The 57671-nt window shown below is 62.7% G+C and carries 46 protein-coding genes and 1 riboswitch (2 of these 47 cut by a window edge); of the genes, 20 read left to right on the top strand and 26 right to left on the bottom strand.

Translation table 11 applies throughout. The features are described 5' to 3' along the window. A protein-coding gene (locus tag FE240_RS00875; protein WP_193003012.1) for a CobW family GTP-binding protein crosses the window boundary here: on the top strand, window positions 1-669 show its 3' portion. The gene continues 339 nt to the left of window position 1, outside the view; 669 of the gene's 1008 nt are visible here — the last part of the coding sequence; the start codon falls outside the window, past its left edge; it ends in the stop codon at window positions 667-669. A gap of 67 nt (window positions 670-736) precedes the next feature. Here the strand turns inward: FE240_RS00875 and dbpA are convergent, their stop codons facing one another. From dbpA to FE240_RS00840, 7 genes are all read right to left on the bottom strand, one after another. Further along, window positions 737-2116 carry an ATP-dependent RNA helicase DbpA gene (gene dbpA, locus FE240_RS00870; RefSeq protein ID WP_193003011.1) on the bottom strand — a complete coding sequence of 460 codons (1380 nt, stop codon included), beginning with the start codon at window positions 2114-2116 and terminating at the stop codon, window positions 737-739. A gap of 352 nt (window positions 2117-2468) precedes the next feature. Continuing rightward, complete coding sequence (gene recD / locus FE240_RS00865; protein WP_193003010.1) at window positions 2469-4517, bottom strand: exodeoxyribonuclease V subunit alpha; 2049 nt, start codon at window positions 4515-4517, stop codon at window positions 2469-2471. Then, window positions 4514-8032 carry an exodeoxyribonuclease V subunit beta gene (recB, locus tag FE240_RS00860; RefSeq protein ID WP_193003009.1) on the bottom strand — a complete coding sequence of 1173 codons (3519 nt, stop codon included), beginning with the start codon at window positions 8030-8032 and terminating at the stop codon, window positions 4514-4516. Before recB ends, recD begins: the two co-directional genes overlap by 4 nt. Beyond that, the gene (gene recC, locus FE240_RS00855) at window positions 8032-11325 is read right to left on the bottom strand and encodes an exodeoxyribonuclease V subunit gamma (protein ID WP_193003008.1); all 3294 of its coding nucleotides are present in this window, start codon (window positions 11323-11325) and stop codon (window positions 8032-8034) included. The genes recB and recC overlap by 1 nt, the downstream gene beginning before the upstream one ends. 115 nt (window positions 11326-11440) lie before the next feature. Continuing rightward, entirely contained in the window at window positions 11441-11833 is a 393-nt protein-coding gene (locus tag FE240_RS00850; protein WP_193003007.1) for a DoxX family protein, read from the bottom strand. Window positions 11834-11850: 17 nt separating this feature from the next. Then, the gene (locus FE240_RS00845) at window positions 11851-12537 is read right to left on the bottom strand and encodes a pirin family protein (RefSeq protein ID WP_193003006.1); all 687 of its coding nucleotides are present in this window, start codon (window positions 12535-12537) and stop codon (window positions 11851-11853) included. A gap of 46 nt (window positions 12538-12583) precedes the next feature. Further along, window positions 12584-12907, bottom strand: coding sequence for a hypothetical protein (locus FE240_RS00840; RefSeq protein ID WP_193003005.1), 324 nt, complete (start codon window positions 12905-12907; stop codon window positions 12584-12586). 266 nt (window positions 12908-13173) lie between these two features. On the opposite strand from FE240_RS00840, the gene FE240_RS00835 reads away from it, so the two are divergent. The 3 genes from FE240_RS00835 to FE240_RS00825 all read left to right on the top strand — a co-directional run bounded on the left by FE240_RS00835 (window position 13174) and on the right by FE240_RS00825 (window position 17228). Continuing rightward, complete coding sequence (locus FE240_RS00835) at window positions 13174-14070, top strand: LysR family transcriptional regulator (RefSeq protein WP_193003004.1); 897 nt, start codon at window positions 13174-13176, stop codon at window positions 14068-14070. Window positions 14071-14447: 377 nt separating this feature from the next. Beyond that, entirely contained in the window at window positions 14448-15212 is a 765-nt protein-coding gene (locus tag FE240_RS00830) for a helix-turn-helix domain-containing protein (protein ID WP_193003003.1), read from the top strand. Window positions 15213-15305: 93 nt separating this feature from the next. Then, the gene (locus FE240_RS00825; protein WP_193003002.1) at window positions 15306-17228 is read left to right on the top strand and encodes an alkaline phosphatase family protein; all 1923 of its coding nucleotides are present in this window, start codon (window positions 15306-15308) and stop codon (window positions 17226-17228) included. 202 nt (window positions 17229-17430) lie between these two features. Here FE240_RS00825 and FE240_RS00820 read toward each other — a convergent pair whose 3' ends face one another. Continuing rightward, window positions 17431-18879, bottom strand: coding sequence for a chitinase (locus FE240_RS00820; RefSeq protein ID WP_193003001.1), 1449 nt, complete (start codon window positions 18877-18879; stop codon window positions 17431-17433). A gap of 442 nt (window positions 18880-19321) precedes the next feature. On the opposite strand from FE240_RS00820, the gene FE240_RS00815 reads away from it, so the two are divergent. Beyond that, a complete protein-coding gene (locus tag FE240_RS00815) occupies window positions 19322-20170 on the top strand; it encodes a PhzF family phenazine biosynthesis protein (RefSeq protein ID WP_193003000.1) in 849 nt (282 codons plus the stop codon). A gap of 93 nt (window positions 20171-20263) precedes the next feature. Here the strand turns inward: FE240_RS00815 and FE240_RS00810 are convergent, their stop codons facing one another. The 11 genes from FE240_RS00810 to FE240_RS00760 all read right to left on the bottom strand — a co-directional run bounded on the left by FE240_RS00810 (window position 20264) and on the right by FE240_RS00760 (window position 32634). Further along, window positions 20264-20842, bottom strand: coding sequence for a penicillin-binding protein activator LpoB (locus FE240_RS00810; protein WP_193004387.1), 579 nt, complete (start codon window positions 20840-20842; stop codon window positions 20264-20266). A gap of 548 nt (window positions 20843-21390) precedes the next feature. Next, on the bottom strand, window positions 21391-22338 hold the full coding sequence (locus FE240_RS00805; RefSeq protein WP_193002999.1) for a transposase: 948 nt from the start codon (window positions 22336-22338) through the stop codon (window positions 21391-21393). A gap of 324 nt (window positions 22339-22662) precedes the next feature. After that, window positions 22663-24486 (bottom strand): AIPR family protein, encoded by a 1824-nt coding sequence (locus FE240_RS00800; protein ID WP_193002998.1) that lies wholly within the window; start codon window positions 24484-24486, stop codon window positions 22663-22665. A 222-nt stretch (window positions 24487-24708) separates the two neighbouring features. Then, window positions 24709-25854, bottom strand: a complete 1146-nt coding sequence (gene thiH, locus FE240_RS00795) for a 2-iminoacetate synthase ThiH (RefSeq protein WP_193002997.1) — start codon at window positions 25852-25854, stop codon at window positions 24709-24711. After that, entirely contained in the window at window positions 25851-26618 is a 768-nt protein-coding gene (locus FE240_RS00790) for a thiazole synthase (protein ID WP_193002996.1), read from the bottom strand. The genes thiH and FE240_RS00790 overlap by 4 nt, the downstream gene beginning before the upstream one ends. Window position 26619: 1 nt before the next feature. Then, window positions 26620-26826: a sulfur carrier protein ThiS gene (gene thiS / locus FE240_RS00785; protein ID WP_193002995.1), complete on the bottom strand. Its 207-nt coding sequence runs from the start codon at window positions 26824-26826 to the stop codon at window positions 26620-26622. Continuing rightward, window positions 26823-27605: a HesA/MoeB/ThiF family protein gene (locus tag FE240_RS00780; RefSeq protein ID WP_193002994.1), complete on the bottom strand. Its 783-nt coding sequence runs from the start codon at window positions 27603-27605 to the stop codon at window positions 26823-26825. Before FE240_RS00780 ends, thiS begins: the two co-directional genes overlap by 4 nt. Next, window positions 27595-29202 carry a thiamine phosphate synthase gene (gene thiE, locus FE240_RS00775; protein WP_193002993.1) on the bottom strand — a complete coding sequence of 536 codons (1608 nt, stop codon included), beginning with the start codon at window positions 29200-29202 and terminating at the stop codon, window positions 27595-27597. The genes FE240_RS00780 and thiE overlap by 11 nt, the downstream gene beginning before the upstream one ends. Next, a complete protein-coding gene (gene thiC / locus FE240_RS00770; protein ID WP_319016744.1) occupies window positions 29199-31190 on the bottom strand; it encodes a phosphomethylpyrimidine synthase ThiC in 1992 nt (663 codons plus the stop codon). Before thiC ends, thiE begins: the two co-directional genes overlap by 4 nt. Before the next feature lie 262 nt (window positions 31191-31452). After that, window positions 31453-31565, bottom strand: a riboswitch (TPP riboswitch). A 74-nt stretch (window positions 31566-31639) separates the two neighbouring features. Further along, window positions 31640-32140 carry a hypothetical protein gene (locus FE240_RS00765; RefSeq protein ID WP_226798920.1) on the bottom strand — a complete coding sequence of 167 codons (501 nt, stop codon included), beginning with the start codon at window positions 32138-32140 and terminating at the stop codon, window positions 31640-31642. A gap of 71 nt (window positions 32141-32211) precedes the next feature. Continuing rightward, window positions 32212-32634: a DUF5666 domain-containing protein gene (locus tag FE240_RS00760; RefSeq protein WP_193002992.1), complete on the bottom strand. Its 423-nt coding sequence runs from the start codon at window positions 32632-32634 to the stop codon at window positions 32212-32214. A 79-nt stretch (window positions 32635-32713) separates the two neighbouring features. Between FE240_RS00760 and FE240_RS00755 the strand changes: the two genes are divergently transcribed. From FE240_RS00755 to FE240_RS00720, 8 genes are all read left to right on the top strand, one after another. Continuing rightward, on the top strand, window positions 32714-33382 hold the full coding sequence (locus tag FE240_RS00755) for a response regulator transcription factor (RefSeq protein ID WP_193002991.1): 669 nt from the start codon (window positions 32714-32716) through the stop codon (window positions 33380-33382). Then, window positions 33379-34587, top strand: a complete 1209-nt coding sequence (locus FE240_RS00750) for a sensor histidine kinase (RefSeq protein ID WP_193002990.1) — start codon at window positions 33379-33381, stop codon at window positions 34585-34587. Before FE240_RS00755 ends, FE240_RS00750 begins: the two co-directional genes overlap by 4 nt. 61 nt (window positions 34588-34648) lie before the next feature. After that, window positions 34649-35902 (top strand): MgtC/SapB family protein, encoded by a 1254-nt coding sequence (locus tag FE240_RS00745; protein WP_193002989.1) that lies wholly within the window; start codon window positions 34649-34651, stop codon window positions 35900-35902. Between the two features lie 55 nt (window positions 35903-35957). After that, window positions 35958-36548, top strand: coding sequence for a sugar O-acetyltransferase (locus FE240_RS00740; RefSeq protein ID WP_193004384.1), 591 nt, complete (start codon window positions 35958-35960; stop codon window positions 36546-36548). Window positions 36549-36976: 428 nt separating this feature from the next. Further along, on the top strand, window positions 36977-37975 hold the full coding sequence (locus FE240_RS00735) for a BMP family lipoprotein (protein ID WP_193002988.1): 999 nt from the start codon (window positions 36977-36979) through the stop codon (window positions 37973-37975). Window positions 37976-38046: 71 nt separating this feature from the next. Next, window positions 38047-39603, top strand: a complete 1557-nt coding sequence (locus tag FE240_RS00730) for an ABC transporter ATP-binding protein (RefSeq protein WP_193002987.1) — start codon at window positions 38047-38049, stop codon at window positions 39601-39603. Further along, entirely contained in the window at window positions 39600-40703 is a 1104-nt protein-coding gene (locus FE240_RS00725; protein WP_042047105.1) for an ABC transporter permease, read from the top strand. The genes FE240_RS00730 and FE240_RS00725 overlap by 4 nt, the downstream gene beginning before the upstream one ends. Before the next feature lie 3 nt (window positions 40704-40706). Further along, window positions 40707-41672 carry an ABC transporter permease gene (locus tag FE240_RS00720; RefSeq protein ID WP_193002986.1) on the top strand — a complete coding sequence of 322 codons (966 nt, stop codon included), beginning with the start codon at window positions 40707-40709 and terminating at the stop codon, window positions 41670-41672. A gap of 47 nt (window positions 41673-41719) precedes the next feature. On the opposite strand, the gene yihA is transcribed toward FE240_RS00720, so the two are convergent. Next, window positions 41720-42364 (bottom strand): ribosome biogenesis GTP-binding protein YihA/YsxC, encoded by a 645-nt coding sequence (gene yihA / locus FE240_RS00715; RefSeq protein WP_042047102.1) that lies wholly within the window; start codon window positions 42362-42364, stop codon window positions 41720-41722. Window positions 42365-42504: 140 nt separating this feature from the next. Here yihA and FE240_RS00710 point away from each other — a divergent pair, with 140 nt between their 5' ends. After that, the gene (locus FE240_RS00710) at window positions 42505-43122 is read left to right on the top strand and encodes a c-type cytochrome (protein WP_193002985.1); all 618 of its coding nucleotides are present in this window, start codon (window positions 42505-42507) and stop codon (window positions 43120-43122) included. Window positions 43123-43171: 49 nt separating this feature from the next. Here FE240_RS00710 and FE240_RS00705 read toward each other — a convergent pair whose 3' ends face one another. Continuing rightward, window positions 43172-44311 carry a molybdopterin-binding protein gene (locus FE240_RS00705; RefSeq protein WP_193002984.1) on the bottom strand — a complete coding sequence of 380 codons (1140 nt, stop codon included), beginning with the start codon at window positions 44309-44311 and terminating at the stop codon, window positions 43172-43174. Between the two features lie 360 nt (window positions 44312-44671). Between FE240_RS00705 and metA the strand changes: the two genes are divergently transcribed. Next, complete coding sequence (gene metA / locus FE240_RS00700) at window positions 44672-45616, top strand: homoserine O-acetyltransferase MetA (RefSeq protein ID WP_193002983.1); 945 nt, start codon at window positions 44672-44674, stop codon at window positions 45614-45616. 60 nt (window positions 45617-45676) lie between these two features. Further along, window positions 45677-46114, top strand: coding sequence for a D-aminoacyl-tRNA deacylase (gene dtd, locus FE240_RS00695; RefSeq protein ID WP_193002982.1), 438 nt, complete (start codon window positions 45677-45679; stop codon window positions 46112-46114). On the opposite strand, the gene FE240_RS00690 is transcribed toward dtd, so the two are convergent. Then, complete coding sequence (locus FE240_RS00690; RefSeq protein WP_193004382.1) at window positions 46105-46749, bottom strand: spermidine synthase; 645 nt, start codon at window positions 46747-46749, stop codon at window positions 46105-46107. The genes dtd and FE240_RS00690 overlap by 10 nt on opposite strands. 52 nt (window positions 46750-46801) lie before the next feature. Here FE240_RS00690 and FE240_RS00685 point away from each other — a divergent pair, with 52 nt between their 5' ends. Further along, window positions 46802-47704 (top strand): bifunctional GNAT family N-acetyltransferase/hotdog fold thioesterase, encoded by a 903-nt coding sequence (locus FE240_RS00685; RefSeq protein ID WP_042047094.1) that lies wholly within the window; start codon window positions 46802-46804, stop codon window positions 47702-47704. Between the two features lie 48 nt (window positions 47705-47752). On the opposite strand, the gene FE240_RS00680 is transcribed toward FE240_RS00685, so the two are convergent. The 4 genes from FE240_RS00680 to gntU all read right to left on the bottom strand — a co-directional run bounded on the left by FE240_RS00680 (window position 47753) and on the right by gntU (window position 54832). After that, entirely contained in the window at window positions 47753-49786 is a 2034-nt protein-coding gene (locus tag FE240_RS00680; RefSeq protein WP_193002981.1) for an AsmA-like C-terminal region-containing protein, read from the bottom strand. Between the two features lie 19 nt (window positions 49787-49805). Continuing rightward, window positions 49806-51875, bottom strand: coding sequence for an ATP-dependent DNA helicase RecG (gene recG / locus FE240_RS00675; RefSeq protein ID WP_193002980.1), 2070 nt, complete (start codon window positions 51873-51875; stop codon window positions 49806-49808). Between the two features lie 98 nt (window positions 51876-51973). Beyond that, window positions 51974-53326, bottom strand: coding sequence for a CDP-diacylglycerol--serine O-phosphatidyltransferase (gene pssA, locus FE240_RS00670; RefSeq protein WP_193002979.1), 1353 nt, complete (start codon window positions 53324-53326; stop codon window positions 51974-51976). 165 nt (window positions 53327-53491) lie between these two features. Beyond that, window positions 53492-54832: a gluconate transporter gene (gene gntU / locus FE240_RS00665; protein ID WP_193002978.1), complete on the bottom strand. Its 1341-nt coding sequence runs from the start codon at window positions 54830-54832 to the stop codon at window positions 53492-53494. A 232-nt stretch (window positions 54833-55064) separates the two neighbouring features. Here gntU and FE240_RS00660 point away from each other — a divergent pair, with 232 nt between their 5' ends. The 3 genes in view from FE240_RS00660 to FE240_RS00650 are tightly spaced (at most 31 nt apart) and all read left to right on the top strand, a layout consistent with a single transcriptional unit that may run on beyond the window. Further along, entirely contained in the window at window positions 55065-55574 is a 510-nt protein-coding gene (locus tag FE240_RS00660; RefSeq protein WP_193002977.1) for a gluconokinase, read from the top strand. Beyond that, the gene (gene edd, locus FE240_RS00655) at window positions 55571-57367 is read left to right on the top strand and encodes a phosphogluconate dehydratase (protein ID WP_193002976.1); all 1797 of its coding nucleotides are present in this window, start codon (window positions 55571-55573) and stop codon (window positions 57365-57367) included. Before FE240_RS00660 ends, edd begins: the two co-directional genes overlap by 4 nt. A 31-nt stretch (window positions 57368-57398) precedes the next feature. Next, window positions 57399-57671: the 5' portion of a bifunctional 4-hydroxy-2-oxoglutarate aldolase/2-dehydro-3-deoxy-phosphogluconate aldolase gene (locus FE240_RS00650; RefSeq protein ID WP_193002975.1), read on the top strand. 369 nt of this gene lie beyond the right edge of the window; the window shows 273 of its 642 coding nt (coding positions 1-273); it begins with the start codon at window positions 57399-57401; its stop codon lies off the right edge, out of view.

Here is a 57671-nt window from a genome sequence, read left to right as displayed (position 1 = left end):
TTCGTGGAAGAGGCCCTGCGCGAGGCGCTGCGCCTCGATGCCGTCATCACCTTGGCCGACTGCCAGCACATCGCCCGCCAGCTCGACGAGCACCCGGTGGCCGCCGCCCAGCTCGGCTTTGCCGATCGCATCTTACTCAGCAAGTGCGACAGCGTGGATGAGGCGACCCGCGCCGCAGCTCTCGCCCGCATCCATCGCATCAACCACAAGGCCGAGATCATCGACGTGCAGCAGGGGGCCTGCCCCCCTTCGCTCTGGCTCGATATCGACGCCTTCACCCTGAGCGACGAGCTGCCCCTGAGCCAAGGGGTGCGCATAGTGCGAGCCAGCGGCGAGGCCTTCGCCCCCCTCTCGGGGCAGCCCCGCTCCTGGCACGACACCATACAGGCCCAACTGTTCGAGGGGGGCGAGCTGGATCTCAAGCGCATCGGCGCCTTCATGGAGCAGTGCATCGCGCAGCACGGCAACGACATGCTGCGCTACAAGGGGGTGCTGGCCATCGCCGGTGAATCGCGCCGGCTGATCGTGCAGGGGGTGCACAAGGTGGTGGGGTTCGACTACGGCTCCCCTTGGGGCGAGACACCACCCCGCTCGCGGCTGGTGATCATCGGCCGCTACCTGCCCGTTGAGCCGCTGCGCGAAGGCTTTGCCGCTTGCGCGGCGATCTGATCCCGCCCGAGCGCCCATACAAAAGGGGCCTGACGCACGCGTCAGGCCCCTTCTTTTTGCCGCCCGTTTAGCCGAGCAGGCGCACCCGGTAGCTCTTGCCCTTGATCTTCCCCTCGCTCAGACGCTTGAGGGCCGCCTTGGCCTGGGCGCGGCGCACCGCCACGTAGGAGAACTGATCCTGCACCTGAATTTTGCCCACCTGATCGCCGGGCAGGCCGGTCTCGCCGGTCAGGGCGCCGAGGATGTCCCCCGGGCGCAGCTTGTGCTTGCGACCGCCGCCGATGGAGAGGGTGGCAAACTCCGGCGCCACCGGGTGCAGCTCGCTGCTCAGCGCCGCCAACTCCCCCTGCGGCAGGGGGCTGCCGAGGTACTCCTCAATCAGGGTCACGCGCTGGGCCTCATTCGGCTGATAGAGGGAGAGCGCCAACCCCTGCTGACCGGCGCGGCCGGTACGGCCGATGCGGTGCACGTGCACCTCGGGGTCATAGGTCAGCTCATAGTTGATGACGGCGCCCAGCTCCTTGATGTCGAGGCCACGGGCAGCCACGTCGGTCGCCACCAGGATGGAGGCGCTGCCGTTGGCAAAGCGCACCAGCACCTGATCGCGCTCGCGCTGCTCGAGATCGCCGTTGAGGGTCAGGGCCGAGAAGCCACGACTCACCAGATAGTTGCTCACCTCACCGCAGGCCCGCTTGGTGTTGCAGAACACCACGCAGGAGGCGGGGCGGTAGTGGCTGAGCAGCCGCGCCAGCGCCTCGGGACGGGTGCCCGGCGCCACCTCGAACAACTGCTGGGCGATGGCGGCGTCCTGATGGATGGCCTCGACGCTCACCTCGACCGGGTTGCGCTGCACGCCGCGGCTCATGCTGGCGATCTCGTCCGGGTAGGTGGCCGAGAAGAGCAGGGTCTGCCGCTCGCGCGGGGCGAAGCGGATCACCTTGTGGATATCCTCACCAAAGCCCATGTCGAGCATGCGATCCGCCTCGTCCAGCACCAGGGTGGTGAGGGCTTCGAGGCGCAGGGTGCCCTGCTCCAGGTGCTTGAGCACCCGGCCCGGGGTGCCGACGGCGATGTGGGCGCCAAAGCCCAGGGTGGCGGACTGGGGTGCGGTCGGCACGCCGCCGCACAGGGTCACCAGCTTGACGTTCGGCATGGCGCGCGCCAGACGGCGCAGCTCGCTGGCCACCTGATCGGCCAGCTCGCGGGTCGGGCAGAGCACCAGGGATTGCACCGACAACTGGCCCACGTCGAGCGCCGCCAGCAACCCCAGCCCGAAGGCGGCGGTCTTGCCGCTGCCGGTCTTGGCCTTGGCGAGCACGTCCTTGCCGGCCAGCACCAGCGGCAGACTCTGGGCCTGGATCGGAGTCATCTCCTTATAACCGAGGGCATCGAGGTTATCTTGCAGGGCGGCGGGCAACCCCAGTTGGGCAAAGTCGGTGTGGTTCACGGCAGGTATCTCGCTGGGCCAGAAGGACGGCCGCGGAGCATAGCAGACTTGGCGGGAAAACGCGCAGGTTTCATGGGCCATGGCTCACCGTCGCCGGTTGGAGCGGTGAAGGAGTCGCGTTTTTTCCTGATAAGGTCGACGCATCAGGGAGTGAAGTTACTGGCTAGGAAATATGTTTCCCTTCCTTAGAGTAGGGAGCGATTATGGTGTTATGAGTCGAAACCAGACGTGACCAAAACACCGGTTTGGGGCCGGTGTCAGGTGATAATTAGATCTGTACACCACGCCGTAGTAAGGAGATACCGGTCGCTTCATCCCCAGACAGATTCATGCTGGTTCACGCTCCCCTCTGTCACCGCTCAGATTCCAGCCCCAACCTCTGCGCCAATCCCGAATAGCGCTCGGTCTTTTTGCGCACCGCCTGTGCCAGCAGGGCGCGATCGCCGTAGAGATCGAGGCGGGCCTTGGCGCGGGTGATGCCGGTGTAGACCAGCTCGCGGGTCAGCAGGGGGCTGGGGGCATCGGGCAGCACCAGCACGGTATGCGCGAACTCCGAGCCTTGAGACTTGTGGATGGTCATGGCAAACACCGTCTCGTGGGGTGGCAGACGGCTCGGCAGCAGGCTGCGCACGCCGCCGTCGGCCTGCTCGAACCACACCTTGAGGCGCCCCTCCTCATCCGGCAGGCACAGGCCCATGTCGCCGTTGTAAAGGCCGATACCGTGATCGTTTTGCACCACCATGACGGCGCGCCCGGCGTACCACTCCCCCTCTTTGGCGATCAGCCGCGCCCGGTTGAGCGCCGCCTCGATGCGCTCGTTGAGCCCCTCGACCCCAAACGGCCCCTCGCGCAGGGCGCAGAGGATCTGAAAGCCGTTGAAGGCCTGGAACACCGCCTTGGGCGCCAGCCCCTCGCGCAGGGCCGCCAGATAGGGGCGATAGCCATCAACCGCCTGCTGGATCAGCGCCTCGTAGCGCTCGGCGCTCCAGGGGTGCAGGGCGATGTCGGTAAACCCCTCCCCCCATACCCGCTCGACGGCGGCCGGATCGCCGCCGTTGCAGGCGCGCGCTAGCCGGCCGATGCCAGAGCGCTCGTCAAAACGCCAGCTCTTGCTAAGCAGGCAGAGGCTGTCGCGCACCGGGGCGCCGGCGGCCGAGCCGGCCACCAGGTAGCCGCTCTGGGCGGCGAGCCAGTCGGCCTGCGCCTCGCTCACCCCCTGCGTCACGAAGCTACAGATATCGGCCAGCACGGCGCCGGCCTCGACTGAGGCGAGCTGATCCTTGTCGCCGAGCAAGATCAGGCGAGCCTGCGGCGGCAGCGCCTCGAGCAGGCGCGCCATCATGGGCAAGTCCACCATAGAGGCCTCGTCCACCACCAGCACGTCCAGATGCAGGGGGTTGCCGGCGTGGTGGCGGAACTGGCTGCGCCCCGGGATCACCCCGAGCAGCCGGTGCAGGGTGCCCGCCTCGGTCGGGATGGCGCTCACCACGTCGGGGCTCAGCGGCAGATCGCCGAGGGCCGCCCCTATGCTCTCGGTCAGTCGCGCCGCCGCCTTGCCGGTGGGGGCCACCAGCCGGATGGCCGGCGCCGCCCCGGCCCGCAGCCCGGTCTCAACTAGGATCGCAAGCAGCCTGGCCACCGTGGTGGTCTTGCCGGTGCCGGGGCCGCCCGAGATGACCGCAAAGGGGCGACCGGCGGCGGTGGCCGCCGCGAGCTTCTGGCCGTTGGAGCAGGCCGAAGGCGGGATCAGGGTATCGAGGGGGGTAAGCTCGGCGCCGCTCTGGGCCGAGGCGAGCAGTGCAGCGATCTCGTCCCAGGCAAGCGCGGCCCCCTCGACCACGTCCAAGTACTTCTCGAGGAAGTGGCGCACCGAGAAGGTCGGCTCGGTGCGAAGGGGCAATAAGGCCGCGAACAGCCGCCCGTAGTCGCGGGCAAACAGGCGATCCAGCGCGGCGCGGATGTCGGGGAACTCGGCCCGCGCCGAGAGGGCACGCAGGCGCGCGGCCACCGCGCGCTCGAAGTCGTGGTAGCGGGTCAGGTAGAGCCGCCCGCACCAGAGTACCAGCGGCGTGTGGGGGGCGCTGTGGCTGCCGTCCCCCACCAGGGGCGAGGCGGCCAGACGCGCCGGCCACGTCGCCAAAGGGGCCACCCCCTCGAGCAGGGCGGCGCGCTCGTCGCCGTCGAGCCCGAACGGGCGTTCGATGGCATCTAGCGGCAGACAGATGTGGCCACGGCCCAGCTCGAAGCAGGCGAGCGCGGCGGCCAGCACCAGCTCCGGCTCGCCCCCCAGGCTCTCGATCAGGCGGGCAAATTGCAGATCGAGCTGGCGCACGCGGCCTGCCTCGGCCAGGGCGCGCAGCCGGGTGAGCAAGGGGCTATCGGAATGGATGGGTGCGCTCATGCTGCCTCCTCGCCGTTAAAGAGTGAATCGAGGGCGCGCACCAGCTCAAGGGTGGGAGCGGCGTGGAAGACGCCGGCCTCGGGCATGCCGCGCAGGAACAGGTAGAAGACGCCGCCCAGGTGGCGGGCCGGGTCATAATCGGGCAGGCGGTGGGCCAGCAGCCGGTGCAGCGCCAGGGTGTAGAGCTGGTATTGCAGATCGTAATGGTGATCGAGCATGGCCTGCTCGAGGGCTGCGCCGCCGTAATCGAGGGGGCTCTGCCCCAGCCAGTTGGACTTGTAGTCGAGCACGTACCAGCGCCCCTGCCACTCGAACACCAGATCGATAAAGCCCTTGAGCATCCCCTGCACGCTCTGAAACGCGAGGGGCTTGCCACGCGCCGAGAGGGGATCGTGGGCCCTTCGCACCGCATCGAGCCCCTCGGCCGTGACCCGCCCCATGGGCAGGAAGAACTCCAGCTCGGCCTGATGGTGGGCCACCTCACCCAGCCGCAGCCCCGGCAACAGCTCGGCCCCGAGCACGGCCGCCAGATGCGTGGTCAGCACCTCGCTCCACTCGGGCTCGAAGCCGTCGCGCTCGAGCAGGGCCGCCACCTGGGGGGCCACCTCGTCGTGGCGGGCAGGATCGCGCGCCAGCTCGAAGGGGATCTCCTCAAACAGGGTGTGCAGCAAGGTGCCGGGCCGGGCGCCGCGCGGGAAGGTGAAGATGGAGCGCTCCAGCGCCATCTCTTCACCGCGCTCGCAGGCCACCTCGGCGTCGAAACCTGGGGTCGCCAGCACACCGCGATCGTGGTGGCTGCCGGAGCTGGAGAGCGCCGAGTAGGAGCTGACCCACCAGTCGCGCTCGATGCGCCCACCGAAACGGCGCACCTTCGGTGTAGTCTCCGTCTCGTGCTCGGCGGGCAGTGGGGCCGGGCGAGCGAGTGATGGCTCACCCACCACCACTCCCGGCACCTCGCGCGCCAGGGTGGTCAGCGCCTCGGCCATCAGCGTTGCCTCCCCTTCCTCGCCCCGTTGCAGCAGGTAGCCGATGGCGGTCTTGTGCAGATCGGTCTTGGTCGACTTGCCCGGCCCCGAGCGCACCGGCGCCAGCCCAAGCCAGGTGGCGTAGACGCCCCGGGTCAGTGCCACGTAGAGCAGGCGCAGATCTTCGGCCAGACGCTCGCGCTCGGCCTGCTCCAGCGCCTTGGGCGAACGGCTGAGATCGAGCAGGGTGCGGTTCCCCTCGTGATAGAGGGGGGTGTCGCTCTCGCGGTGGGCGCAGATAAACGGCAGGAACACCAAGGGGTATTCGAGCCCCTTGGACTTGTGGATGGTGACGATCTGCACCAATTTGCGTTCGGATTCGAGACGCAGCACCTGCTCCTCGGCCTGCCCTCCCTCCCGGGTCGCCTCGGCCAGCCAGCGCAGCAGAGCATACTCCCCGTCCAGCTCGCTGGCCGCCTGCTCCAGCAGCTCGGCCAGGTGTAGGTAGTTGGTCAGACGTCGCTCCCCGAACGGGCCGGCCAGCAGGCTGGCAGCCAGCTTGCGCCGGTGCAGCAGGGCGCGCAGCATGGCCAGCACCCCGATCCGGCGCCACTGGCGGCGGTAGTCGGTGAACTCCTGCACCGTGGCCTCCCACAGCTTCTCGTCGCGGCTAAAGGCGTCCAGCGCCTTGGCATCGAGGTCGAACAAGCCCGTGGCAAGCGCCGCGCGCAGGGCCCGCTCGTCGCTCGGGTGCAAGCAGGCATGCAAGATCAGCAATATCTCGCGCGCCTCTGCGCTATCGAGCACGCTCTCGCGGTTAGAGAGATAGACAGAGGCGATGCCGAGCGCCGAGAGGGCCTGCTGCACCACCCGCCCCTCGATGCCGGTGCGCACCAGCACGGCGATGTCGCCGGCGCGCAGGGGCGCCTCGCCGATGTGGGCCTCCCCCTGGCGGGCCAGGGTCAGCAATCGGTGGATCTCCGCCGCCGTGGCGCTCGCCATGCGCGACTGGTAGCTCCCCTTGTTGATGGTGGGGCTCTCTGCCAGCCACCAGCAGCACAGGGCCGGCGCCTCGGCCCCCGCCAACGTCAGCCCCTGCGCTTTGCCCTGGGCCGCCACCGGCAGGAAGGGGATGTCCTGGTCATAGATGAAGGGGGCGCGGGCTCGCTCGAACAGGGCGTTGACCGCCCCCACCAGCGCCTGGCTTGAGCGCCAGTTGCGCCCCAGGGTGTAGTGACTGCTCACTGCCCGGCGCGCCTGGATGTAAGTGAAGATGTCGGCGCCGCGAAAGCCGTAGATGGCCTGCTTGGGGTCGCCGATCATCAGCAGCGCCGTCTCCTCCTGCCCGCCGTAGAGGGCGTGAAAGATGCGGTACTGTTGGGGGTCGGTATCCTGGAATTCGTCGATCATGGCCACCCGGTAGGTGGCGCGGATGCGCTCGCGCAGCCGCTCCCCCAAGGGCGAGGCGAGCGCCCGGTCGAGATTCCCGAGCAAGTCTGAGAACGAGAGCTGATAAGCCTCGCGCTTGGCGCGCCCCATGCGTTTGTGCACCTCGCGGGCGGCCCGCTGCAACACCAGATCGTCGATGGCGGGGGGGCGGGCCACGAGGTCTTCAATGGCATCGAACAGCGGCAGATCCGGGGCCTTCTCCCCTTTTTTAAGGTGCTCAAGCAGGGCCGAGCGGGCAAAGCGGGCCAGAGGATCGGGCAGGCCATAGCCGTGCTCGTCGCTGTGGGCCCACAGGCCAATCTTCTCAAGCCAGCCTTCGTAGGTCTTGCCGGTGTAGCGGCTCACCACCCCCTCGGTCTGGGCGCGCAGGGCGTCGAGGTTGTCACGCCACTGGGCCTTCACCGCCGCCACCCTAGCCATCTCCCGCTCGTGGCGCGCAAGCAAGGTCTCGTCGCCGGCCGGCGGCAGGATCTCCAGCTCCGGGTTGTCGAGCCAGCCCTGAATATCGGCCAGCAGATCGGCCGGGCTCTTCCAGTGTTTGCGCAAGGCGCGGGCCAAGGACTCCCCAGCCGGATAGAAGTCAGCGCGCCAGTAATCACTCACTGCCTGCAACTTGAGCTGGCTGTCATCGGTGAGAAATTCGGTCTCAAACAAGGCGCCCGACTCGAAGGCGTTGCTCTTGAGCATCCGCTGGCAAAAACCGTGGATGGTAAAGACTGCCGCCTCGTCCATCTGCCGCTCGGCGGCAAGCAGCAGGCGCGCCGCCGAGTCGTGTTCCGGCACCTCGTCGAGCAGTTGGGCCAACAGGGGGTCGCCGCTTTGCCCACGCAGGAAGGCAAGGCGCGCCTCGTGGATGCGGGCGCGAATGCGGCCACGTAGCTCGGCGGTGGCCGCCTCGGTAAAGGTCACCACCAAAATCTCGGTCACGCTCAAAGGCCGGGCGTGGGCGGTGAGCTGCCCTTCCTCATCGGCCGGGCCGTGGCCGAGCAGCAGGCGCAGGTAGAGACCGGCGATGGTGTAGGTCTTGCCGGTGCCGGCGGAGGCCTCGATCAGGCGCTCGCCAAACAGGGGAAAGCGCAGGGTATCTAGAGTGCGGGACATCAGTCGATCTCCTCCAGCGCCTGATAAAGGGGCAACAGATGGGTGCGAGCGAGGGCGATGAGCTGGCTCATCACCGCCTCGTCCAGTGCAGGGAAGCAGCGCTGGATGTAAGGGTCTTCCCCCTCGCCCATCAGCTGCCAGCCCCCCTCGAAGCTGGTGCGGGCGGCGCGCAGCGCCTTCTCCTCGTCACCGCTTTTTTCCTGTTCGCCAAGCCAGCTCCAGGCGCTCTTGGGAAACAGCGGCAGCGGGTGGCGCAGCCCCGCCACCCAGTCATCGACCAGGGCGAGCAGGTGGCGGCGGGCCACCTTGGGCGCAAGCACCGGCAAGCGCCAGCTCTTGAGCCCATCGAGCAGCAGGGTCTCGCCGGGGGAGCGCGACAGGCACAGGCACAAGTGCCTGAGCCAGCCTTGCAGCCAGTCGCGGCCGTGGAAGCTGCCGGGTTTGACGATGAGCTGCTTGCCCTGCTCGCAGTCGAGCCAGCCGAGCAGCCGCCCTTGGGGCAGGGGGATGTCGATCTCCACCGGCGTTTTTTCCGATCGCAGCGGGCGTACCCGCTCGGCCAGTCCGGCCATCTTATCGTCCAGCTCATCGAGCAGCAGGGGGCCGAACCAGCTTTGGGGCAACTGACCGGCCAGCCGCAGCCGCTCGCGCAGCCGCGCTGTGCCCCCTTCATCCAGATGGGCGCTCAGCAATTGATCCTTGAGCTGGTAGTTCTCCAGCCCGTCGAGGGCGAAGGGCTCGCTCTCCTCGAGGCGGGTGTCATCTAGCTCAAACCACACCTTGAGGCGGCGGTTGAGAAAGTAGCGCGCCGGATTGCGGTAAAAGCGCAGCAACTCGGCCAGCTCCAGCTCGCCCCCCTCCATCTCGGGGGGCAGGGGCAGATCGCCGCTCTGGAAGTTGCCCGCCCCCGCCTTGGGGGTGAGCGCCGGCAGCCAGTCGGCCGCATAGGTGAAGAGGCGCTCATCTTTGGGAAAGAAGTAGTCGCGGCTGTAAGGGGTGAGCGGGTGCGCCGTCACCAGCGCCTGCAACAGGCGCCGGCCCGATTCGTCATCGGCTAGATCTTCATCGCCAGCCAGCACGAAGCCCTGACGCAAGTAATCGAGCAGCTCGGCCAGCAGCACCGAGGGTTCGCGCTCGCTGTTGTCTTGCACGCTGAAACCCTGATAACTGATGTAGAGGCCGTCCTGAGCGCTCAGCAGCGCCTCGAGAAAGAGGTAGCGGTCGTCGTCACGGCGCGATCGATCCCCACGCCGGCTGGCGAGCGCCATTAGATCGAACCCCATGGGCGGCAGAGTGCGCGGGTAGACGCCGTCGTTCATGCCGAGCAGGCAGACCTGGCGAAACGGGATGGATCGCATCGGCATCAGGGTGCAGAAGTTGACCTGCCCGGCGAGAAAGCGCTGGCTCGAGCGTTGGGCCGCCAGCGCCTGGCCGAGCACATCTTGCAGCAGCGCCGGGGTAATCGGCTCGTCGAAGCGCACCTCGCCGAGGGTCTCCTGCCAGCTCGCCATGGCATCGCGCACCAGCTGGATGTGGCGCTCTTCGTCTTCATCCGGGTCATAGCAGGCCGCGAGCAGGGCGTGCAGCAGCCGGTGCCACTCGGGCAGAGAGCGGGCTTGCTCCAACAGCGGCAGGAAGTGGGCCAGGGTGTCGACGAAGGCGGCGAGCTTGCCGAGCGTCACCCCCTGCTGCCCCTCGATCTCGGCATAGGGCAGGATGCCGGCCACCGGCTCCCCCTCCCCCATGGCGTAGCCAAGCAGCATGCGGCGCAGGCCGAACAGCCAGGAGTTGCCCGACAGGGCCGGCAGATCGAAGCGCTCCGGGTAGGCATCGTCGAGCCCCCAGCGGATGCCGCTCTCTTGCACCCAGCGGCGCAGGGTGTCGAACTCCTCCACCGTCAGGGCAAAGCGGCGCAGCACCGCCGGCACCTCGAGCAGGGCGAGCAGCTCGCCCGCCCCGAAGCGTTGGCGTGGCAGGCGCAGCAGCGCCAAAAAACTTTGCAGCAGCGGGCTCTCTTGGCTCGCCGCCCGATCCGAAATGGAGAAGGGGATCTGGCCGCGCGCCCCGAATACTGCCTGGATGAAGGGGGCGTAGCCGGCTACGTCCGGCATCATCACCACCACCTCTTTCGGGGTCAGGGTCGGGTCACGCTCGAACAGATCGAGCAGGCGATCGTGCAGCACCTCCAATTCGCGCACCGGGCTGTGACAGGCGTGGATCTGCAAGCTGTGATCGCCCGCCGTGAGCACCGTCTTGTGGCGGCTCGAGTCGGGGTCGTCGAACACGGCGCCGCGATCGCGCTGCTCCAACACATCCCCTTGCAGGCGGTGCAGCAGGGTGTCTTCGGTCATGTCGACGAAGGCCTCCACCTCCGGCGGCTCCAACCCCATCAGGTGGTGCAGGTAGTCGCGCCCGAGCTTGCCCATGGAGGCGAGCAGTGGATTGCTCTCCCCTTGCAGGGTCTCAAGGTCGGTGCCGGGACGCAGCCGCCGCTCGAGGCGGGCCATGGTCTTGCGATCGAGCAGATCGCCCCAGTAGTAGCGGCACGGATTGGTGACAAACAGATGCACCTCGATGCGTTCGCCGAGCACCCGCAGCGCCTCCACATAACCGGGCGGCAGGGCCGAGATGCCGAAGACGAAGACCCGCTTGGGCAGCCGTCCCGGCAGAGGGGCGCCACTTTGCAACGCCTGAATGAAGGCCTCGAACAGGTTCGCCCTGTGATAACCGCTGTCGGCCAGTTGCAGGGTGCGGGCCACCAGCTCGCGCCACAGCACGGGTTGCCAATCCTGACCGGCCACTTCGCCAAGCTCAGCAGGCAGACCCTCACCGCGCTCCCAGCGCTCGATCCAGTCGGGGCGGTAGACCAGATACTGGTCGAACAGATCCGCAACCTTCTGACACAGCTGCCACAGGCGCACCTGCTCGGGGGACTCCTCCTGCGGGGAGAGGTAACTGCGCAGGGGGGCGAAATCGGGTCGCTCGAGCAGGGTCGGCAGCGTCATCATCAACTGCCAGCTCATGCTCTGCTTGTTGTAGGGGCTGCGGGCCGGGACGTCGCCCAGTACTTCGATGAACATCTGCCAGATGAAGCTGGCTGGCAGGGGAAAGTCGATGTTGGCGGCGATGCCGAAGGCGCTCGCCAGCTCCAGCTTGAGCCACTGGGCCATGCCGGGGCTTTGGACCAGGATCTGCTCGCGCTCGAACGGATCGGTCAGCGGGTCGCGGCGCACCAGCTCGACCAGCAGGGCCTTGAGCACGTCGAGCTGGTTGGAGTGATAGAGGGTGAACATGGACAATCCCCATCGAAGGCAATGGCCGGATTGTCATGGATTGGCGCGCCAGATGCAAAAAAGCCGGAGCTTTCGCTCCGGCTAAAGGCCTTGGAAAATCCTCGTAAACAGTCGCTTACCAGTTTTTGCCCAGCTTGTTGTCGAGGCTGAAGGCACCGGCACCGGCGGCAGCCAGGGCCAGGAAGCCACCGACGATGGAGATGTTCTTCATGAACATCAGCATCTGCATCTGGTCAGCCGGCTGATAGTGGAAGATGAACGCCGCTACCAGGGTGAAGCCCGCCAGGAAGACCGACAGAGTACGGGTGAAGAAACCGGCCATGATGGCCAGACCACCGCCCAGCTCGAGCAGGATCACCAGGGGGAGCAGGAAACCGGGCACGCCCATCGCTTCCATGTAACCTTGAGTACCGGCGTAACCGCCGATCTTGCCCCAACCTGCGACCACAAACATCAGGGCCAGCAGAAAACGACTCAGCAGCAGGGCGATATCTTTCATCTTTTCCATTTTCAATTCCTCATCTCTCATGGCAGGTCAAACAAAAGGGCTTCAGTGGCGGACTCGGCCATGAGCTCCCAGTTGGGTTCATCGCGACTGAACAACCCGTCGCCGGCTTGGGCAGTGAGACCACCAGTGGTCAACTTCCCGGATATCATATGCAGGTAACCGTTACGTCCCTGCAGAGCCCAGGTGAGACTCTCACCTGCAGCCAATTGTAACCGCCAGACTCTGGCTTGTTGGCGAATCGTAAACGATCCTTGCTCACCCGTGGGGGAGGCCACCAGCGTCATGCCGGGCTGAGCCTCGATCCGCTTCTGCTGATAACCGGGGGTCGTGCCATGTTCATTCGGCTCGATCCAGATTTGCAGGAACGAAAGGGGTTCAGTTGGAGACGGATTATACTCACTGTGGCGAATACCGGAACCCGCGCTCATCAGCTGGAACTCCCCGGCCGGGATCCGCTCTACATTACCCAAGCTGTCTTTGTGCTCAATGGCACCCTCGAGTACGCAGGTCAGGATCTCCATGTTGGCATGGGGATGGGTACCGAAACCGCTACCCGGCGTCACGTGATCCTCGTTGATGACGCGCAGCGCGGAGTGACCCATCCACTTCGGGTCATAGTAGTGCCCAAAAGAGAAGGTGTGGTGGGTATCCAGCCAGCCGAAGTTAGCATGCCCACGTTCTTGTGCCGGTCTCATTGCGATCATGTGAACGCCTCCTTAAATTCGTTAATTTATCTTCTCGCGGGTGGTCTTAACCCTGATGGCCACTACCGAAGCCAAACGGCATGTGCAGTGTGTCGCGCTGACCCGCCACATTCAGGGTCAAAATGCCCTGGGTCTTGGCGGGCAGACGCACTACCTGGCGACCGGTCAGGCTGGCATGGGTGCTGGCGATAACATCACCAAACTCATTGCGCACCTCAAGCAGCGGATTACCTTTCCCCTCGAGGGCGGCGGTGGCTTGCCAGTCGACAAACAACATGCCCGGTGTAGCGCGAACCTCAGCCGGAATAGCGGCTTGTGCGGCAACAGAACCCATCATGCCCAGCAGGGCGATTGCGATTTGCTTTTTCATATCTTCAATCTCTCACGTTACATGTCATTGCCAGCGTCGCATTGGCGAGCTGTCCAATGCATCCTTGCCAAGAGACCATTCAAAAATGTTGTTGCTACAATCTGGTTGGTCTCGGTTCATTCATGAGCCTTAACCTTCCCTTCAACAGCGATATTCAGGTCACTTGTCGGTTCGTCCTAAGCGATGAGGGCATGATAGGGAGTCTTGACGAATGTTGTTAGCAAGATAATCTGGCATAGAGATTCAAATTATTTGAAGGTGTTTAGATGGGTAAGGAAAGGGCATTAACACTGGAAGCCATCCGGGTGCTGGACGCCATTGAGCGCCGTGGTAGCTTCGCCGCCGCCGCCGAAGAGCTGGGCAAGGTTCCCTCTGCATTGAGTTATACGGTGCAAAAACTTGAAGATGAGCTCGATGCCGTGCTGTTTGACCGCAGCGGCCACCGCACCAAGTTCACCCCGGCCGGACGCATGCTGCTCGAGCGCGGCCGGGTACTGCTCGAGGCCGCCGAACAACTGGTCGGTGAGACCAGGGCGCTGGCTCGCGGCTGGGAGACCGACATCACGGTCGCGGTCGATGCTCTGGTCGCCATCCCCGACCTCTATCCGCTGGTCGAGAAACTGGCCGAGCAGACCGACACCCGACTGCGCTTTCGCGCCGAAGTGCTGGCCGGCAGTTGGGAGTGCCTGGAAGATGGCCGTGCCGATCTGCTGATCGCCAGCCTCAACTCGGACAGCATGATGTCCGGCATCAAGCACCAGCTGTTGTTTGAAGATGTGATGCTCTATGTCGCCCACCCGGATCACCCGCTGCACAAGGAAGCGGAGCCGCTCTCTGATGAGACGCTGCGCCGCTACCGCGCCATTGCCGTGGCCGACACCGCCCTGCGCAAACCGGCACTCACCTATCGCCTGCTCGACAAGCAGCCGCGCCTAACGGTGAGCACCATGGAGGAGAAACGGGCCGCATTGCTGGCCGGGATCGGGGTCGGCACCATGCCGCTGCGCTGGGTAAAAGAGGATATCGATGCCGGGCGATTGCGGGTGATCAGCCCGGAGTACCGCCACCAGATTCAGGTGGTGCTGGCGTGGCGCCGCGACGTCATGGGCAAGGCCAAGAGCTGGCTGGTGCGGGAGATCCCGAGGCTATGGGCCGCAAAATGAGCAAAAGAAAAAGCGGAGCCCCGTCGGGATCCGCTCAATTTGCCAGGAAAGAATAAAAACCTTGCGGTTTAAAACCCTTAAATTGGAAGCAAACGGCCGATGACACAACCAGGAAGGCGTTGAAATCGACCACGTGACAAAGTATGAACGATGTAATATTCATAACCAGCACTTTGTTTTGAAGTAGAGGAAAGTGCACCACCCGGTATCACTAACTGCTCCTTCATTATCACACTGGTCTGGCCAATCCGTTGATATTGGGTAAAGAGACGAAAGCAGGCGCTGAGGTATCCACATACTGGTATCAGAATCTGTCTATCCCACCCCTCATGTTTTAGCGGAATAATTCAATAAATATGCATAAAGGGAACGAAAGCATGCCTTATAGCCAGGTATTGGCCAACAACATACTAGAGACCCTGAAGAAGATCCTGAACGACAAGGGGATCCGCTATCAAAGCCTGGCCGATGCCCTTGGCGTCTCCATCGCCACCGTCAAGCGGATGATGAACAAGCCCTCCCTGCCGTTCGATTCCCTGCTAGAGATCTGCCATCTGGTGGGACTCTCCTTCGAGGAGCTGCTGGAACGCACCCAGGATGTCCAGAGCCGACGTGCCGTCTTCACCAAGGAGCAGGATGACGCCTTCCACAACGAGCCCGGTCTCTACGCCTTTCTGGCCAACATCTTCTGGCGCGAGAAGAGCTTGGTCGACCTGCGGCGTGAATACGGCCTCACCGACGCCTCCTGCTACCTCTACCTGCGCAAGCTAGAAAAGCTCGGCATCCTGCAACTGGGCATCGACAACAGCTACCACTTCCTCATCAGCGAGCGGATCACCTTCGAGCAGCACAGCCGCTTCGCCCGCCAGCAGGCGCGCCAGGCCATGACCATGCTGGGTGACTACCTGGTCGACAACATGCACAAGACCAACAACTACATGGCGCTGTGCCAGCTGCACCTGGAAGAGCACGAAGCAATGGCGCTGATCGAGCGGATGAAGGAGTACTGGCACAGCGAACTCAAGCTAAACCGGCCGGCGGTCGGCCAACGCGAGGGGAGCAAGACCTACACCATGTCGCTGCAACTGGCTGACTGTGGCTATCAGAGCTTTGATGACCTGATCCCCAACATAGACGGTTAGGATTAACACTGTCATTAATTTGCCATGGCGCGGAAACCCAACTGATAAATACATTAAATACCATTCCCTCTCGATTATTAATCAGAGGTTGAAATGAAATTCCGCACTTTAATCGCCTGCGCTACCTTGCTTGCAGCCGCCGGTTGCCATGACTCAAGCTCCAGTGAGGACGCGCCCTCCCCCCCTACCTCCCCCAAGCGCAAGGTACTGCTGCTCGGCGTCGACGGTCTGATGCATGACTATGTTGCAACACACGACCCCGCCATCACACCGCATCCCGATGCCCCCAACTTCCAGCGGTTTACCACGACCCGCTCCTTCTCCGGCGGCTATCTCTCGACCAGCACCCAGGTCGCCACCCTCTCCGGCCCCTCTTGGTCCACCATCCTGACTGGCACCTACACGGATCAGCATAAGGTGACCAAGAACAATGACCAGCCCATTGCCAACATCTCCCTGTTTCAGCATCTGCAAGAGAAGCTGCATATCAGAGGCGGGTCGTATGCCTCATGGAGCAATATCAACACCAGTTACCTCAGCAAGCAGCAGCGCTTCATCAACCAGCGGGTCGACGGTAAAGACCGGCCGCAAGACATGGGCGGCGATGATTATGTCGTTGAGCGGGTACTCGAAGAATTAAACGATGAGCAAAGCCGGCTCGGCGTGCTGTTTATCCATCTTGATGACATGGATGGGGCTGGCCACAGTTGTGGCTGGGGCGAGTGCTACAGCCAGCAGTTGCCCATCACGGACGCCCATGTCGGCAAGCTTCTCGATGCGGTGGAGCAGCGTGAGGCCAAGTTCAATGAAGAGTGGCTGGTGCTCTACACCTCGGATCACGGCCATGTGGAGAAGGGCGGCCATGGCGGCCAGAGCAATGCCGAGCGCGAAATCATGATCGGTAGCAATCGCCCCGAGCAGATGAACGCCTTCTTCAGGCAACCAGCCCCCCCAGTCAGCCTCACCGGCGACGAGCGCCGCGACGAGTGGATGGGCTATCCGGGACAAGCTTCCCTTACCCCGACCGTACTGAGCTGGCTCGGCTACCAAGCCACCCCGGAAGATCAGTTCCAGGGGAGCTCGCTGGTTGGCGAACTCGGCGCCTACAAGGTGCTGGCCAAGAGCGAGAGCGATGCCGGCCCCACCGCCAGGGTCCATATCAGCTGGCAGGCCGGTGACAACGTCAAGAGCCAGAATATCTACCGTAATGGGACGCTGGTTGCGACCCTCGATGGCAAACAGCGCGAATGGATTGACGAGCTGGCCGTCAGCCAGAGCCTACCGGCCGGTAGCTACGAGTTGCGCTATGGCGTGCAGGCTGATGTGGGCGGCACCACCACCTCCAATACGGTCACCATCATCCTGGGAGAACCGGTCGACGTGCCGGCCCTGATTGGTTCGGCTCATACCGCGCTCCCCCTCGATCAGCTCGATGGCGCCATTCAATGGCTCGGCAGCGGCACCCCCTCCTTTACCAACGGGCCGCACAACGGACAAAAGGCGCTGCGCGTCGATCGCACTCAAGGTTATGCCAGTCTTCCCATCACACTGGGTATCGGGAAGGGTCATAGCTTCTCGTTCTGGTTCAAAGCCAACCGCTACCGCTCCGATCCCAACGTGCTTTCCAACAAGAACTGGAGCAGTGGCACCAATCCCGGCTTTACCTTCCCCATCGCCGATGGCGCCATCAAGTTCCAGGGGGGTAACGGCATCAAGCGCTTCGATACCAACGCGCTCTCTGTTCCCATCGGCAAGTGGGTGCGGATCACCGCCGTCTTCGATCCCACGCGCCAGGGGGGCCAGCTCAACGTCAACGATGAGACCAGCTCGGCCTTTGCCAGTGGCGTGAAGAGCATCACGTCTCCATACAAGGTCATCAACTTCGGAGAGGGGGGAGACGGTGGCTACAACCTGGACAAGGAGGTCGACTTCGAATTCGCCGACTTCCTCTACTTCGACCGAGCCCTGTCCGATCTGGAGGCCAAGTCACTGCAACAGCAGTACCTGACGTCATAAACCTAGCGGGGCCGTTGGCCCCGCGTCTTTTTCTCTGGTGCTAACGGGTAGAGATCAGCGAAGCAAGCTCCCTTCAGTTCGCAACAAAGGCGCCGTGAGCGGCGGCCCATCGCCGGCTTGCAACTCCCCGCAGGGAGCCACCCGCTAACCTCAACGAGCCCCAAACAACAAGGCGCCCAATGGGCGCCTTAACACTCGCGGATCACTGGGGCACCAGCGCCCATGGGCCTCCCTTGGTGGGCTCATCCCCCTGAGTCCACCACTTAGCCTGATAGACTGCCCCCTGATAGCTGGCCTTATCCCCACCCACATAAACCTTGCTCGCCTCCCAGAGCGGCACGCCACCGACCGGCGGCTGACTGGGCTCAGTGGTGGGCGGATCGAGCTTATCCACCAACCGCACCTTGGGCCAGCCGGCGTGAGAGCCATAGAAGTTGGTTACGCATTTTTCATAATCGCCCTTCACCAGCGCCGAGTAGGCGGTCTGGTAGCCCACCAGCTCGCACTCGAACGAGTAGCCACCGGGACGATCGGCGTAGTACTTCCAGTTGCCGTCCCAGTTGGTGTAGAGCACGTCGCTGGCACCGTTCAGATTCAGGCTGCCGTACGGGGTCTGCTGCCAACAGGTGTTCTTCTCGTCGGCCAGCAACGGAATGCCGTAGTGGGCGGCCAGCCCCTCCCAATAGCGGATGCGGTTAACCGGCTGCCCCTTGTCTTTGTTCTGGGCGCCGCACTCGATGCCACCGTTAATGATGTTGATGGTGGTGCCAAAGCCGTAGCCGATGCCGGCATCCAGCTCGCGCTGGGAGGGTTTCCAGGTGCGATCGATCACGTGCAGCATCGAAGGTTTCGGTGCCTGCGGGGTGAGGAAGAACCAGATGGCCGAGGCGAGGTTGAGCCAGGAGTCGGCCACCAACCCCGGATTGTTGAGCAGTACGCTGGCATCACCGTCGTACATGGCCTCGGAGAAGGCGCCGTAGTTGAAGTGATAAGAGAGCTGCTTGGCACCACGCCCGAAGTAGCCCTGGCCGCTGGCACACGGCCACTTCTTGTTTTGCCAGTCATTCTGGCCGCAGCCTGTGGTGTAGCCAGTCTGCCCTTCCGACCAGCCCATCTCGCGCACGTGCACCAGCGCCTGCTGCCACTCCTCAAGCCCGAGCGGGTTGTCCGAGACGTTCTCCTTGGCAATGTGGCCACCGGTCTCTTGGGCAAAGTGAGCAAACATGGTGACGATAGATTTCTTGCAGATGGCGTCGGCATTGCGCCCGTCGCTGTAGTCGCCACAGAAGGCCGGGAACTTGCCCACCGCCCGCAGGAAGCGCACATAGGTGTACTCGGGCGCCGCCATCTGGGTCAGGAACTCCCACTCCGAGGCAGGAAACACCCGCTCGGCCCGCTTCACGTTGTCGGGGTTGGAGGCCAGCCCCGGCTCGATGGCATCGACCACGGCGTTGGCGCGGGTCTCGAGGGCCTTGGCCCAGATGCCGTACATGGGGTTGGCCGTCTTCTGCTGCTCCACCGCCTGCACATCGGCTTGCGGTATGACATAACCGCCGGGGTTTTGCGGGTCGGGCTGGATATTCATGGCGGCATGGACGGGCAGCGCACAGGCAGCGGCCACCAACCAGCCGCAGCGGGTGGGTTTGAACATGGGACTTTCCTTATCGTTGTTTTCTTGGCCCCCCGAGCATAGGTACCAGCCCCACTAACTTCACGACGAGAATTAAGAATTATGCTGATTTTGTGAGCAGGCTCGCACCTGGCTCCCTCACTGCCCATTCCTGGCTTATCTAATTGAAAAACAATGAGTATCAGTTCAACCGCCCCCTCCCATGGTTAAAAGGCCCCTCCCCTTGCGTGGCTCTGATGGCGGGCGCCACGCCCACATAATCAGCCAGCGCCTACGGCTTATGCCCTTTCATCCTGACGGAGGGCAAGCCACAACTGAATAATTATGCCTTTACACAGCGAAAGCACGCCCCTTATCGTCGACAAGGGTTGCAAGGGAGAGGTGACCGGCCCCACGCAACATACGTAACAAAAGAAGCTTTTTTAAAAACCTTCGTGTATCGAGCCAACCGAGGAAAATGACGTTGAAATGTGAACTTGTCGATGTTTTCTCAACGAAAAAACTCAATGGAAATGGCCTGACTATTTTCTCTGACGTCGATCATCTTTCATCTGCCGATATGCTCGCATGGACACAAGAAATGCGGCAATTCGAGTCGATCTTTATTCAGGTGAAGGGAGGTGAATTCCACGCCCGGATTTTCACCATTGAAGAGGAGCTGGATTTTGCCGGCCACCCTTTACTCGGCCTTGCATACCATTTGCATCACCACTACGGAAATGGCCCTCGCCATGAGTGGCGCGTGCACACCAAGAGCAAAGTGATTCCCCTCACCAGCCTGAAAACGGCAGAGACCTTCACGGCCACCATGAGCCAGGGCAAACCGGAGTTCATCCGCACCTTATCAGAGCAAGAAGCCCAAACGCTGTATGCCGCGCTCAATTTGACGCCGCCGAGCGAGGTGAGCATCGGCGCCGAGGTTATCTCTACCGGATTGCCTTATGTCATCCTGCCGGTGGCATCACACCAACTGGAACATATCGTCTTCAAGGTGAAGGATTTAGCCCCGCTGATTGCGCCACTGGGGGCCAAATTTCTTTATGTGCTTGACGTGGATAATCGGGAAGGAAGAACTTGGGATAATCAGGGCGCCGTTGAAGATATTGCCACCGGCAGCGCCGCCGGCCCGGCGGCCGCCTATTTATTCAAACACGGATTAATCAGTAGCCATGAATTGACCCTGCATCAGGGGCGCTTCCTGGGTCGACCGAGTGAAATTAACGTCGCCATCGCCGAGCACGACGGGGAAATCGCGAATATTTTCGTCAGTGCCAATGTGGTCAAGGTGGCCGATATCAGTCTCGTTGACTAAGCATCTGCAAAAAGGCACCGCCCGCATCAGAGCAGGCGGTGCCTTGCAAGGTATCCCTTGGCATCAAGAGGCCGCAGCCCCCATCGGTATGGCTCAGCGCTGGGCGGAGCGGCTACCACTCCAGATCAGCTCACCGCTTTTCAGATCCATCAGGCTCATGGCGAGCTGGTAGCGACCCGACACCTCCCCAAGATCCCCATAGAGCATGTAACCGGCACCGGTCTGGCGACCTAGCCGCACCAGGGAGGCCGGGTTCACGCCCCCCTGCTGGTATTCGAGCTGACCTGTGACGGCCGCCACTCGGTCAGCATCGACCAGGCGAAACCCGCCCGCCTGAATGCGTGGGCGCATGGCCGCAGCCATGGCATCGGTATCAATCTGGCGCTGGGTATTGTTCTGGGGCGGCGCCAGCAGTAGCACCGGCTTATCCCCCCGTGTCAGCGCCCGCACCTCGGGGGCCTGCACCACGGCATTGGCCATCGCTTGGGCCAATCCGAGCGGCGCCACCGGCGTGGGCTGCGCAGTGCTGACCTCCGGCTCGGTGACCACCTTATCCGGCTGTTTTACCGGCGGCGCCGTTTCACCCACCGGCGCCGGGCTGCCGCCATAGGGATTGACCGCACAACCGCCCAGCAACAGGGCCCCCACCATCAACACGCTACGCAGCTTCATCATTTTCTCTCTTTATCAGAAGTCCGTGTGACGAACCTCGTTCACCGCCCGAAGGCGATGCCGCGGCCCCACCTCATCCCATGCTAGAGACAAACCTCGGCAGGGTCGATGCCCCCGCCCCCACCGGGCGACAGAGGCTGGCGAAGCAGGGCTCCACGACAAATAAGAGGGCAACCCGCTCATCGGTTGCCAGCACGCCATCAATACACTGCGAAAATGAGGTGACAGAGGGAGGCGAGAACTAGGCCGCCAGCATCAAGCCGATTCATTTTTAGATTCGATTCATTTTGTGATTCATTTTGGGACATCCACCTTTTGCATGATGCATTCATTTTGGGACACCCACCTTTTTGTATGAGACGTAGACTCATTACTCAGGTGCTTAACACCTCTCATTACTCTCTCTGGACTAGTGCTACCGCCAGAGCGGGTGACTAAATGTTCACGATAAGACTGTTGTGGATACGATATCCACATGGAGACAGTGGCGGTGAGTCATACCGCACAAGCATGGGCAATACGGTGTTACCGAGAAGTACTAAAAGGATTCACACTCCTAGCTGATAACATCGCCGCTGCCCACAGTGGTGTGCGTAGCGCTCTCGAGCTACACCGGGGCCGATAGCCCGGATGCCGCTTCGTTTGAACAATGTCACCTGCTTGAGCCAGTCGTCGCCGTCGAGTTGCAGCCGTTGCAGGATGGGAGAAAGCGCTTCGGGAATATGGCCTCGCTTATCATCGCGAATAGCACGACCAGTCCAGTCAACCAGAGTCAGATAATCGATAAAGGTGTAGGGAAGTGACTTGGGTTCACCTCTCTGAGCAAACGGGAGCAACAAGGGTGGCAATTCAGTGGTTTGAGCACGCCCAAGGCGCTGGCTAATGCTGGTGTAGTCGCTCTCCTCCGGTGTCTCAGCCAATTTTGCTCGCACCGGGTTGAGCTCCACATAGGTCATGCAGGCCAATAGCGCCGACTCCGTCAGCAGGGCCTGGCTCTTGAAGCGCCCCTCCCAGAAGTGGCCCTTGCAGCCATCTTCCTGATTAGCCTGACGAGCCAGCCCCTCGTTGAGCAGGCGTACAAACCAGCTGATGGAGTAGAGCCGCTCCCGCCACTGCGCTATCAGCTCTTGCACCACCGCCAGCTCTGGCTCAATCAAGGCATCCCCCTGATACCAGCGCCGCACCAGCAACGGCCATTGAAACAGCCCGGCCCAGCGCTCGGCCACCTCCCGCTCGCTCCAACTCTGTGCCTGCTCTGGGTCAACTTTCAGCACTAGGTGGTAGTGGTTATTCATCACCGCATAGGCGCAGATACCGATGGCAAAGAGCCGTGACAACTGGCCCAGCCTGTCAACCACCCACTGGCGGCGATGCTCGTAGCTCTGGCCCGAGTGGGCATCTTCACCACATAGGAATGCCCGCCGCACACAGCGACTCACCACATGGTAATAAGGCGTATCCTGCAAGCTGATTTGACGTGAACGGGCGATGGTCATAGCGAGTTCCCTCTGCGCTGTCGCTTAAGCCAAGCAGACCGCTACACCCCTGTCAAAATGGTGGGTGTCCCAGAACTTCGGTGCCTGACGGCTAATCCAAAATGGTGGATGTCCCAGAACTCGTAGCAAACGCCCTCTTCTCTGTCGCTTAAGCCAAGCAGACCGCTACCCCTCTGTCAAAATGGTGGGTGTCCCAGAACTCGCTGCCCCTGTCAAAATGGTGGGTGTCCCAGAACTTCTCCGTTAAACTAAACAAAAACATGTTATTTGGTGACGGGCGAGCAGGATGGCTCGCCCTTGCAAGGAATTGGCTAAATCACCTTCTTATAAAATTGAGGAGACTTGCTCATTTATACATCGAGAAAGTATTGCATTAATTTCATCTCGCCTTAAGTCAATGAAATGGATAAATTCTTTCTCAAAACGGCTATTCCTTAAATATTTTTCTAATGAAAAATGTCTAGTTGGAAGACCTGTTTTTCTATCAACCTTATTTATATAACCTGCAGAATCAGGATTATCTTTCGCTGTTGAAATAAAAAGCTCCCATACATCCTCAATCACCGGAATTGAAGCCTGAATAGCATCGTCATTACTAGCATCCTTGGCGTTAACTAAAAATTCGGTTGCAATAAAGACCTTGGCATATAAATCCTTTCTTATTTTCTGAGAATGAGCGTTGAGACCGATAGACAGCGCATTATGGACTTTAACCCCTGTTGATGCTCGTGCTATTTCTCTATCTGTGATTTTTTCCAATGATGGGAACTTATTTTTCTGGAATAGTCTTTTTTGAAATCCTAAGTTAATTTTTCCATTAGATGCGAAAAATACACGCCAGAAAAAATTTCGTTCAATTACTTGCTCTTTTTTAATATAGCCATCTTTTAGCCCATCAGAAAATTCGCCACGCTTCCTCTCGTATAGCAAGCCAACGAGATTAAATACTTTATTTTGTAAATTTTTATGATACTCATCGTTTGAGAATTTATCAGCATTTATAACTGGAGTCTGTTTATTCGTGGCAACCGAGATTTCATCTATAAGCTGTAGTTTCTTTTCTACTTCACATTCAGATACAGTGATAACCTTCAACATTACTTCTTTATTATTAAAAACATCTTCCGCTTTAGCTTCATTTTCTTCAAGAATGCGACTTAAAGTAAACGATGTTTGCCCACCGTTTATTATTTGTGGATTTTTCACTCTAAGCTGAGCTTTGTTTTTTTGCCCAATTTTTTCATTAATATTTGTTTCCTCTGACAACATGGTTATTCCATTATTATAGAGGGCGAACTCATTTGTGTTAGAGCCAATTATAGTAGTATGGATCGCATCATTCACCGTACGACCATCCATATCAAGATAACTTCTAGGATTATACTTCAAAATTGCATTCTTATATTTACGCATCATTTTTGCGATTTCTATCGCAGGAACAAAGAGAACTGTTATTTCACACTCACTATATTTCGTCTCTACGGAATAACTTATTTTGCTACCAGAACTTTTATTTGACAGGTCAATCGGTATTATTATGTCGCTAGCCGTAAAATAGTTTCCAGTTAGTACCGGAAATAGCAAACCATTATACGTTTTCTCATAATCGAAAACATCCACAGGGTATCCATCAGTCAACCGCTTTAGTTGATGTACAGAATAGCCTCTTAGATTTGCTAATATCACCACTTGATACTTATATCTGGCTATATCACTTATGTTAGAAATCTCCCGCTGTAATTGTTTTATCTTACCATTATAAGTATTGCCATGTTCATCATGTTCCTCCCCTTCCAGAATCCTGCTAATCTCCATTGAGAGGATTTCGTCAAGGCTTATTTCTTTATTTTCAAAGTTGTGTGAATTGGCTCTGAACTTAGATTGAATTAAATATATAACTTTATTATCTTGATCAATGTGATAGCCATCAATCCCTCCATCATATCCTTTATCTGTTAGCGTATGTTCCCTCTCTGAAAAATCAGTTATTCCGAAGCTAACTTTCAAATACAAATGTATAAAGGCCCTAGCTCTACACTGATTTATTTTTTCTATATCAGTTTCATTTTTATTGTATAGCTTGCTATATTTATCAGGTGCCTCTTTAATTATTTGATCTAATACAGATATTAGATAACCATAATGCATATGCTCTCCTTGCAATATTTACATATAAATACTTATAAGTGACAATCTACTCTACACCCGATTTATAAATGAATGAATATCTAGATTCACATAACTCAAAAAACACTTTGAATAACGTCTAGATAATCCCATCTCCGTAGACAAAGCAAAGCGGCAAGCAGTGGCGGGGATCTGCCCCTCCGATCTGCTTGCCGCTATCTGTTGCCACAGGTGTAACCGTCGTTAGCGACCCAAAAACGCCTCCCAATCCTTGAACACCGGCTGCAACCCTGCCTGCCGCACGGCAGCCGCCACCTCGCCAACCCGGCGATCGTCGTGGATGGCGAACTGCTCCAGCTCCTCTTTATCCCCCTCGGCATAGCCCCCCGGCTGGGTGCGCGACTCAGCCGACATCTGGGTGATGCCAAGGCGCACCGCGCCGTTGCGAAAGGTGGCCGACTCGCGGGTCGAGAGCGACAAGTCCAGGGTGGGCGAGAAGAGGCGCCAGGCGCAGATCAGCTGGGCCAGCTGGCGATCCGACATGACCACTTCCGGCTCCAACCCACCGGTGCAGGGGCGCAGACGCGGGAAAGAGAGGGAATAGCGGCTCTGCCAGTGGTGGCGCTCAAGCCAGACGAGGTGCTCGGCAACGAAATAGCTGTCGGCACGCCAGTCCCTCGATAACCCGATCAGCGCCCCCAGCCCTATCTTGTCGATGCCGGCGCGGCCCAGCCTGTCCGGTGTGGCGAGGCGCCACTCGATATCCTGCTTGTTGCCGCGCAGGTGGTGGCGGGCATAGGTGGGGGCGTGGTAGGTCTCCTGATAGACCATGACGGCGTCGAGACCGAGGGTTTTCAGCTCGGCGTATTCAGCTTGCGAGAGGGGCTGCACCTCCATCGCCACCGTGCTGAAGTGGCGGCGGATGAGGGGCAACACCTGCCGAAAATAGGCGAGCCCCACCTTGGTCTCGTGCTCACCGGTCACCAGCAGCACGCTGTCAAAGCCGAGCGCCTTGATGGCCAGACACTCGCGCTCAATCTCCTCCAGACTCAGGGTCTTGCGCTTTAAGCGGTTGCTCATGGAAAAACCGCAGTAGGTGCAGTCGTTGGCGCAGAGGTTCGACAGATAGAGCGGCACATAAAAGCCCACCGTGTTGCCAAAACGCTGGCGGGTCAGGCGCTCGGCCTCAGCCGCCATCTGCGGCAGATACGCCTCGGCGGCAGGGGAGATCAGCGCCATAAAATCGCTCAGAGTGCGGCGCGGGGCACTCAGGGCACGCTCCACATCGGCGGCCGTCTTGGAGCGCACCTGCATGCCTACGTCGTCCCACTCAAGTTCGCGCCATCTATCGAGAAAACTATCCCCCTCGATGGGATCGAAGTGTCTCATAGCGCCCCCAGAAAATCGGTGAGCGGGCTGGAGGCCTGCGCCTGTATGCCGCGTGCGCCGAGGCCCGCCTCATAGGCGCTGCGCCCTGCCGCACAGGCCAGTGCAAAGGCGCGGCCCATGGCGACCGAGTCGCCGCTGACAGCAATGGCAGTGTTGACCAGCACCGCATCGGCGCCCAGCTCAAAGGCGGCGGCCGCGTGGCTCGGGGCGCCAATCCCTGCATCCACCACCACGGGCACCTTGGCCTGCTCGATGATGATGGAGAGAAACTCCCGGGTCACCAGCCCCTGATTCGAGCCAATCGGCGCGCCGAGCGGCATCACGGCGGCGCAGCCCACCTCTTCGAGCCGTTTGCACAGCACGGGGTCGGCGCCGCAGTAGGGCAGCACCACGAACCCCTCTTTGACCAACTGCTCGGCGGCCTTGAGCGTCTCGATGGGATCGGGCAGCAGGTATTTGGGATCGGGGTGGATCTCGAGTTTCAGCCAGTTCGTGCCCAGCGCCTCGCGAGCGAGGTGAGCGGCAAACACCGCCTCGGCGGCGCTCTTGGCACCGGAGGTGTTGGGCAGCAGCTTGACCCCGAGTTGCCGAAGGGGCGTGAGGATATCGTCGTGGGCCTTGCCCGGCTCGAGCCGCTTGATGGCCATGGTGACCAACTCGGAGCCGCTCGCCTCGATAGCGGCGGCCATCAGATCCGGGCGGGCAAACTTGCCGGTGCCGGTAAAGAGGCGCGAAGAAAAAGTGTGATCGGCAATGGTCAGCATGTCAGCCTCCGGCGATGGCGGTAAAAAGGTGGATCTCGTCCCCCTCGTTGAGCGGGGTCTCGGCCCAGCGGCCACGGGGCAGCACGGCGCCGTTGAGGGCCACCGCCACCCCTTGAGGATTGATGTCGTGGGTCACCAGCAGATCGGCCACGCTCTGGCCGGCCGCGATGGCCTGCTCCTTGTCATTGAGTCGAATGGTCAAGGTCATGCCTTGTTCTCCTTATTCCTGGTGCTGCCGCAGACCGGGCAGTCGGGGTCGGCGGGCAGGCGCAGGCTCTGCCACTGATGGGCCAGCGCATCGAAGCGACGCAAGGTGCCCGCCACCGGGCTCGGCAGACCGAGCAACACTTTCAGCGCCTCCAGCGCCTGCAACGAGCCCATCACCCCGACCAAGGGGCCGGTGACGCCGCTGCTCTCGCAGCTCTGGCTCACCTTGGTATCCAGCGGATAGAGGCAGGCGTAGCAGGCGTGCTCGCTGCGGGTGCGCGCCATCAACTGCCCCTGCCAGCCCACGGCGGCGGCCGAGATCCAGGGCTTGCCCTGCTCCACGCAGGCGGCGTTGATGGCCTGGCGGGTGGCGAGGTTGTCGCAGCAGTCGAGCACCAGATCCACCTCGGCCACAAAGCCGGGCAGGCTGGCGGCATCGAGCCGCTGGTTGATGGCAATCAGCTCCACCAGCGGGTTGTGGGCGGCCAACCGCTCGCGGGCCAGCTCCGCCTTGGAGTGGTTGATTGCCTCGGAGTCAAACAAGATCTGGCGCGGCAGGTTGCTCGAATCGACCGTATCTCCGTCGGCCAGCCACAAGGTGCCGACCCCGGCCCCGGCCAGATAGAGGGCGAGCGGCGAGCCAAGCCCGCCGAGACCCACGATCAGCACGGATTTATCCTTGAGCCGTACCTGCCCCGCTTCGCCCACTTCCGCCAGCATCAGTTGGCGGCCATATCTCAGATACTCTTCGTCATTAAGAGACGCAGCATCAGATAGCATGTTCCACCTCTCTGATGGCCGTGGCCGAGCGCGGCTCATCCCCCGCCCCCACGGCGGCAAGCAGCCGCTTCGTCGCCCCCTGCCAGTCGTTGCTGGCGGTGATGGCCGAGACCAGCGCTATGCTGCCAACTCCGCTTGCCTTAACCGCCGCCACCCGCTCCTCGCTGATGCCGCCGATGGCGACCGTCGGCCAGTCGCACATCAAGGCGCGGTAACGGTGCAGCCGCACCAGCCCCTGGGGGCGCGAAGGCATCACCTTGGTGTTGGTCGGGAAGATGTGGCCGAGCGCGATATAGGAGGGGGCCAGTTCGCGGGCCCGCATCAGCTCGAAGTAGCCGTGGGTGGAGATGCCAAGGCGCAGCCCGGCGGCCTGAATGGCGGCGAGATCGGCGGTCTCCATGTCCTCCTGCCCCAGATGCACGCCCCAGGCGCCCGCCGCGATGGCCTGCTGCCAGTAGTCGTTGATAAAGAGCCGCGCCCCATGGCGGCGACCGAGCGCCACAGCATCGCGAATGGCCGGTACCACCTCTGCGGCGGGCAGGTCTTTGATGCGCAGCTGTATGGTCTTAACCCCGGCTTCCAGCAGGCGTTTGAGCCACTTGACCGAATCGACCACGGGATAGAGGCCCAGATGCTGTTCGGTCGGGGCGAAAGGGCCCTCTGGCAAACGGGCGCGGCTTGTCTCATACAGGTCGAAGCGGCGATCGAGCGTTGAATCTGCCAGCACGGCGCGGGGGAAGTGGGCAAGATCGGCGGGCCAGCCGAGGTGGGCGATGGGGCCGGGGCCTGCTCCCACCCCCTGCGCCGCCGCCAAGCCTTGCTGCAAATAGGCGCGGGCGAGCGTGATGGCGTCCTCTACCGGATAGTCCTGCGCCACCACGGCGGCAATGGCGCTGGCGTAAGCGCAACCGGTGCCGTGACCATGGCGGGTATCGAGACGCGGCGCGGCGAGCCAGAACTCGCGGGTCTCGTCTTGGTAATAGTCGAGGCAGAACTCCCCGCTCCACTCCAGGTGGCCTCCCTTGACCAGCACGGCGCGAGCGCCAAGTTCACGCAGGCGCCGGGCGGCAAGGCGCACCAGCTCGGGACTGGAGGCGGGCAACCCGGTCAGGGCTTCCAGCTCGGGGCCGTTGGGGGTGATGAGAGAGAGGTGCGGCAGTAACTGCTCGCGCACCGCTTCCAGCATATTGGGCTCCGCCATCGGGGTGCCGGTGCTGGCGATGGCCACCGGGTCGTAGACCACGAAGGGGGCATTGATGGCCGCCAGGCGGCGGGCCAGCACCTCGACGTGCAGCCGGGTCGGCAGCAGGCCAATCTTGATGGCGGCCGGCGGCAGATCGACGCCGAGGGCGTCGATCTGGGCGGTGAAGGTCTGCATCAAGACCGGGTCGACCATCTTCACCGCCACCGAGTTCTGGGCCGTGATAGCGGAGATAACCGAACAGCCGTGCACACCCAGATCGTGCAAGGTGTGTAGGTCAGCCTGAATGCCGGCACCGCCACCGGAGTCGGAACCGGCGATGGTCCAGACAACTGGGCAAGAGTCCGTCACGGGCGGCAGGTCGGCGGGGCTGACAGCCCCGCTTGCGCTGCTCACGCCTCCTCCCCTGCGGCCTGCTTCAGGGTCGCCGCCTGATGGTAGATCTCGCCGCCGGTCTCCTTGAAGGTCTCGGCCATGCGGGCCATGCCGCTTTCGACTTCGGCCACCACCCGCTCCTGCTGGCCGTCCATGCCGACCATCTTGATCTCTACGGCTTCCAGCTTGGCGGCATAGTCGCGCACGTCCTGAGTGATCTTCATGGAGCAGAACTTAGGCCCGCACATGGAGCAAAAATGGGCCACCTTGCCGGACTCCTGGGGCAGGGTCTCGTCGTGGTAAGCGCGGGCGGTGTCGGGATCGAGGGCCAGATTGAACTGATCCTCCCAGCGGAACTCGAAGCGCGCCTTGGACATGGCGTTGTCGCGGATCTGGGCCCCCGGGTGGCCCTTGGCGAGATCGGCGGCGTGGGCGGCGATCTTGTAGGTAATCAGCCCCTGCTTCACGTCCTCTTTATTCGGCAGGCCCAGATGCTCCTTGGGGGTCACGTAGCAGAGCATGGCGCAGCCGTACCAACCGATGAGCGCGGCACCGATGCCGGAGGTGAAGTGATCGTACCCCGGCGCGATATCGGTGGTGAGCGGGCCGAGCGTATAGAAGGGCGCCTCGTGGCAGTGCTCGAGCTGCTCGGTCATGTTGCGCTCAATCATGTGCATGGGCACGTGGCCGGGGCCCTCGATCATCACCTGCACGTCGTATTCCCAAGCAATTTGGGTCAGCTCGCCCAGAGTGCGCAGCTCGGCGAACTGGGCCTCGTCGTTGGCGTCATAGACGGAGCCCGGACGCAGGCCGTCACCCAGCGACAGACTGACGTCGTAGGCGGCGCAGATCTCGCAGATTTCGCGAAAATGCTCGTAGAGGAAGTTCTCTTTATGGTGCGACAGGCACCACTTGGCCATGATGCTGCCACCGCGCGAAACGATGCCGGTGAGGCGCTTGGCGGTCATGGGCACGAAGCGCAGCAAGACGCCCGCGTGGATGGTGAAGTAGTCCACCCCCTGCTCGGCTTGTTCCAGCAGGGTGTCACGGAACAGCTCCCAAGTGAGGTCTTCGGCGATGCCGTTGGTTTTTTCGAGCGCCTGATAGATGGGCACGGTACCGATGGGCACCGGGCTGTTGCGCAAGATCCACTCGCGGGTCTCGTGGATGTAGCGGCCGGTGGAGAGATCCATCACGGTATCGGCGCCCCAGCGGGTCGACCACACCAGCTTCTCCACCTCCTCTTCGATGCTGGAGGTGACCGCCGAGTTGCCGATGTTGGCGTTGATCTTCACCAGGAAGTTGCGGCCGATAATCATGGGCTCCGCTTCCGGGTGGTTGATGTTACAGGGGATGATGGCGCGCCCGGCGGCCACTTCATCGCGCACAAACTCAGGAGTGATGTTCTCAGGCAATCTGGCGCCAAAGCCCTGACCCGGATGCTGGGTGCGCAAGAGCTCGGAGCGCACCCGCTCGCGGCCCATGTTCTCGCGAATGGCGATGAACTCCATCTCGGGGGTAACGATACCGGCTCGGGCATAGTGGAGCTGGGTCACCCGGCGGCCCGGCTTGGCGCGCAGTGGCTTGGGCAGATGCTCAAAGCGCAGGTGATCGAGCCCCTCGTCGGCGAGGCGCTCCTGGGTGAAGGTGGAGCTGAGCCCCTCCAGCGCCTCGGTATCACCGCGCTCCAGCACCCAGGCTTCCCGCAGGCGCGGCAAGCCGCGGCGTACGTCGATGGCGACCCCCTCCTCCCCATAACGGCCCGAGGTGTCGTAGACCGGCACCGGCTCGTTGGGTTCAAACTGGGGTGCTTCCTTGGTGCCACCGACGAAGGTGTCGGCCAGCAGGATCTCCCGCAGGGGCACCCGGATGTCGGGGCGGGAGCCTTCGATAAAGATGCGGCGGGAGTTGGGGTGGGCCATCCCTTTGAGGTTATCGATAAAGGTCTGAGCGCTGGAGCGCTGCTCGCGGCGGCTGGATTTATTGGTATCAGATACGGAAGTAGACATAGCAAAACTCACATTAACTGGTTGAAGTTATGGGTGTTTGCTTGTCTGGAGTTCGAGGAGAAGATGAACTTGCGGCGGGGTGTTCATGTCAGGAGGGAGTACGCGGGATGGATCTCCGCTCTGCTGCTTCCGGTTGTCCTGCCCTCGATGGGCAAGGCGATGGACAACCGGACGGGACAGACTCCCTCCTGTGCGCCCTGACCCATCAAGGGTGATCCCTTCGATGAGCGGAAGAAGCTTGTCCCTCTCCCAGCGCGGTAACCCGCAAGTTACCCTTGTTCCCTTCGCAGGTTTTAACCTGATCAGGTTCCACGGATCCCGAATGAACGGTCTCAGCTTTGCGTCGTTCGACGGTCAGCACTCCGACAAGATGGGGCCAGTATAAGTGGGGTTTTGCAAAGTACAACCCATTAACAAGACCGACCAGTCAGCACAGTCTCTATCGCATCCTAGCGCTCACCGTCGGGTTCCCCCTCCGGATCCGGGATCAGTACCTCGCTCAACCGCCCCTTCGCATCACGAGTCAGCACCAGTTCGATACCGGGGACAAGATCGGCTACGCCGCCATTAATCCAGCGCACCTCCTCGTGCAGCAAGACGGTGCCAAGGCGAGCCAGTTGCAGGGTGTTGCCCGTGCGCAGCCGCAGACGATCCTGACCACGCTGCCAGTCGGTAGGCGGCGGTTCGGCGGGGTCTGGCACGGTAATGCGGCTCGCCACTCCGGCCTCCTGCCACAGGGCCAAGCGGGTGCCAGGCCTTAACTCATGACCCAGCAGCTGGCGGCCCTGCCATACCGGGGCACTGCCGCGCTCGAGCGCCGCCCCCTTGAAGTGGAGCCAAAGACCGTCATCCGCCTCCAGCTCGACCAACCACAGCTCCTCACCACACGCCGTGCCGAGCAGCAGCAAGGCGAGCATCGCGCTCGCCCCCTTTCGTCTCCATCCAGCCATGCTCCGGGCCCTCCTCCGTCAGGGACCCCAATCATAGATCCCTGCGGGCAGGCTCGACCTCGGCGATTCTGTCAGTCATCGCGGCGGCAGGCGGAGAGCACCTTGCCATCGAAACGGCACTCCAGATCGGCCCAGCTCCCCTCAAAGGGTTTGAGGCTGTCATCGCTGGCGCCGTAGCCCCACAACCGCCCCGCTTGCACCGTACCGACGATATCCATGTCGTGATCGTGCTGGCGGTCGGCGCGGTCAATTTCGTGCACCAGATTGGTCTCCCCTTGAACCACCCCTTCCAGCTCGACCCAGGTACCACCGAGGGTGTCTTCGGTCAGACCGTCGTCGAAACGGGTGCGGTTGTCGAGGGTGAAGGGGATGCCGTTGATCATCAGGCGACCCAGTTGCCAGCTAGCAAGACCGGTCACCTTGAACTCGGGCGGCACGGCAGCGCTGGCCAGCATGGGGAGCAGCATAAGCAGGGGACAAATACGTTTGAGCATGGGATGATCCTCTCTGTCGGTTAACGATGGTGGCAGCATGGCAGCCATCGCGTGAAGAGGACGTGAAAGGAGGAACACGATGAAGATCCTGCTCGTGGAGGACAATCCGCAGGTCATGGAGACCATCCTCGACTATCTGGAGCTGGCCGGTCACACGGTTGACTGTGCCTATCAGGGTCAAGCGGCGCTGCAACGGCTGGCCGAGCAACGCTTCGACGCCATCATCATGGACGTGATGATGCCACGCCTCGACGGCCTGAGCGCGGTCAGCCGCCTGCGCGAGGAGGGGATCGCCACCCCGGTCATCTTTCTCACCGCCCGCGACAGTCTGGAGGACAAGTTGGCCGGCTTTCGCGCCGGTGGCGACGACTATCTGGTCAAACCGTTCGCCATGGAGGAGCTGGAAGTGCGCCTGCAAGCGCTGGCCCTGCGTGGCCCGCGCGGCGACGTGGGCCAGATTTCGGTGGGGGATCTCATCCTCGATCCCGCCTGTGGGCGGGCTGAGCGCGCCGGCATCGAGCTGCGCCTTGGCAAGATCCCGTTTCGGATCCTGACCCTGCTGGCACGCAGGGCCCCGGCCGTGGTCAGCCGCCAAGAGGTGCTCGATACCATCTGGGGTGACGAGGAGCCGGACTCCGACGCCCTGCGCAGCCACATCTATGCCCTGCGCAGCGCCCTCGACAAGCCATTCGACACCCCCATGCTGGAGACGGTGCACGGCCAGGGCTACCGGCTGGTGGCACCATGAGCCTGCCGAGCCTGCGCCGCCACCTGATCCTCGCCCTCGGCGGTGCTGGCCTGCTGTTTCTGCTGCTCACCACCGGGCTGATGATGGTGGCCGAGGACAAGATGGAGGAGCTGAGCCTGCGCCACTGGCTGGAGGCCGAGACCCTGCGTTACGACGACGACTGGCGGCGGCTGGGCGAGGCGGCGCCCGCCCCCAACCCGCGCCAGTTCTCCAGCTACTGGAGCGAGGCCGGCCGCATGCCCCCCTGGCTCACCTCGTACGCCAAACCCGGTTTTTACGAGCACGAACTCGGCGACGAGGACAAGCACTTCCTGGTGGCGCACCACCCCTCGGGCCAGGGACTGCTCTATCTGGTGTTCAACGACGATGCCGACGACTACCTCGACCCCTACGAAGAGACGCTGCACACGACCACCCGCCTGATCGGGGTCAGCATGCTGCTGGCCGCGCTCGGTTTTGGCTTCTGGCTGGTGCGCCACATCACCCGGCCGCTGGAGCGACTGCGCCAGCGGGTAGCCCACCTGACGCCGGAGCAGGCTGACTTCACCCCGGATGCCCCCTGGCAGGAGCTACGCGAAATAGAGTTGGCCCTGCTCTCGGGCAAGCGCGAAGTGGCGGCGGTCTTCGCCCGCGAGCGTGAATTCAGCCGCTTTGCCAGCCACGAGCTGCGCACCCCCAACATGGTGATCCAGGGCTCAGCCGCCCTGCTCGACAAGATTGCCGAGCTGCCGCCCCCGGCCCGGCGCGCGGTGGCGCGCATTCGCGCCGGCGCCGACGAGATGGCTCTGCTGACCGAGACCTTCCTGTTGCTGGGGCGCAGCGGGGAGATTGAGCGCCCCGCCCAGGAGGTGGCCCCCCTCATCCAGGCCGAGCTTTCCCGCCTGCAACCACTGCTAAGTCGCGAGGCCATCACGGTGCAGCTCACGCTCGATCAGAGCCAACTGCATGCCCCCCTCTCACTGCTCACCATCGCCATCGACAACCTGCTGAAAAATGCCCTGAGCTATGCCGAGGGGCGGATCGAGGTTCAGTTGGAAGAGGGGGTACTCACGGTTCGCAATCCAACCCAGGTGGCGCCAGATACCGTGCTCGGCTATGGCTGCGGCCTGACCATTATCGAGCGCATCTGCGAAAAACTCGGCTGGCATATCGAGACCCGGCTCGAAGCGGGCCTCTTCACCGCCCGCCTCGACGGACGATCGTGATCGGCCGCACTCACACCGGGCAGGCCCTGTGTCATCATCATGACATGGCAACGGAGGCCCCATGGACCTGACCGATTTATCGCTCTACGGCGCACTGGTATCACTGGCCATCGGCCTTATCATCGGCTTGGAGCGGGGCTGGCAAACCCGCCGGCTGGAGGACAACCAGCGCATCGCCGGCATGCGTACCTATGGCCTCATCGGCCTGTTTGGCGGGGTGTGCGGCCTGTTGCTGCCGAGCCTAGGGGCGACCCTGCCCCTGCTGGGGTTGGTGGCGATCCTGGCCGGGGTCGGGCTCTCGGTCTGGCTCTCCCAGCGCTCGCAGGGGGAGTTTGGCCTCACCAGCTCGGTGGCCATGGTGCTCACCTACCTGCTCGGCCTGACGGCGGTGCTGCTCGGCCCGAGCGAGGCCATCGCCTGCGCCGTGCTGGCGGCCCTGCTGATGGGGCTCAAGGGGGAGATCCACAAGGGGCTGCTGTTTTTGAGCGAGACCGAGTTCCACGCCACCTTGCGTTTTCTGCTCATCTCGCTGGTGCTGCTGCCGGTGCTGCCGAACCGCGAGATGGGGCCGCTGCTGGCCTTCAACCCCTTCAAGATCTGGCTGATGGTGGTGATGATCGCCGGCATCTCCTTTTGCGGTCACTTCGCGGTGCGGCTGGTTGGCACCCGCAAGGGGCTGGTGCTCACCAGCATACTGGCGGGGTTTGCCTCCTCCACTGCGCTCACGCTGCAATTTTCCCGCCTCAACCGTGAGCAGAGCGGCCTAGAGCGGCTGCTCGCCAACGGCATCTTGCTCGCCAGTGCCACCATGTGGCTACGAGTGTGGGCGCTGATCCTGGTGATCCACGTGCCGCTCGCCCAGCGCCTCACCGGGCCGCTGCTCACCCTGGCGGCCGTGGTCTATGGCTGCGCCTTCTGGTTCTGGTATCGCCGCGAAGAGGCGCCGGAGCCGATGCAGGCCAAGACCCGCAACCCGCTCGATCTGCTCACGGCCCTCAAGTTCGGCCTGCTGCTGGCGGTGATCGGCTTTCTCGCCACCTTGCTGCAACAGACGGTGGGGGATTCGGGGGTCTACCTGCTGGCGGCGGCCTCCGGGCTGGCCGATGTGGACGCCATCACCCTCTCCCTGTCCCATCTGGCGAGCCGCGGGCTGGATCTCGATGTGGCGGCGCGCGCCATCCTGCTGGCCGGTTTCATCAACTCGCTGGTCAAGGGGGTGCTGGCGCTGGTGATCGGCGGCAAGGGGCTCGGCTGGCGAGTGCTGCTCCCCTACCTGCTCTCGGCCCTGCTGACCCTGCCACTGCTGGGGGGGTGACGGCCACTTCGTTTCACCATAATGCCAAGCCATGACAGCGAAAAAGGAGACCATGATGGCAAGTGACTGGGATAACATTCTGGCGGGCGGTCTGCTCGACAACAACAGTGAAGAGGTCGCCAACGACCGGATCCGCGGTCAGGCACTACTGGCCCGCCTCAACGCCACCCCGGCCGGCGAGGAGCGCGAACGCAAGGCACTGTGCCGCGAACTGTTTGGCCACTGCCCCGATTCGTGCTGGATCAGCACCCCCTTTACCTGCGAGTTTGGCCGCAACATCCACCTCGGCGAGCAGTGCTTTTTCAACTTCAACGTCACCATCCTCGATGTCTGCGAGGTGCACATCGGCCACCATGTGCTGCTCGCCCCCAACGTGCAGATCTACACCGCCACCCACTCCATGGACTATCGCGATCGTCGCCGCTGGGAGGCCTTCGGCAAGCCGGTGCGCATCGGTGACGACTGCTGGATCGGCGGTGGCGCCATTCTCTGCCCCGGCGTCACCATAGGCCCGCGCAGCATCATCGGCGCCGGGGCCGTGGTGACCAAAGACATTCCAGCCGACAGCGTGGCGGTGGGCAACCCAGCCCGAGTGGTGCGCACCCTGCAACACGGCGAGCCACGCGACGAGCGCTCGCTCGGGTAGGGCGCCTCCTCTCTTTTGAGGCCACTCGGGGAAAGAGGCGCAGGCAACAACGGGCAGCATTGACCATCTCCATCGGGGATCCGGCACCACAGCCCCTCAGCCAACGCACGTCATGGATGCAAAGAGGTGGCGCTCATTTCCCCTGCTCGCCGTTAATTAATCAGGCGCCAGCCCGGATGCTCATCGCCAAGCCTATGATTCACATAGCAAACGCTATATCCCACCGGCTCACTCCAGCACAAACACCTGGCAAACCCGCTAAAAATCGGATGTTGCGCTGCCATGCGCTTATTTTTCAAACCGTTAGCGCAAACGTTTTTCTCCAGGTGTAGGCTTGACCCTACAAGCGCCTCACTTACAGTAATCTCGCAAGCCTGACAGGCCTGCCATGGCAGGCTACGGAAACCATAACAATCAAGGATACGATCGTGACAACCGCACTCAAACTGGCCACCGTGGCCACCCTCACTCTTGCCGCCCTGTCCGCTCAGGCCGCCTCTCAACCGGCGGTCATCTATGACACCGCCGGCAAGTTCGACAAGTCCTTTAACGAAGCCGTATTCCGCAACGGAGTTGAGGTCTACACCAAGGAGAAGGGCATCAAGGTCAAGGAGTTCGAACCCCAGAACGAAGCCCAGCGGGAACAAGGTCTGCGCCGCTTGGCCAGCCGTGGCAATGGCCCGATCGTGGCGGTGGGCTTTAACATGGGCTCGGCCGTCGAGAAGGCCGCCACCGAGTTCCCCAACACCCAGTTCACCATCATCGACATGGTGGTCGACAAGCCCAACGTCCAGTCCATCATCTTCAAGGAGCATGAAGGCTCCTTCTTGGTCGGGGCGCTGGCGGCCATGGCCTCCAAGAGCGGCAAGGTCGGTTTCGTCGGCGGCATGGATATCCCGCTGATCCGCAAGTTCGAGTGCGGTTACGAGCAAGGGGCCAAGTACGTCAATCCGAAGATCGAGGTGTTCCAGAACATGACCGGCTCCACCCCGGCGGCGTTTGCCGACCCGGCCAAGGGGGCGGAGCTGGCCAAATCCCAGTTCGCCAAGGGGGCCGACGTGGTCTATGCCGCCGCCGGCGGTACCGGCATCGGTGTCTACCAGGCGGCCAAGGATGAGGGCAAACTGGCCATCGGCGTCGACTCTAACCAAAACCACCTGCAACCGGGCACCATGCTGACCTCCATGGTCAAGTCGGTGGGTCTGGCCGCCTACCAGACCTGGGATGATGCCGCCAAGGGCACCTGGAAACCGGGCATCAAGAACCTGGGGCTGGCCGAAGGCGGGGTGGATTGGGCGCTCGACCAAAACAACGAGAAGCTGATCACCCCCGAGATGAAGGCCAAAGCCGACGCCATCAAGGCTGATATCATCTCCGGCAAGGTCAAGGTGCACGACTACATGGCCGACGGCACCTGTAAATACTGATCCCCCTTCCAAACCGGCCCTCTCGGGCCGGTTTTTTCCCTTTTCTCTTCATGACTGGCAAGGATTGCATCATGGACCAGACAGATCGCTATGCCATCGAATTGAGCGGTATCGATAAGCGGTTCGGCGACGTGCATGCCAACAAGCATATCGACCTGCAGGTTCGCCGTGGCTCAATCCACGGCATCGTCGGCGAAAACGGGGCCGGCAAATCGACCCTGATGAGCATCATCTATGGCTTCTACCACGCCGACAGCGGCGAGATGCGGGTGCTCGGCAAGCCGTTTCGCCCCCACGGCTCGCAGGACGCCATCAAGGCGGGCATCGGCATGGTGCACCAGCACTTCATGCTGGTGAGCAACTTCACCGTATTGGAAAACGTCATCCTCGGCGCCGAGGATGGCTGGCATCTGGGCAAGAGCCTGGCCGCCGCCGAGCAGCTGCTTGGCGAGCTGGCCCGTGACTACGGGCTCGAGGTGCCGCTGCACGCGAAAATTGAGGATCTGCCGGTGGGGCTGCAACAGCGGGTCGAGATCTTAAAGGCGCTCTATCGCGGCGCCCGCATCCTGATCCTCGACGAGCCGACCGGGGTGCTCACCCCGCAAGAGGCGGATCACCTGTTCGAGGTGCTGAAAAAGCTGCGCGACCAGGGCACCACCATCATTCTCATCACCCACAAGCTGCGCGAGATCCTGGCCATCACCGATCGGGTATCGATCATGCGCCGTGGCGAGATGGTGCATCATGTGGCCACCTGCGACACCAACAAGGAGCAGCTGGCCGAGCTGATGGTGGGGCGCAAGGTACGCCTCAAGGTCGACAAGCAGCCGGCAAAGCCGGGCCAGACGCTGCTCAGCGTTCAGGATCTCAGCTTCGTCGACGACAGCGGCGTGGAGCGGGTCAAGTCGGTCAGCTTCGAGGTACGCGCCGGCGAGGTGGTCGGCATCGCCGGGGTCTCCGGCAACGGCCAGTCCGAGCTGCTCAGCCTGCTCGGCGGCATCCTCACACCGAGCCAGGGCAGCTTTACCATCGGCAAGCAGCAGGTGAGCCCGAGCGCCCCCGCCAGCCCCCGCACCGTACGCGCTATGGGGCTCGGCCACGTGCCCGAGGATCGCCACAAGATGGGGCTCATCAACCGCTTCGAGGCGCAGGAGGCCTTCATCCTCGGCTACCACCATCTGCCCGGCTACAACCAGGGGCTGTTGCAGGACAAGAGGGCCATCCTCACCGACTGCCAGGCCAAGATGGAGAAGTGGGACGTGCGCCCCCCCATCCCCACCCTCAGAACCGCCAACTTCTCCGGCGGCAACCAGCAAAAACTGGTGATCGCCCGCGAGGTGGAGCAGGACCCCGACGTGCTGCTGGTCGGCCAGCCGACCCGCGGCGTCGACATCGGCGCCATCGAATACATCCACCAGCAGGTCATCGCCATGCGCGACAAAGGCAAGGCGGTGCTGCTGGTGTCGGTGGAGCTCGACGAGATCATGAGCCTGTCGGATCGCATCTTGGTCATCGCCGACGGCCGCCTCGTCGGTGAACTCGACGCCGAGCGCGCCGACGAGAAGACCCTCGGCCTGATGATGGCCAATATCGTTCCCGATGAGATTGCCGCGGAGGCCCACTCATGAGTCAAGCCCGTGTTCCGGCCTGGATCTCGGTCGGCCTGCTGCCGGCGCTGAACGTCACCCTGGCGTTCCTGATCTCGGCCATCCTATTCAGTTATCTCGACATCAACCCGCTTGAGGCGGTGGAGATCATGTGGAGCGGCGCCTTCGGCAGCGGCGAGGGAATCGGCTTTACCCTCTACTACGCCACCGGCTTCATCTTTACCGGGCTCGCCGTGGCCATCGCCTTTCACGCGGGGCTGTTTAACATCGGCGGCGAGGGGCAGGCCTACATCGGCGGCCTCGGCGTGGGCCTGGTCTGCCTGCTGCTCGGCGACGTGCTGCCGTTTGCCCTGCTACTGCCGCTGTCCATCATAGCCGGCGGCCTGTTTGGCGCGGCCTGGGCCTTCATCCCGGCTTGGTTGCAGGCCCGGCGCGGCAGCCACATCGTCATCACCACCATCATGTTCAACTTCATCGCCTCGGCCATCATGGCCTACCTGCTGGTGGAGGTGTTCAAACCGGCCGGCTCGATGGCCACCGAGAGTCGGGTCTTTGCCGAGGCGAGCTGGCTGCCCAAGCTGAGCGACATCGGCGCCCGGTTCGGGGTGGAGATGGCCACCAGCCCGCTCAACATCAGCTTCATCTGGGCGCTGATCTGCGCCGCCCTGGTGTGGCTGTTCATCTGGCACACCCGCTGGGGTTATGAGATCCGCGCCGTGGGGGCAAGCCAGAGTGCCTCTTCCTATGCCGGCATCCCCTACCCGCGCGTGGTGATCCTGGCCATGCTCATCTCCGGCATGCTGGCGGGCTTTTTCGCCCTCAACGTGCTGCAAGGCGAGCTGCACCAGATCAAGCTCAACTTCGTGGAAGGGTTCGGCTTCACCGGCATCGCAGTGGCGCTGATGGGGCGCAACCACCCAGTCGGGGTGATCCTGGCGAGCCTGCTGTTTGGCTTCCTCTATCAGGGGGGCGCCGAGCTCAGCTTCGAGTTCGGGGTGGATCGCAACATAGTGGTGGTGCTGCAAGGGCTGGTGATCCTGTTCTGCGGCGCGCTGGAACACATGCTGCAACCGCGGGTCGAGCAGCTCTACCTCGCCCTGGCGAACAAGAAGGGGGCCTAAGCCATGTTCGAAACGCTGATCCTGATGCTGGACGCCACCGTCCGCACCGCTCCACCGCTGATCCTGGCGGCCATGGCCGGCATGTTCTGCGAGCGCTCCGGGGTGGTCAACATCGCCCTCGAGGGCAAGCTGCTGGCCGCGGCGTTTGCCGGCGCGGCCGCCGCCGCCATCACCGGCTCGGCCTGGATGGGGCTGCTGGCCGGGGTGGGCATCGCCATCCTGCTCGCCCTGCTGCACGGCTTTGCCACCATCACCCATCGCGGCGATCAGGTGGTGAGCGGCATGGCCATCAACATACTGGCGGCCGGTCTCACCGTCACTCTGGGCCGCTTCTGGTTCGATCAGGGGGGGCAGACCCCGGCGCTCTCCGGCGCTGCCCGCTTCGCCCCCATCGATCTGCCCTACGCCAAGGCGCTGGCCGATGTACCCGTCATCGGCCAGCTCTACAGCGAGCTGCTAAGCGGCCACTCCCTGCTGGAATACGTCGCCTTCGCCGCCGTACCGCTCGCCTGGTGGGTGCTGTTTCGCACCCGCTTTGGCCTGCGCCTGCGCGCCGTGGGGGAGGCACCGGCCGCCGTCGACACCGCCGGCATCTCGGTGGTGCGGATGCGCTACACCGCGCTCATCATCGGCGGTTTACTGGCAGGGCTGGGCGGGGTCTACCTCTCGGTGGCCCAGACCGCCCAGTTCATCCCCAACATGAGCGCGGGCAAAGGCTTCATGGCGCTGGCGGCCCTGGTGTTTGGCAAATGGCGGCCATGGAGCGCCATGGCCGCCTGCCTGCTGTTTGGCTTTCTCGATGCCGTCGCCATCCGCCTGCAAGGGGTCAGCATCGGCGACTTTCCGATCCCGGTGCAGGCCATCGAGGCACTGCCCTACGTGCTGACCGTGTTCCTGCTGGCCGGCTTCATCGGCAAGGCGGTGGCCCCCAAGGCGCTCGGCACCCCCTACGTCAAGGAGCGGGAATAAACAACAAGGGGGCCCATGGCCCCCTTGCTTCATCCCAGTGACGAACCTTACTCGGCCGCCAACTCGACCTGCTCGTCATCAGGTTGCTCATCGAGATACCAGCCGGTCAGCACCTCGGCCAGGGTATCGACCCCTAAGTTGTTAAGAGACGAGAAGGCCTCGACCCGGATGTGATCGCCAAGCGGCGCCACGTCCTTGCGCACCTTGAGCAGTTGGGTCTTGCGCGGGCCGGGGTTGAGCTTGTCGGCCTTGGTCAGCAGCAGCAGCACCGGCAGTTTGCGGTGGGCGCTCCACTCCAGCATGTTCTGGTCGGTCTCCTTGAGCGGGTGGCGGATGTCCATCAGGATCACCAGCCCCTTGAGGGACTCGCGGCGCTGCAGGTATTCGGCCAGGTTCTTCTGCCACTTGATCTTCATCTCGAGCGGCACCTGGGCATATCCATAACCCGGCAGGTCCACTAACCGCTTGCCCGGTTCCAGCTCAAACAGGTTGATGAGCTGGGTACGGCCCGGCGTCTTACTGGTACGGGCCAGGTTTTTTTGCTGGGTCAGCGTGTTGAGGGCCGAGGATTTACCCGCATTGGAACGACCCGCAAAGGCGATCTCGACACCACCATCGTTAGGCAGATGGCGAATGTCCGGCGCACTGGTCACGAAGTGGACCTTGCGAAAATTCAAAACTTGTTTATCCAAGGTAAATTCCCCATTGAAAGAGCGGGTTATGGCGTTACTTTTTTGTAAAACAGTGTAAAATGACGTCGCTTAATCGCGTAGTTTAACATGCCTTCCGCGGCATGGGATCTGGAAGCCTTATAACGAGAAGTTGGAGCGCCATGAAGAACCTCGCCATCACGCTTGCTTTGCTGGCAAGTGCGACAGGCATGGCACAGGCTGCTGGCGATGCCGCCGCAGGCCAGGCCAAGTCTGCGACCTGCGTTGCCTGCCACGGGGCTGACGGAAACAGCCCTGCCGACATCTATCCCAAAATTGCCGACCAACACCCCGCTTACCTCAAGAAACAGCTGCTTGAACTAAAAGCCGCCGCCTCTGGAAAAACCGGGCGTGTTGCACCGGTCATGGGCCCCATGGCACTGCCGCTTTCTGAGCAAGACATGGACGATCTGTCCGCCTACTTCTCCGAGCAGCAGCGCACTCCCGTGGCCGTTCCCGATGACGTGGTGGAGAAAGGCCGCGCCCTCTACATGGGAGGGGATACCTCCCGCTCACTGGCGGCCTGCATCGCCTGCCACGGCCCCCGCGGTGAAGGGCTGGCACAGGCCAAATACCCCAACCTGACTGGCCAGCACCCAGCCTATATCAAGGCCCAACTGGAAGCCTTCCGCTCCGGCACCCGCGACAACGATCCGAACGGCATGATGCGCGACGTTGCCAGGAAGCTGACCGACGAAGACATCCAGGTGCTCTCACAATACGTGGTCGGCCTGCACTGATCGCATCCGATAAATAAGTGCGGGAGGCCAAGGCCTCCCGCTGCTGTTTTCAAGACGCCCGCAGCAAGGTACACGTCAGGGTCTGATACTCGCCAAAAGGAGAGTGTCCGGCCAGATGACGGCGCAGCATGTCGAGGGCGCAGAAGGCCAGGATGCGCTCGCGGCTCGGCCGATCGGGATGGCGCACCTGCACCAACTGCTCGAAGCGCTGCTCGCCATCTTGCAAGACCAGCGCCACCCCTTGCTCGCTCTCTTCGCCCACCAGCAGCGCCCACCGCCCCGGTTGGGGCGCCAGCGCCGCCAGATCGACCTCCAACGTCGCCTCGAAGCGGGCATGCAGGTGTGGATAGTCACGGCACATACGCTGCAAGGCGCCACCACTGGCACACTCCAACAGGTAAAGTGGCTCCCCTTTGAGGCCGCGCAGTATGTGCGCCCAAGGGGGCTCACTCCCCTCACCCACCAGCCAGGGGGTGATATGGGCAAGCAACTGCGCCTCGGCGAGCCCCATTACGCCGTCATCCACCTCGTGACCAATTAGCTTGAGCTCGATGAGCGGCATGCTGGAGCGATAACCGAGCACCACCCCTTGTGGCCACTCGAGCCGATCCAGCGCATCACTCAGGGTCGATTCGGGCACACCGAAGGTGTAGAAGCGGCGTAGCCGGGTATCCTGCCCCGCCGCCAGCTCCGGCAAGATCTGCTGCTGCACCATTTGCTTGAACTCAAACGGCACGCCCGGCGTGAAGTAGAGGCGGCAAGCACCGGCATCGACGCGAAAGCCGCAGGCGGTGCCAACCGGATTGTCGATAAGCCAGCTGCCGCGCGGCAGCCAGGCCTGCTTGGCATTGCTCTCGGCCATGACGCGGCCACGGCTGGCATAGCGGGCGCGGATGACCTCGAGCCACGCCTCACGCAGCTCAAGCGGGGCCGAAAAGGCCCGCGCTGCCGCCTCGGCGGTGAGATCGTCCGAGGTGGGGCCCAATCCACCGCACACCAGCACCACATCGCTGCGGGCCGCCGCTTCGGCCAGCACCTGGGTGATCGCCTCCAGATCATCGCCCACCGTATGACGGCGGCGCACCTGCCACCCTTGTTCAAGCAGCAGGGCCGACAACCAGGCCGCATTGGTGTCGACCACCAGGCCGGTGACGATCTCATCGCCCGTACTCACCAGTTCGATATGCATGAAAGACCTCAGCGTGGAAGATGTTCGACGTCACCCTGCCGGGTGGGTAATGAGAGGCTCGCAGATGGCCGACCACTACCCGCCCCTTTCTTGCTACTCCCCAGCATCACGCCGAGCCAGCGCCATGGATGGGTCGCTTCTGATGAGAAAACGGGGTGGGTCTTAGCCCAGAGCAAACAGGATGAGATGGTCAATCTGCTGGCGCTGAGCGAGCGCCACAACCAGCCATCCCCAGTCAGATTGGCCGTTATGCTAGACAAAGGGCAGGGCGAACTCAAAGGGATTGATGACACTCGCCTCAGTTTATTATAGATTTCTGGATGTCCAGACATATTTACCGATGCAGTACAGGGAGTAAGCATGCCCATCAAGATTCCGGATCAATTGCCCGCCGCCGCCGTGCTGGGGGAAGAGAACATCTTCGTCATGAGCGAGTCACGCGCCGTGACTCAGAACATCCGTCCGTTGCGGGTGCTCATCCTCAACCTGATGCCGAAGAAGATCGAAACCGAGATCCAGCTGCTGCGCATGCTCTCCAACACCCCGTTGCAGGTCGACGTGGATCTGCTGCGCATCGATGATCGGGATTCACGCAACACACCGCGCGCCCACCTCGAGAACTTCTACAACGACTTCGAGCAGGTGCGCAGCAATAACTATGACGGCATGATCATCACCGGGGCCCCGCTCGGTTTGGTGGAGTTCGAGGACGTGGTCTACTGGCAACGCATCGGCGAGATCATCCGCTGGTCCCACGAGCATGTCACCTCCACCCTGTTCCTCTGTTGGGCTGTGCAGGCCGCCCTCAAGGTGCTCTACGGCATGGATAAGCAGACCCACGGCGAGAAGCTCTCCGGCGTCTACCGCCATCAGCGCCTGGTGGATCACGAGCCGCTGCTGCGCGGCTTCGATGACGAGTTCGTCGCCCCCCACTCCCGTTATGCGGCCTTCGATGGGGATCTCATCCGCGCCCATACCGATTTGCAGATCTTCGCCGAATCCGAAGAGGCGGGGGTCTATCTGGCCGCCACCCGCGATGGTCGCCAAGTGTTTGTCACCGGCCACCCCGAATACGATGCACTGACGCTGGATCAGGAGTATCGCCGCGATCTCGACGCTGGTCTCGCGCCCAGCGTGCCAGTGAACTACTACCCGGACGACAACCCGGCCAACCCCCCGCGCGCCACCTGGCGCAGCCATGGTCACCTGCTGTTTAGCAACTGGCTCAACTACTACGTCTACCAGCTCACCAGCTATCGGCTCGAGGATATCGGCAAAGTCTTCACCTACGACCACAAGAACTGACCGGCGAGCGCCGGGCTGTTATGCTCGGCCCTCTCTTTTCAGGCCAGCAGGAGCCGATTCGTGATTGCATTGATTCAACGGGTGAGCGAGGCGAATGTCGTCGTCGAGGGGGAGGTCGTGGGGGCCATCAAGGGTGGCCTGCTGGTGCTGCTCGGGGTCGAGCAGGGCGACACCGAGACCCATGCCGACAAGCTGCTGCACAAGGTGCGCGGCTACCGCATCTTCAGTGACGAAGCGGGCAAGATGAACCTCAACGTGGAGCAGACGGGCGGCAGCTTGCTGGTGGTATCCCAGTTCACCCTGGCCGCCGACACTAAGAAGGGGATGCGCCCGAGCTTCTCAGGCGGAGCCCACCCGAGCGAGGCCGAGCGCCTCTACGACTACTTCGTCGAGCAAGCCCGCGCCGGTGGCCTGAACACCGAGACCGGCCGCTTCGCCGCCGACATGAAGGTCTCACTGGTCAACGACGGCCCGGTCACCTTCTGGCTTCAGGTGTAGTCGAGCATCAAGATCTGGTTGCAGTAACCGGGTACCGGCCACAGCCGCCCCGGTGCCAGCCACTGGCGGCACAGCTCGCGCACCCGCTCCAGCTCGAGGTGGGTTCGCGGCAACAGATTGATGATGAGCCGCCCCTCAAGGCGCGCCGCCAGCGCCTGATAGAGGGCGGGCTGGAACAGCAGTGGCGGATTGCCATCCTGGCTGAAGAGATCGAGCAGCACCAGATCGAAGCGCCCCTCCCCCTGCTGTAAAAACGCCAGCGCATCCCCATGGTGCAGTTGGGGCCGCTCCTCCCCCTGAAAGAAGTCGCGATAGAGCGCAATCACCTCACCGTCGAGATCGACACACTGCTGGGTGGCGCCTGGCCAGCGGGCCGCCAAGTGGCGGGTCATGTCGCCGCCCCCCAACCCCAGCTCGAGAATGCGCTGCGCGCGCTCCGGAAGGGCACGGCACAACATCTGTTGGTGCGGCAGACACAAGCGTGCCGGCTCACTCAGGCACTGCACCGACTGCACCACATCATCGATCTCGAGCCAGCGGTGGGTGGCATTTTGCTGCACACTCAGGCGGCGGCCACCATGTTGGGAGAGGTGCAGCAAGGTGTCGGCGTGGCGTCCTTCCAGATTGAAGTTCATGAGGTGGATGGGGCAAGATGGGGTGACACCAGTGTAACCCAAGGAATGACCCATGTACCGGGTGGTCACCCCAGAAACCGAGTCAGAACTCAACGCCTACTACCAGCTACGCTGGGAGCTGCTGCGCAAACCCTTCAACCTGCCCCTAGGCTCGGAACGCGACGAGTACGATTCGGTCGCACTGCACCGCATGATGCTCGACCCGGACGGGCGCCCCATCGCCGTCGGCCGGCTCTTTGTCGGGGGTGACGAGGCGCAGATCCGCTTCATGGGGCTGCTGCCCGAGTACCGCGGTCAGGGGCTCGGCGCCCGCATGGTCGAGGATCTCGAGGCGCTGGCCCGCAGCGAGAAGGTCAAACGGCTGGTGATGAACGCCCGTCAGGAGGCGGTGGAGTTCTACCGCAAGTGCGGCTTTCTCGAGGTGGGGGAAGGGCCGGTCTCGTTCGGCCGCATCCCGCACCGTCAGATGATCAAGTCGCTCGCCCCGCTGCAAACCATCCAGTACCGCCCCGAGTGGTGCCAGGATCTGGCCACCCGCTGGTCACGCGGCATTCCCATCAGCGAGAAGATGGGGATGCAGATCACCCACTACGACGGCCACTCCTTCCACCTTGGCGCTAACTTGGCCGCCAACCTCAACGTGCACGACACCATGTTCGCCGGCAGCATCTACAGCCAGTGCGTGCTGGCCGGCTGGGGCCTTATCTGGCTGCAACTCAAGGAGTTAGGGCTGCTCGGCGACACGGTACTGGCCGAGGGCAGCATTCGCTACTACCGGCCGGTTAAGGCCTCGCCGGAGGCGCGGGTCGCCCGCGAAGGGATGCCAGCCGCCCTGCTGCCCCTGCGCAACAACGAGTCGGCCCGCTTCCAGCTGTCGGTGCAGCTCTACAGCGGCGGCAAGCTGGCCGCCGAGTTCACCGGCAAGTACGTGGTGCAGCCCCCGAAGAAACGCTAAGGCCGCATCCTGCTCATGAAAGAGGCGCCCTTGGGCGCTTCTTTGCATTCACGGAGCCGGCGTCTGCCGCAGCCGGCTGGTACGCCCCTGAGCCGGATAGCCCACGTCCAGCACCTGCCAGTCGCACTCGCTCCCCTCGCTCGGGAAGCGCCAATCCAGGGAGGGCGCGCTCAGCGGCCCGCGCCACAACCCGGTCAGCTCGCTGCACCCCTTGCTGTCGAGCACGCCGAGATCGAGCGCCCACTCCTCCTTGACTAGGTTCACCCCGCCACGGGCGGCAATGAGGTGGGTGATGGTGCTGGCCGCGGCCCCCTCCAGCGTCAGCATCCCCTCTTTCGCCTCTCCCTTGAGGGCAAGGCGGTAGAAGGGGGTGTCTCCCCCCTGCATCGCCTGCCACAGATCGCCGGCATCGAGGCTCGGCGGCCGCGCCGCGGCAAACCACGCGTCGAGCAGCGGATCTATCTTGATCCCGTCCCAGAACGGCTCTGTCAACGTCAGGGCAAACGGGCCGGTGAGGGTCTCGCGCCAGCGGCTGCTGTCCGGTGTGCCGAGGGTGGCGGTCAGATCCCCCTTGCCGACCAGCGAGACCGGGGCGTGCAGGATCTTGCCCCACTGGGCCAGATCGAGCCCGCTCGCCGCCAGGGTGATGGCCCCAGCCTGCCCGGCCACGACGCCCCAACTGCCGGAGAGCGTGAGCTGCCCATCATCGGGCAGCCGGCTCTCTAGGTTGCGTAGCTGCCACTGCTCGGGGGAAAGCTCGAGCAGCAGCTCCCCCTTGCGGCTGGAGAGGCCATCCCACACCAGCTCCTCCCAGTGGCTCTCGAGGCGAGCGCGGCCGATGAGGGGCGCTACCTCGCGCCCCTTGAGGCTGACGTCGTTGAGATAGAGCTGCCAGTTCATCAGCGAAAGCGGAATGGCGTCATCAAATGAGAGCACCCGCATCTTGTCGAGTGCCACCCGGCGTACGTCGAGGCGAGCCGGCTGCCACCCCTGCCAGCTCTGCCACCACCCCTCGGGCAGGGAGAGCTCCATGCCGCTCAGGGAGAGATCCTTGACCGTCCACTCGCTGCGGGCGGGGGCCAAGCTCAGCTCCAGATTGAAGTGGCCGTCATAGGCGCTGCCCTTGAGCTCGGCATCGATGCGATCCGGGTACATGGCCAGATCCGTGTCGATCCCCTCGAGCTGAAACAGGCCGCGACCGATCTCACCGAGGCGGCCATGCACAAAACCGGTCGGGGCCTGCCCCTGATGCCACGCTATCCCCCCTAGGCTGACATTGATGTCGTTGAAGGCCAGCTCTTGGCTCAGGGCGTTGAGGCTCACTTGGGCTAGCTCACCATGGCTGAGGGTGACCTGTCGCAGGGGGAATTCAAGGCGCTGGATGTCGCCCAGCTCGATGTTCATGCCGGTGCCCTTGAAGCGGTCGAGCTGCAAGCTGCGCTCGCCCCAATCGAGCACCATGTCGGTCTCGACCTGGCCATCGAACGCGTTGGCCACCAGCCGCTCGACCGACAGCTTCTGCCCCTCCAATCGCCCATTGAGGCTGAGGCGCGACAGGGTCAACCAGGGGGTCTCGAGGGCATTGATGTTGAGGGTCAGGTTGGCTTGGGGCGGGCGCACTGGGTCGATCAACTGCCAGTCACGGATGCCGGCCGACAGGCCCATCACCTTGCCGAGCGGGCCGGTCAGTGAGAGGCGATCGATGCGCCCGTCCGCCACGCTGAGGCGCTGGATCGGCAGGCTCGGCAACCCCTGTGGCAGCGGCAGGGTGACCCGGGGGCGAATGAGGTCGAGGTGGGCCAGCCGCACGTCGCGCTCCAGCCAATCGACCGATTCCACCTCTACATAGAGCTTCTCGAGGGTCAGCGACTCCCCCACCTGCACCTGCTCGGCGAGCAGGGTGTAGGGGTGCAGCGGGTTGAACATCAGCTTGCCGATGGAGACAGGCACCCCGCTCTGGGCCGACAGCCAGCGGGCCAGCGGCTCCTTGGCGCGATCGGCATCGAACAGTCCGAGGGCGACCCAGACCAGTAGCAGCAGGAAGGCAAGAGTGTATAAGAGGGCGCGTAGCCAGGAATTCATCGATGCCTTCCTCCTCGAGTCAGACGGTGGAGTAGTGTTCCCGCAGCCCCAGCCAGCGGCGGATCAGCGGGTCGACATGAGCGGGGTGCTGATCCATCAGGTAGCGCGCCAGCTTCTGCACCTGGGGGATGAGCGGCTGGTCACGCACCAGATCGGCGATCTTGAGATCGGCCAACCCGGTCTGGCGGGTGCCGAGCAGCTCGCCGGGGCCGCGCAGCTCGAGATCGCGCTGGGCGATGACGAAGCCGTCGTTGGTTTCACGCAGCACCCCGAGCCGGCTCTGGGCCGTCTTGGAGAGGGGGGCGTGGTAGAGCAGCACACAGTGGGAGGCGACCGCCCCCCGCCCGACCCGGCCGCGAAGCTGGTGCAACTGGGCCAGCCCCAGCCGCTCCGGGTTTTCGATGATCATCAGGCTGGCGTTGGGCACGTCCACCCCCACCTCGATGACGGTGGTGGCCACCAGCAGTTGCAGTATGCCGGCCTTGAACTCCTCCATCACCCGCTGCTTCTCGATCGGCCGCATCCGGCCGTGCACCAGCCCGATGTGTAGCCCCGGCAACAGCCGTTGCAACTCGGTTGCCGTCTCTTCAGCGGCCTGGCACTCGAGCACCTCGGACTCCTCGATCAGGGTGCAGACCCAGTAGGCCTGCTTGCCCTCGGTGCAGGCCAGCCGCACCCGCTCGATCACATCCTGACGGCGGCTGTCAGGCACCGCAACCGTGGTGACGGGGGTACGCCCGGGGGGCAGCTCGTCGATGATCGAGGTATCGAGATCGGCATAGGCGGTCATGGCCAGAGTACGCGGGATCGGGGTAGCGGTCATGATGAGCTGGTGCGGATGCACCCCATCGCGCTCCCCTTTCTCGCGCAGGGCCAAACGCTGGTGCACCCCGAAGCGGTGCTGTTCGTCGATGATGACCAGCCCGAGGCGATGGAAGTTGACCTGCTCCTGAAAGATGGCGTGGGTGCCCACCACCATGGCGGCGGAGCCGTCGGCAATCGCCTTGAGCGCCTCTTCACGCGCCTTGCCCTTCTGCTTGCCGGCCAGCCAGCCCACCTGGATGCCAAGGGGCGCCAGCCAGCGGCCGAAGTTGACGGCGTGCTGCTCGGCCAGCAGCTCGGTCGGTGCCATCAGCCCCACCTGATAGCCATTGCCGATCGCCTGCAAGGCCGCCATGGCGGCCACCAGCGTCTTGCCCGAGCCCACGTCCCCCTGCACCAACCGCATCATGGGGTGGCTGCGTTGCAGATCGCGGCTTATCTCCTGCACTACCCTGTGCTGGGCACCGGTCGGCGCGAAGGGGAGCGAGGCGAGCAACGCGTCCACCAACGCAGGGGCCGGCGCCAGGGGTACCGAGGCCTGGGTCTGGGCCTGCTCGCGCACCTTGAGCATCGACAGGTTGTGAGCCAGCAGCTCCTCCATCACCAGCCGGGACTGGGCCGGATGGCGGCCGCTCTCGAGCTGATCGAGGGCCACGTCGGGCGGGGGGCGATGCAGCAGGCGCAGCGCCTGGGCCAGCGAGACCTGAGTCGGGTAGAGACCGGGAGGCAGCAGCTCCTCCACCCCGTGCTCGGCCAGCAGTAGCAGCGCCTGATCGGTGAGGCCGCGCAGGGTGAGCTGGCGCAGCCCCTCTGTGGTGGGATAGACGGGGGTGAGGGCCTCTTCGGTCTGGCCGGCCTGCTCCTCCCCCAGCAGCTTGTACTCGGGGTGGATGATCTCAAGGCCGAACTTGCCGGGGCGGATCTCGCCGAAGCAACGGATCAGGCGCCCGGCGGTGAGGCTGTTTTTCTGGGCGGCAGTGAAGTTGAAAAAACGCAGCGTGATGGTGCCACTGCCGTCGCTGACGCGGCACACCAGCATCCGCTTGCGCCCCATCACCAACTGGTTGTCCTGGATCTCCCCTTCCACCGCACAGGTGGTGCCGGGCAGCAGATCGCCGATGGGCCACACCTTGGTGCGATCCTCATAGCGGTGCGGCAGGTGAAACAGCAGGTCCTGGACCGTGGCCAGACCCAGCCGCTCCAGTTTCTCCTGCATCTTGCCGCCCACGCCCTTCAGGCTGTCCAGCGGGATTTTATCCAATTTCATCAACCAGATGCCCGACAGTACTGTAAATACGTCCAGATAATAACAAAGGCCTCCCGAAAACGGGAGGCCTTTGGGACAGGGCTTAGGTCAGCGCTGCGTCAGATGATGCGCTTGAGCAGCAGGTGGGCCTTCACCCTGTGGATACGGGCCATCAGGCGACGCACCTGTTCCGGATAGTCGCTGATCTGCTCCACCTGGCTGAAACTGGCCACCCGTTTGGTGTGCTGCAAAATGCATTCGCGTTCACGTTCAAAACGCTCGGACAGCAGATGCTGGGCATCTTTGAGCAGCAGCCCGTTCTCCAGATCCAGTGACCAGGCGCGCGGATTGAGGTTGTTGCCAGTCAGCAGCACCCACTCGCCACCATCGACGAAGATCCCCTTGAGGTGATAGGAGTGGCGCTCATGGCGCCACAGCATCAGGTTGAGCAGACCGCTGTCGATGTGATGCTGGTTGCGCTGGGCAAACTTGCGCAGGTTGGCCTCATACAGATAAGGCAGCCCGCCGATGGTGGAGAACTTCTCCTCGGGCGGGATGTAGAAGTCGTTGGCGGTCTTGTCGCCCACCACGATCGTCACCTTGCGGCCATGGCGCAACAGCCCCTCGATATCGCGGGCCAGCTCCTTGGGCAGGTTGAAATAGGGGGTGCAGATGAAGATCTCGCGCTCGCAGCTGCGCACCAGATTGCGGATCATCCGGTTGAGCTGGTTGTTGCGCTTGCCAAGCCCCACCAGCGGGGTAACGGCAAACTCATGCTCCAGCGGCAGGCTGGAGTTGAAGTAGTAATGGCTGCGCGCCAGCTGCCCCTTGAAGCGGCGGATGCTCCCCTTGAGCTGCTTGGCGGTCGGGATCGCCGGCTTGTCGAGCCGCTGCACCGCATCGCTGGCGAGGAAGTAGTCATCCACGTAACGCACCATGGCGGTAGCCAGTTCCTGGCTCTCGATCTGGTGGTAGCGATCGTAGCGGTAACGCTCCTGCTGATAGAGGTAGACGTCGTTGAGGCTGGCCCCCGAATAGAGCACGGTATCGTCGAACACGAAGCCCTTGAGGTGCAGCACCCCGAGCAGTTCGCGTCCCTTGACCGGCACGCCATAGATCTCGATGTGCTCCGCGTGTTCGGCAGCCCTGGCCTGGTAAAGCTGGTGGTTTCCCCCCTGCTTGCCCTTGCCAATAAGCCCGCGCTGGGCACGGTGGAAGTCGACAAACACCTTGATGTCGAGGTCGGGATTACGCGCCTTGGCGGCGTAGAGGGCATCGAGGATCTCGCGGCCTGCTTCGTCATCTTGCAGGTAGAGGGCCACCAGATAGATGCGCTGGCGCGCCGTGGCGATGAGATCGAGGATGCGCGGCTTGAAATCTTTGGCGCTGTAGAGCACGTCAAAATGATCGGCGCCCACGGCGATCTTGGGCAAGCGATCGAGCTGCTGTCGATAATGTGCCGGTAAATGCATAGAGAAACCTGAAATCACTGCGTTACGCGTTCCACTCGAAGCGGGGAATGGGCAATTCTAGCAACCTGCGCCGGCAGGCCCAAGCAGGAATCATCACAAAAGTGGCAAATACGCAAAGGCCCCGCTGCTGGCGGGGCCTTTGCTTCGTCAGATCCTAGCCGTCTCTTACAGGAAGCTGTAGATGATCATGGCCATGATACCGCCGGTGGTACCGATGATGGTCTCCATCACGGTCCAGGTCTGCAGGGTCTGTTTCTCCGTCAGGCCAAGGTAGCGGTTAGCCAGCCAGAAACCGGAGTCGTTGACGTGAGAGAGCACGATGGCACCCCCACCGATGGCCACGGTGACGGCGGCCAACTGGGCGCCGTTCAGGCCAAGCGGCTCGAGCATCGGCAGCACCAGACCACAGGCGGTCAGCATGGCCACGGTGGCAGAGCCCTGGATCACGCGCACCGCTGCCGCCAGGATGAAGGCCAGCGCCACCACCGGCAGGCCGGAGTCGGCCAGCATGTTGCCAAGGGCCGAGCCGACACCGGAGTCCACCAGCACCTGCTTGAACACGCCACCAGCACCAGTCACCAGGATGATGACGCCAGCAGGCTGAATGGCACTGCCACAGACGTTCATCACCTCATCACGGGAGAGGCCACGACGAATGCCGAGCAAGTAGAACGCGGCCAAGCAGGCCACCAGGATGGCGGTGAAAGGGTGACCGATGAACTCGAGCCAGTTGTGCAGGGTCGAACCGGCTTCAACAAAGCGGCTCACAATGGTCTTGAGGCCAATCAGCAGCAGCGGCAGGCCGATGAGCCCCATGGCCAGCCCGAAAGAGGGCAGGTTGTCGCCGTGGTCATGAATGCTGTTCTGGGCATCTTCCGGCAGCGGCACATCCACAATTTTGCTGATGAAAGAGCTGAAAAGGGGGCCCGCCAGGATCAGGGCTGGCACAGAGGCAATCAGACCGAACAGGATCATGTAGCCAAAGTCAGCCCCCAGTTGCGAAGCAACCAAGATCGGGCCCGGCGCCGGGATGAGGAACGCCTGACAGGTAGCGATACCGGCCAGCAGCGCGATACCAATCTTGACAACGGTACCGCCACCGCGACGAACAATGGCGAAGGCCACGCCGATCAGCAGTACCACGGCCACGTCGAAAAAGAGCGGGAGCGCACAGACGAAACCGGTCAACGCCATGGCCCAGCTCGCGCGGTGGGCGCCGAACTTGCCAAGCAGGGTCTGGGCCACCCGATCGAGGGCACCGGTGACTTCCATCACCTTGCCGAACATGGCGCCAAGGGCCACCACCACGGCGACGAAGCCGAGAGTGCCACCCATCCCCTTCTGGATGGTGTTGGCAATGTCGGCAGGGTTCATGCCGGCGGCAAGGCCCGCCACCATGGAGACCAGGATGAGCGAGACGACCGCGTGCAGGCGCGCCTTCATCACCAAGAACAGCAGCAGCACGATGGAGCCGGCCGCCGTCATGATCAGAGACATATCGGACATTGAATTGCGTTCCTTATACCAGGTTATTGGCCATGATAGCCGTCAGCTACTCTGAGTCCCTACCGGTTCGATCCGGGAAGGCCAGCCTGTAGAGGAGGGACGGTCATGAGCGATGTCACTCTGTGGGAGACTTCACACTTCTAACTGTTACCGGTAACATGTTACCGGTAACGTGATAAGTTAGAACCCATTCAACTGATGTTTTTTTTAAAATTGAGATAGAGGTCAAACAATGGCGGGAAAGAGCATTATCGTGATGGGTGTCTCCGGTAGCGGTAAATCTTCTGTAGGAGAGAAAATTGCCCAGATGATCGGCGCCAAGTTTATTGACGGAGACGACCTGCACCCGCGTGCCAATATCCAGAAGATGGCCGGCGGCAACCCGCTCAACGATGAGGACCGCGCCCCCTGGCTCGAACGCATCCGCGATGCCGCCTACAGCCTCGAGCACAAGAACGAAGTCGGGGTCATCGTCTGCTCCGCCCTCAAGCGCCAGTACCGTGACCAGATCCGTGACGGCAACAGCACGGTGCGTTTCCTGTTTCTCGATGGCGACTACGATCTCATTCTCGAACGCATGAAGGCCCGCAAGGGGCACTTCATGAAGGAATCCATGCTGAAGAGCCAGTTTGACACCCTGGAACGACCGGAAGGCGAAGTCGGGGTCATTCGTATCGATATCGACTGCTGCTTCGATGAAGTGGTAGAACGAGCCGTTCACGCCCTGGAGGCCCACTCATGATCCATCCCATCATTGCGCAGGTGACTGCGCGTATCCGCGAACGTAGCCAGGCCCGCCGCGCGGCCTATCTTGCCCGTGTCGAGCAGATGGCTGCCGCCGGCAAGACCCGCGCCGCTCTGGCCTGTGGCAACCTGGCCCACGCCGTCGCCGCCTGTGGCAACGACGAGAAGGGGCGCATCCTCGACATGACCCGCGCCAACGTCGGTATCGTCACCGCCTACAACGACATGCTGAGCGCCCACCAGCCTTACCAAGGCTACCCGGACATCATCAAGGCGGCGCTGGCCGAGCTGGGCCACAGCGCCCAGGTAGCCGGCGGCGTGCCGGCCATGTGTGACGGCGTGACCCAGGGCCAGCCGGGGATGGACATGTCGCTGTTCTCGCGTGATCTCATCGCCCAGGCCACCGCCCTCTCGCTCTCCCACAATACCTTCGACGCCACCCTGCTGCTCGGCGTGTGCGACAAGATAGCCCCGGGCCAGCTGATGGGGGCCCTCTCCCACGGCCACCTGCCGACCGCCTTCGTGCCGGCCGGCCCGATGGCCAGCGGTATCAGCAACGACGAGAAGGTGAAGGTTCGCCAGCAGTACGCCGCCGGCGAAGTAGGCCGTGACGCCCTGTTGCAGATGGAGTGCGGCGCCTACCACGCGCCCGGCACCTGCACCTTCTACGGCACCGCCAACACCAACCAACTGGTGTTCGAGGCGATGGGCCTGATGCTGCCGGGTTCGGCCTTCGTCCATCCCCACAGCGAACTGCGCCATGCGCTTACCCGTGAAGCCGCCCAGCGCATCAGCGCCATGGTGGGGGGCTCCAGCCAGTTCCGCCCGCTGGCCGAAGTGCTCGACGAGCGCAGCCTGGTCAACGGTCTGGTGGCCCTGCTCGCCTCCGGCGGCAGCACCAACCACAGCATCCACATGGTGGCCATCGCCCGTCAGGCCGGCCTCATCATGACCTGGGATGATCTCAGCGATCTCTCTGACGTGGTGCCGCTGCTGGTACGCATGTACCCGAACGGCCCGGCCGATGTGAACGCCTTTGAAGAGGCCGGCTCCGTACCGGGCCTGCTGCGTCGTCTGGCCGAGCAGAAGCTGCTGCACATGGACGCCACCCCGGTGTTCGGCACCATGGCCGACTACCTCAAGCGTCCGCATCTGGAAAACGGCAAGCTGGTCTGGGAAACCGTCGGCGAAAGCAGCAACCCGGAAGTCCTGGCCCTCTCTGGCGCCCAGTTCCAGGTCAGCGGTGGTACCAAGGTGCTTGAAGGCAACCTGGGTCGCGCCGTGATCAAGGTCTCCGCCGTGGCTCCTGAATACCGTCTGGTCGAGGCCCCGGCCCGGGTCTTCTCCTCCCAGCACGCGGTCGAAGCCGCCTATAAGGCGGGTGAGCTGAATCAGGACGCCATCATCGTCGTGCGTCACAACGGCCCTGCCGCCAACGGCATGCCCGAGCTGCACAAGCTGATGCCGGTGCTCGGCAACCTGCAAAAGGCCGGTCACAAGGTGGCGCTGGTCACCGACGGCCGCCTCTCCGGCGCTTCGGGCAAGATCCCGGCCGCCATCCACGTTACCCCGGAAGCCCTGCATGGCGGCGCCATCGGCCTGCTGCGCGACGGCGACCTGCTGCGTCTGGATGCGGATCAGGGTAGCTTGATGTGCTTGAGCGATCTGACTGGCCGCGAGCCGGCGGCCATCGATCTCCGCGCCGAGCAGGAAGGCTGGGGTCGTGAACTGTTTGGCGTGATGCGTCGCGCCGTGTCCAGCGCCGAATGTGGCGCCACCATCTTCGAGTAAGCCGCCATTAGGCAGCAATAAGGAAACCACCATGAAAAACTGGAAAGTCTCCCCCGCCGAGGTGTTCGCCGCCTCCCCCGTCGTGCCCGTCATGGTCATCTCCGATCTGGAGCAGGCCATCCCGATGGCTCAGGCCCTGCTGGCTGGCGGCATCTCGGTCTTCGAGATCACCCTGCGTACCCCGGTAGCCCTGGCCGCCATCGAGCGCATCGCCAAGGCGATGCCTGAAGCCATGGTCGGTGCTGGCACCGTCATCAATGCCGAGCAATACGACGCCGCCGTTGCCGCCGGTGCCCGCTTCGTC

This window comes from Aeromonas simiae, assembly GCF_014892695.1.
In the GTDB taxonomy this organism is placed as follows: Bacteria; Pseudomonadota; Gammaproteobacteria; order Enterobacterales; family Aeromonadaceae; genus Aeromonas; species Aeromonas simiae.
Note: the sequence above shows the minus strand (reverse complement) of the source record. Positions and strands in the feature narration are given on the sequence as shown.

Bases quoted from the DNA above. Each gene is read 5' to 3' on its own strand.
- FE240_RS00830 (WP_193003003.1), top strand. From the start codon at position 14,448: ATGCCTTATAGCCAGGTATTGGCCAACAACATACTAGAGACCCTGAAG.
- thiS (WP_193002995.1), bottom strand. From the start codon at position 26,826: ATGACCTTGACCATTCGACTCAATGACAAGGAGCAGGCCATCGCGGCC.
- FE240_RS00835 (WP_193003004.1), top strand. From the start codon at position 13,174: ATGGGTAAGGAAAGGGCATTAACACTGGAAGCCATCCGGGTGCTGGAC.
- FE240_RS00755 (WP_193002991.1), top strand. From the start codon at position 32,714: ATGAAGATCCTGCTCGTGGAGGACAATCCGCAGGTCATGGAGACCATC.
- FE240_RS00825 (WP_193003002.1), top strand. From the start codon at position 15,306: ATGAAATTCCGCACTTTAATCGCCTGCGCTACCTTGCTTGCAGCCGCC.
- FE240_RS00720 (WP_193002986.1), top strand. From the start codon at position 40,707: ATGTTCGAAACGCTGATCCTGATGCTGGACGCCACCGTCCGCACCGCT.
- recD (WP_193003010.1), bottom strand. From the start codon at position 4,517: ATGAGCGCACCCATCCATTCCGATAGCCCCTTGCTCACCCGGCTGCGC.
- FE240_RS00690 (WP_193004382.1), bottom strand. From the start codon at position 46,749: ATGAACTTCAATCTGGAAGGACGCCACGCCGACACCTTGCTGCACCTC.
- FE240_RS00740 (WP_193004384.1), top strand. From the start codon at position 35,958: ATGGCAAGTGACTGGGATAACATTCTGGCGGGCGGTCTGCTCGACAAC.
- FE240_RS00760 (WP_193002992.1), bottom strand. From the start codon at position 32,634: ATGCTCAAACGTATTTGTCCCCTGCTTATGCTGCTCCCCATGCTGGCC.
- recG (WP_193002980.1), bottom strand. From the start codon at position 51,875: ATGAAATTGGATAAAATCCCGCTGGACAGCCTGAAGGGCGTGGGCGGC.
- FE240_RS00705 (WP_193002984.1), bottom strand. From the start codon at position 44,311: ATGCATATCGAACTGGTGAGTACGGGCGATGAGATCGTCACCGGCCTG.
- FE240_RS00845 (WP_193003006.1), bottom strand. From the start codon at position 12,537: ATGATCGCAATGAGACCGGCACAAGAACGTGGGCATGCTAACTTCGGC.
- FE240_RS00725 (WP_042047105.1), top strand. From the start codon at position 39,600: ATGAGTCAAGCCCGTGTTCCGGCCTGGATCTCGGTCGGCCTGCTGCCG.
- FE240_RS00765 (WP_226798920.1), bottom strand. From the start codon at position 32,140: ATGGCTGGATGGAGACGAAAGGGGGCGAGCGCGATGCTCGCCTTGCTG.
- FE240_RS00680 (WP_193002981.1), bottom strand. From the start codon at position 49,786: ATGAATTCCTGGCTACGCGCCCTCTTATACACTCTTGCCTTCCTGCTG.
- recB (WP_193003009.1), bottom strand. From the start codon at position 8,032: ATGTCCCGCACTCTAGATACCCTGCGCTTTCCCCTGTTTGGCGAGCGC.
- FE240_RS00750 (WP_193002990.1), top strand. From the start codon at position 33,379: ATGAGCCTGCCGAGCCTGCGCCGCCACCTGATCCTCGCCCTCGGCGGT.
- gntU (WP_193002978.1), bottom strand. From the start codon at position 54,832: ATGTCCGATATGTCTCTGATCATGACGGCGGCCGGCTCCATCGTGCTG.
- FE240_RS00820 (WP_193003001.1), bottom strand. From the start codon at position 18,879: ATGTTCAAACCCACCCGCTGCGGCTGGTTGGTGGCCGCTGCCTGTGCG.
- FE240_RS00730 (WP_193002987.1), top strand. From the start codon at position 38,047: ATGGACCAGACAGATCGCTATGCCATCGAATTGAGCGGTATCGATAAG.
- thiH (WP_193002997.1), bottom strand. From the start codon at position 25,854: ATGAGACACTTCGATCCCATCGAGGGGGATAGTTTTCTCGATAGATGG.
- pssA (WP_193002979.1), bottom strand. From the start codon at position 53,326: ATGCATTTACCGGCACATTATCGACAGCAGCTCGATCGCTTGCCCAAG.
- metA (WP_193002983.1), top strand. From the start codon at position 44,672: ATGCCCATCAAGATTCCGGATCAATTGCCCGCCGCCGCCGTGCTGGGG.
- FE240_RS00850 (WP_193003007.1), bottom strand. From the start codon at position 11,833: ATGGAAAAGATGAAAGATATCGCCCTGCTGCTGAGTCGTTTTCTGCTG.
- FE240_RS00800 (WP_193002998.1), bottom strand. From the start codon at position 24,486: ATGCATTATGGTTATCTAATATCTGTATTAGATCAAATAATTAAAGAG.
- FE240_RS00710 (WP_193002985.1), top strand. From the start codon at position 42,505: ATGAAGAACCTCGCCATCACGCTTGCTTTGCTGGCAAGTGCGACAGGC.
- FE240_RS00840 (WP_193003005.1), bottom strand. From the start codon at position 12,907: ATGAAAAAGCAAATCGCAATCGCCCTGCTGGGCATGATGGGTTCTGTT.
- FE240_RS00685 (WP_042047094.1), top strand. From the start codon at position 46,802: ATGTACCGGGTGGTCACCCCAGAAACCGAGTCAGAACTCAACGCCTAC.
- FE240_RS00660 (WP_193002977.1), top strand. From the start codon at position 55,065: ATGGCGGGAAAGAGCATTATCGTGATGGGTGTCTCCGGTAGCGGTAAA.
- thiC (WP_319016744.1), bottom strand. From the start codon at position 31,190: ATGTCTACTTCCGTATCTGATACCAATAAATCCAGCCGCCGCGAGCAG.
- FE240_RS00790 (WP_193002996.1), bottom strand. From the start codon at position 26,618: ATGCTGACCATTGCCGATCACACTTTTTCTTCGCGCCTCTTTACCGGC.
- edd (WP_193002976.1), top strand. From the start codon at position 55,571: ATGATCCATCCCATCATTGCGCAGGTGACTGCGCGTATCCGCGAACGT.
- FE240_RS00745 (WP_193002989.1), top strand. From the start codon at position 34,649: ATGGACCTGACCGATTTATCGCTCTACGGCGCACTGGTATCACTGGCC.
- FE240_RS00780 (WP_193002994.1), bottom strand. From the start codon at position 27,605: ATGCTATCTGATGCTGCGTCTCTTAATGACGAAGAGTATCTGAGATAT.
- recC (WP_193003008.1), bottom strand. From the start codon at position 11,325: ATGTTCACCCTCTATCACTCCAACCAGCTCGACGTGCTCAAGGCCCTG.
- FE240_RS00810 (WP_193004387.1), bottom strand. From the start codon at position 20,842: ATGAAGCTGCGTAGCGTGTTGATGGTGGGGGCCCTGTTGCTGGGCGGT.
- FE240_RS00805 (WP_193002999.1), bottom strand. From the start codon at position 22,338: ATGACCATCGCCCGTTCACGTCAAATCAGCTTGCAGGATACGCCTTAT.